At 47.5% G+C, this 57,671-nt stretch carries 47 protein-coding genes and 1 tRNA gene (2 of these 48 only partly in view); 35 read left to right on the top strand and 13 right to left on the bottom strand.

Annotated features, from left to right (window positions below; all coding sequences use genetic code 11):
• From T499_RS0109240 to T499_RS0109185, 12 genes are all read left to right on the top strand, one after another.
• Positions 1-92 carry the 3' portion of an O-methyltransferase gene (locus tag T499_RS0109240; protein ID WP_033150739.1) on the top strand. Its footprint begins 541 nt before the window's first position, so only the last 92 of its 633 coding nucleotides appear in the window; its start codon lies beyond the left edge, outside the window; the stop codon is at positions 90-92.
• Positions 93-108: 16 nt separating this feature from the next.
• Positions 109-444, top strand: coding sequence for a 30S ribosome-binding factor RbfA (gene rbfA / locus T499_RS0109235; RefSeq protein ID WP_028906624.1), 336 nt, complete (start codon positions 109-111; stop codon positions 442-444).
• 4 nt (positions 445-448) lie between these two features.
• Positions 449-1,678, top strand: coding sequence for an FtsX-like permease family protein (locus tag T499_RS0109230; protein WP_033150738.1), 1,230 nt, complete (start codon positions 449-451; stop codon positions 1,676-1,678).
• 106 nt (positions 1,679-1,784) lie between these two features.
• On the top strand, positions 1,785-4,598 hold the full coding sequence (locus tag T499_RS0109225) for a M16 family metallopeptidase (RefSeq protein WP_033150807.1): 2,814 nt from the start codon (positions 1,785-1,787) through the stop codon (positions 4,596-4,598).
• 33 nt (positions 4,599-4,631) lie between these two features.
• Positions 4,632-5,888, top strand: coding sequence for a methionine adenosyltransferase (gene metK, locus T499_RS0109220; protein ID WP_013064279.1), 1,257 nt, complete (start codon positions 4,632-4,634; stop codon positions 5,886-5,888).
• 6 nt (positions 5,889-5,894) lie between these two features.
• Positions 5,895-6,911: a DUF4271 domain-containing protein gene (locus T499_RS0109215; protein WP_013063643.1), complete on the top strand. Its 1,017-nt coding sequence runs from the start codon at positions 5,895-5,897 to the stop codon at positions 6,909-6,911.
• 7 nt (positions 6,912-6,918) lie between these two features.
• A complete protein-coding gene (locus T499_RS0109210) occupies positions 6,919-7,668 on the top strand; it encodes a uroporphyrinogen-III synthase (protein WP_013063921.1) in 750 nt (249 codons plus the stop codon).
• 6 nt (positions 7,669-7,674) lie between these two features.
• Entirely contained in the window at positions 7,675-8,067 is a 393-nt protein-coding gene (gene rnpA / locus T499_RS0109205; protein WP_013063323.1) for a ribonuclease P protein component, read from the top strand.
• A complete protein-coding gene (gene yidD, locus T499_RS0109200; protein WP_033150737.1) occupies positions 8,064-8,294 on the top strand; it encodes a membrane protein insertion efficiency factor YidD in 231 nt (76 codons plus the stop codon). The genes rnpA and yidD overlap by 4 nt, the downstream gene beginning before the upstream one ends.
• A 36-nt stretch (positions 8,295-8,330) precedes the next feature.
• Positions 8,331-9,626 carry a tyrosine--tRNA ligase gene (gene tyrS, locus T499_RS0109195; RefSeq protein WP_033150736.1) on the top strand — a complete coding sequence of 432 codons (1,296 nt, stop codon included), beginning with the start codon at positions 8,331-8,333 and terminating at the stop codon, positions 9,624-9,626.
• Positions 9,627-9,687: 61 nt separating this feature from the next.
• Positions 9,688-9,758: transfer RNA gene (locus tag T499_RS0109190), tRNA-Gln, on the top strand.
• A 33-nt stretch (positions 9,759-9,791) separates the two neighbouring features.
• Complete coding sequence (locus T499_RS0109185) at positions 9,792-10,595, top strand: gluconate 5-dehydrogenase (protein ID WP_013065004.1); 804 nt, start codon at positions 9,792-9,794, stop codon at positions 10,593-10,595.
• A 72-nt stretch (positions 10,596-10,667) separates the two neighbouring features.
• Here T499_RS0109185 and T499_RS0109180 read toward each other — a convergent pair whose 3' ends face one another.
• Entirely contained in the window at positions 10,668-10,940 is a 273-nt protein-coding gene (locus T499_RS0109180; protein ID WP_013064050.1) for an HU family DNA-binding protein, read from the bottom strand.
• Positions 10,941-11,188: 248 nt separating this feature from the next.
• Here T499_RS0109180 and T499_RS0109175 point away from each other — a divergent pair, with 248 nt between their 5' ends.
• The 3 genes from T499_RS0109175 (at position 11,189) to secDF (ending at position 16,395) form a co-directional block, all read left to right on the top strand.
• Entirely contained in the window at positions 11,189-12,157 is a 969-nt protein-coding gene (locus tag T499_RS0109175) for a rhomboid family intramembrane serine protease (RefSeq protein ID WP_033150806.1), read from the top strand.
• Positions 12,154-13,248 carry an endonuclease/exonuclease/phosphatase family protein gene (locus tag T499_RS0109170; protein WP_033150735.1) on the top strand — a complete coding sequence of 365 codons (1,095 nt, stop codon included), beginning with the start codon at positions 12,154-12,156 and terminating at the stop codon, positions 13,246-13,248. Before T499_RS0109175 ends, T499_RS0109170 begins: the two co-directional genes overlap by 4 nt.
• 114 nt (positions 13,249-13,362) lie before the next feature.
• Positions 13,363-16,395, top strand: a complete 3,033-nt coding sequence (gene secDF, locus T499_RS0109165) for a protein translocase subunit SecDF (RefSeq protein ID WP_033150734.1) — start codon at positions 13,363-13,365, stop codon at positions 16,393-16,395.
• A 179-nt stretch (positions 16,396-16,574) separates the two neighbouring features.
• Here the strand turns inward: secDF and T499_RS14480 are convergent, their stop codons facing one another.
• Positions 16,575-19,385: a family 43 glycosylhydrolase gene (locus T499_RS14480; RefSeq protein WP_198021278.1), complete on the bottom strand. Its 2,811-nt coding sequence runs from the start codon at positions 19,383-19,385 to the stop codon at positions 16,575-16,577.
• Between the two features lie 101 nt (positions 19,386-19,486).
• On the opposite strand from T499_RS14480, the gene T499_RS0109155 reads away from it, so the two are divergent.
• Positions 19,487-21,520 (top strand): hypothetical protein, encoded by a 2,034-nt coding sequence (locus T499_RS0109155; protein ID WP_033150733.1) that lies wholly within the window; start codon positions 19,487-19,489, stop codon positions 21,518-21,520.
• An 18-nt stretch (positions 21,521-21,538) separates the two neighbouring features.
• Here the strand turns inward: T499_RS0109155 and T499_RS0109150 are convergent, their stop codons facing one another.
• From T499_RS0109150 to T499_RS0109125, 6 genes are all read right to left on the bottom strand, one after another.
• Positions 21,539-22,744 (bottom strand): MalY/PatB family protein, encoded by a 1,206-nt coding sequence (locus T499_RS0109150; protein ID WP_033150732.1) that lies wholly within the window; start codon positions 22,742-22,744, stop codon positions 21,539-21,541.
• A complete protein-coding gene (locus T499_RS0109145) occupies positions 22,741-23,586 on the bottom strand; it encodes a DUF3737 family protein (protein ID WP_013063370.1) in 846 nt (281 codons plus the stop codon). The genes T499_RS0109150 and T499_RS0109145 overlap by 4 nt, the downstream gene beginning before the upstream one ends.
• A 117-nt stretch (positions 23,587-23,703) precedes the next feature.
• Positions 23,704-24,123: a DUF3836 domain-containing protein gene (locus T499_RS0109140; RefSeq protein WP_028906611.1), complete on the bottom strand. Its 420-nt coding sequence runs from the start codon at positions 24,121-24,123 to the stop codon at positions 23,704-23,706.
• A 96-nt stretch (positions 24,124-24,219) separates the two neighbouring features.
• Positions 24,220-26,568: a glycoside hydrolase family 3 C-terminal domain-containing protein gene (locus tag T499_RS0109135; protein ID WP_033150731.1), complete on the bottom strand. Its 2,349-nt coding sequence runs from the start codon at positions 26,566-26,568 to the stop codon at positions 24,220-24,222.
• A 21-nt stretch (positions 26,569-26,589) separates the two neighbouring features.
• Entirely contained in the window at positions 26,590-28,404 is a 1,815-nt protein-coding gene (locus T499_RS0109130) for a glycoside hydrolase family 2 protein (RefSeq protein ID WP_033150730.1), read from the bottom strand.
• A gap of 8 nt (positions 28,405-28,412) precedes the next feature.
• Complete coding sequence (locus tag T499_RS0109125; protein ID WP_033150729.1) at positions 28,413-30,350, bottom strand: glycoside hydrolase family 97 protein; 1,938 nt, start codon at positions 30,348-30,350, stop codon at positions 28,413-28,415.
• 164 nt (positions 30,351-30,514) lie between these two features.
• On the opposite strand from T499_RS0109125, the gene T499_RS0109120 reads away from it, so the two are divergent.
• Complete coding sequence (locus T499_RS0109120) at positions 30,515-30,958, top strand: hypothetical protein (RefSeq protein WP_157054576.1); 444 nt, start codon at positions 30,515-30,517, stop codon at positions 30,956-30,958.
• 555 nt (positions 30,959-31,513) lie between these two features.
• On the opposite strand, the gene T499_RS0109115 is transcribed toward T499_RS0109120, so the two are convergent.
• The gene (locus T499_RS0109115; protein ID WP_033150727.1) at positions 31,514-31,771 is read right to left on the bottom strand and encodes a hypothetical protein; all 258 of its coding nucleotides are present in this window, start codon (positions 31,769-31,771) and stop codon (positions 31,514-31,516) included.
• A 236-nt stretch (positions 31,772-32,007) separates the two neighbouring features.
• Entirely contained in the window at positions 32,008-32,607 is a 600-nt protein-coding gene (locus T499_RS0109110; RefSeq protein WP_139294797.1) for a hypothetical protein, read from the bottom strand.
• 264 nt (positions 32,608-32,871) lie between these two features.
• Between T499_RS0109110 and T499_RS0109105 the strand changes: the two genes are divergently transcribed.
• Genes T499_RS0109105 through T499_RS0109085 form a run of 5 tightly spaced genes read left to right on the top strand, consistent with a single transcriptional unit; the run spans position 32,872 to position 40,310 of the window.
• A complete protein-coding gene (locus T499_RS0109105) occupies positions 32,872-35,796 on the top strand; it encodes a TonB-dependent receptor plug domain-containing protein (protein ID WP_232221084.1) in 2,925 nt (974 codons plus the stop codon).
• A 1-nt stretch (position 35,797) separates the two neighbouring features.
• Complete coding sequence (locus tag T499_RS0109100; RefSeq protein WP_084163046.1) at positions 35,798-37,006, top strand: DUF4249 domain-containing protein; 1,209 nt, start codon at positions 35,798-35,800, stop codon at positions 37,004-37,006.
• A gap of 17 nt (positions 37,007-37,023) precedes the next feature.
• Entirely contained in the window at positions 37,024-38,274 is a 1,251-nt protein-coding gene (locus T499_RS0109095) for a hypothetical protein (RefSeq protein ID WP_033150724.1), read from the top strand.
• 42 nt (positions 38,275-38,316) lie between these two features.
• The gene (locus T499_RS0109090; RefSeq protein WP_033150723.1) at positions 38,317-39,612 is read left to right on the top strand and encodes a sensor histidine kinase; all 1,296 of its coding nucleotides are present in this window, start codon (positions 38,317-38,319) and stop codon (positions 39,610-39,612) included.
• Positions 39,609-40,310, top strand: a complete 702-nt coding sequence (locus tag T499_RS0109085) for a response regulator transcription factor (protein ID WP_033150722.1) — start codon at positions 39,609-39,611, stop codon at positions 40,308-40,310. Before T499_RS0109090 ends, T499_RS0109085 begins: the two co-directional genes overlap by 4 nt.
• A gap of 14 nt (positions 40,311-40,324) precedes the next feature.
• Here the strand turns inward: T499_RS0109085 and T499_RS0109080 are convergent, their stop codons facing one another.
• The 3 genes from T499_RS0109080 to T499_RS0109070 all read right to left on the bottom strand — a co-directional run bounded on the left by T499_RS0109080 (position 40,325) and on the right by T499_RS0109070 (position 43,043).
• Positions 40,325-41,113, bottom strand: a complete 789-nt coding sequence (locus T499_RS0109080; protein WP_033150721.1) for a hypothetical protein — start codon at positions 41,111-41,113, stop codon at positions 40,325-40,327.
• A gap of 96 nt (positions 41,114-41,209) precedes the next feature.
• Positions 41,210-42,199, bottom strand: coding sequence for a GNAT family N-acetyltransferase (locus tag T499_RS0109075; protein ID WP_033150720.1), 990 nt, complete (start codon positions 42,197-42,199; stop codon positions 41,210-41,212).
• 19 nt (positions 42,200-42,218) lie between these two features.
• Entirely contained in the window at positions 42,219-43,043 is an 825-nt protein-coding gene (locus T499_RS0109070) for a glycerol acyltransferase (protein ID WP_013064868.1), read from the bottom strand.
• Positions 43,044-43,256: 213 nt separating this feature from the next.
• Here T499_RS0109070 and mraZ point away from each other — a divergent pair, with 213 nt between their 5' ends.
• The 13 genes in view from mraZ to ftsZ are tightly spaced (at most 42 nt apart) and all read left to right on the top strand, a layout consistent with a single transcriptional unit that may run on beyond the window.
• Positions 43,257-43,712 (top strand): division/cell wall cluster transcriptional repressor MraZ, encoded by a 456-nt coding sequence (gene mraZ / locus T499_RS0109065; protein ID WP_013063363.1) that lies wholly within the window; start codon positions 43,257-43,259, stop codon positions 43,710-43,712.
• Entirely contained in the window at positions 43,709-44,623 is a 915-nt protein-coding gene (gene rsmH / locus T499_RS0109060; RefSeq protein ID WP_013065354.1) for a 16S rRNA (cytosine(1402)-N(4))-methyltransferase RsmH, read from the top strand. Before mraZ ends, rsmH begins: the two co-directional genes overlap by 4 nt.
• Before the next feature lie 8 nt (positions 44,624-44,631).
• Positions 44,632-45,069, top strand: a complete 438-nt coding sequence (locus tag T499_RS0109055) for an FtsL-like putative cell division protein (protein WP_013064597.1) — start codon at positions 44,632-44,634, stop codon at positions 45,067-45,069.
• Between the two features lie 9 nt (positions 45,070-45,078).
• A complete protein-coding gene (locus T499_RS0109050; RefSeq protein ID WP_033150718.1) occupies positions 45,079-47,202 on the top strand; it encodes a penicillin-binding protein in 2,124 nt (707 codons plus the stop codon).
• Between the two features lie 23 nt (positions 47,203-47,225).
• Positions 47,226-48,677, top strand: a complete 1,452-nt coding sequence (locus T499_RS0109045) for a UDP-N-acetylmuramoyl-L-alanyl-D-glutamate--2,6-diaminopimelate ligase (RefSeq protein ID WP_033150717.1) — start codon at positions 47,226-47,228, stop codon at positions 48,675-48,677.
• 11 nt (positions 48,678-48,688) lie between these two features.
• On the top strand, positions 48,689-49,960 hold the full coding sequence (locus T499_RS0109040; protein WP_013063086.1) for a phospho-N-acetylmuramoyl-pentapeptide-transferase: 1,272 nt from the start codon (positions 48,689-48,691) through the stop codon (positions 49,958-49,960).
• Positions 49,961-49,968: 8 nt separating this feature from the next.
• Positions 49,969-51,300 (top strand): UDP-N-acetylmuramoyl-L-alanine--D-glutamate ligase, encoded by a 1,332-nt coding sequence (murD, locus tag T499_RS0109035; protein ID WP_033150716.1) that lies wholly within the window; start codon positions 49,969-49,971, stop codon positions 51,298-51,300.
• A gap of 3 nt (positions 51,301-51,303) precedes the next feature.
• On the top strand, positions 51,304-52,542 hold the full coding sequence (locus T499_RS0109030; RefSeq protein ID WP_033150715.1) for an FtsW/RodA/SpoVE family cell cycle protein: 1,239 nt from the start codon (positions 51,304-51,306) through the stop codon (positions 52,540-52,542).
• Between the two features lie 42 nt (positions 52,543-52,584).
• Positions 52,585-53,688 carry an undecaprenyldiphospho-muramoylpentapeptide beta-N-acetylglucosaminyltransferase gene (gene murG, locus T499_RS0109025; RefSeq protein WP_033150714.1) on the top strand — a complete coding sequence of 368 codons (1,104 nt, stop codon included), beginning with the start codon at positions 52,585-52,587 and terminating at the stop codon, positions 53,686-53,688.
• Between the two features lie 31 nt (positions 53,689-53,719).
• On the top strand, positions 53,720-55,093 hold the full coding sequence (gene murC, locus T499_RS0109020) for a UDP-N-acetylmuramate--L-alanine ligase (RefSeq protein WP_033150713.1): 1,374 nt from the start codon (positions 53,720-53,722) through the stop codon (positions 55,091-55,093).
• Positions 55,094-55,111: 18 nt separating this feature from the next.
• Positions 55,112-55,867 carry a cell division protein FtsQ/DivIB gene (locus T499_RS0109015; RefSeq protein WP_033150712.1) on the top strand — a complete coding sequence of 252 codons (756 nt, stop codon included), beginning with the start codon at positions 55,112-55,114 and terminating at the stop codon, positions 55,865-55,867.
• A 4-nt stretch (positions 55,868-55,871) separates the two neighbouring features.
• Complete coding sequence (ftsA, locus tag T499_RS0109010; protein ID WP_013065058.1) at positions 55,872-57,326, top strand: cell division protein FtsA; 1,455 nt, start codon at positions 55,872-55,874, stop codon at positions 57,324-57,326.
• A 15-nt stretch (positions 57,327-57,341) separates the two neighbouring features.
• A protein-coding gene (gene ftsZ / locus T499_RS0109005) for a cell division protein FtsZ (RefSeq protein WP_013063184.1) crosses the window boundary here: on the top strand, positions 57,342-57,671 show its beginning. Its footprint extends 1,011 nt past the window's final position; the window shows 330 of its 1,341 coding nt (coding positions 1-330); its start codon is at positions 57,342-57,344; its stop codon lies off the right edge, out of view.

Raw genomic sequence — 57,671 nt, 5'->3', positions numbered from 1 at the left:
TTAACGACTATTTAGCCCGCGACGCTCGCGTAGAGCAGGTGATACTGCCACTGAGAGACGGGTTGACACTGATAAGAAAAAAAGATATTTAGAATTAAGATTTTAGAGATGCAAGAGACAAGACAAAACAAGATTGCGAGATTGCTGCAGAAGGAGCTCTCGCTGATATTCCAGCAGCAGACGCGTGCTACTCACGGCGTGATGATATCGGTTACACGTACCAAGATTTCACCCGATCTGAGTATCTGCACCGCTTATCTGAGCGTATTCCCCAGCGAGAAGGGCGAAGAGATATTGGCCAACATCAATGCCAATACCAAACAGATACGCTACGAGTTAGGCACTCGCGTAAGAAACCAGATGCGTATCATCCCAGAGCTGCGATTCTTTATCGACGACTCGCTCGACTATATTGAGCACATCGACGAACTTTTGAAAAAGTAAAAAGGTGAACTTTCCTTTCTTTATTGCCCGCAGGTACCTGTTCTCAAAGAAATCCACTCATGCCATCAACGTCATTAGTGGTATTTCTGTGATTGGTGTGGCCGTAGCTACGATGGCGCTGGTGGTCACACTATCAGTGTTTAATGGGTTCCACGATCTGGTAGCAACATTCTTTACCAGTTTCGACCCGCAGCTGAAAGTGGTGCCTGCCGAAGGAAAGACCGTAGCTGCCGACGACCCGATTCTGACAGAAATCAGACAATTGCCCGAGATTGAGGTGGCTACCGAGAGCGTAGAGGACATGGCACTGGCCATCTATCGTGGCAGACAGGCGATGGTGGTAATCAAAGGTGTTGACGACAACTTTGCCCAGCTTACCCACATCAACGAGATTCTGGTGGGCGATGGCGATTTCAGCTTGCATGCTGCCGATATGGACTACGGCACCTTAGGTATCCGACTGGCCGAGACGTTAGGCACAGGCTACACCTACGAAGAGCCTATCCATATTTATGCCCCACGACGCGAAGGCCAGTTAGACATGACCAACCCCGACGAGGCATTCGAGGAAGATGAGCTCTACTCACCCGGTGTTCTGTTCAACGTAAAGCAGTCGCGCTATGACAAGAACTACATCCTGACCAGCATCGCATTCGCCCGTCGTATCTTCGGACAGCAGGGCATGCTCTCGTCGCTCGAGCTACGCCTGAAGCCAGGCAGCAACTTCGACAAGACGAAAGATCAGATTAAGCAACTGTGTGGCACCAAGTTCGTTGTAAAAGACCGTTTTGAGCAGCAGGACGACACTTTCAAGATTATGAAGATTGAAAAATTGATTGCCTATATCTTCCTGACCTTCATTCTGATGGTGGCCTGCTTTAACATCATCGGCTCGCTGTCGATGCTGATTATCGATAAGAAAGACGATGTAGTTACCCTGCGTAACCTTGGCGCAAGCGACAAGCAGATTGTTCACATCTTCCTGTTCGAGGGTCGTATGATCTCAGCCATCGGTGCCATCTTAGGTATCGTCATTGGTCTGACCCTGTGCTGGCTTCAGCAGCAATACGGCATTGTGGCCTTAGGCTCATCGAGCGGCACATTTGTAATTAACGCCTACCCCGTAAGCGTGCATCCCGAGGATATTATCCTGGTATTCTGCACGGTATTGATTGTAGGTTTCCTCTCTGTATGGTATCCCGTTCGCTACTTTGCTAAGCGACTATTAGTGTAGGTAATTTAGTTTTAACGTAGGTTTAACGTAGAATTTGCAACAAATAAGTAAAAAAGGTGTAACTTTGCACCCGATAACAGTTATGCAACAACCAAACTTAAATGACATGAAGAAAATTCTATCGACCATTTTGCTGACACTGATCGGCACAGTAGCGATGATGGCACAGATGCAGATGCCATCAATTCCCGTAGATCCCGATGTACGCATCGGTAAACTTGACAATGGATTAACCTATTACATCCGTCACAACAACTGGCCTGAGAACCGTGCTGAGTTCTACATTGCTCAGAAGGTAGGTTCTATTCAGGAGAACGACGATCAGCGTGGTCTGGCTCACTTCCTTGAGCACATGGCCTTCAACGGATCGAAACACTTTAAGGGCAACGAGCTGATTCGTTGGTGTGAGAGCGTAGGTATCAACTTTGGTGGTGACCTGAACGCCTACACATCAATCGATGAAACCGTATATAACATCAGTAATGTCCCCACCACACGTGAGGGTATCGTAGACTCTTGTCTGCTGATTCTCTACGACTGGGCCGACGGCTTGCTGCTGGAGCAGGAAGAGATTGAAAAGGAGCGTGGTGTGATTCATGAGGAGTGGCGCCTGCGCACCAGTGCTTTCATGCGCATGCTTGAGCGTGACCTGCCCAAGCTCTATCCAGGCTCTAAGTACGGTCATCGTATGCCTATCGGCCTGATGGATATCATCGACAACTTTGAGCGTCCATTCCTGCAGTCATACTACGAGAAGTGGTACCGTCCCGACAATCAGGGTATCATTGTAGTAGGTGATGTAGATGTAGATCAGATTGAGAAGAAGATCAAGGATCTGTTCTCATCTATCGTACTGCCAGAGAACCGCACACTCGTTACCAAAGAGTCGGTGCCCGACAATGCCGAGGCTATTTACGTTATCGACAAGGATAAAGAGCAGCGCACCAACGAGGTGATGATTATGATGAAGCATGAGGTTTTCCCCGACACACTGAAGGGTACTCTTACCTACATGCTGACCGACTATCTGAAAGATGCATGTATTTTGATGCTTAACGACCGTTTGAAGGAGTATGCCGAGAAGCCCGAGAGCCCATTCCTGAGCGCAAGAGCTGCTGACGGCAGATACATACTCTCAAGCACAAAGGATGCCTTTGAAATAGACTTAAGTCCTAAGGACGGCCAGATTGAAGCAGCTGTTACTGCTGCCCTCACCGAAGCACGCCGTGCTGCAGAGTTCGGCTTTACAGCTACAGAGTACAACCGTTTCAAGCAGAACTACACCAGTCAGCTTGAGAAACAGTACTCAAACAAAGACAAGCGTTACAATTCGCAGTTTGTAAATCAGTGTGTTCAGAACTTCCTGAACAATACTCCAATGCCAAGCATTGACTACACCTATACCACCATGAAGCAGATTATTCCAGTGCTGCCTCTGGAGGCCATCAACGCCCTGATGAAGGAGTTGATCCTGACCAACGACAGTAACCTGGTGGTATTCAGTATGAACACAGAGAAGGAGGGTTCAGCATATCCTACAGAGGAGAGCATGAAGAAGGCTATTGCCGATGCGCGTTCGGCCCAGATCGAGGCCTACGTTGACAATGTAAAGGACGAGCCACTGATGACCACCATGCCTAAGAAGGGTAGCATCAAGAAAGAGACCAAGAACGACCAGTTCGGCTACACCGAGCTGACTCTCTCTAACGGTGCAAAGGTTATCCTGAAGCAGACCGACTTCAAGAAGGATCAGGTACTGCTGCGTGGTGAAGGATTTGGAGGTTCAGCCCTCTATGGCGAGAAAGACTTTGCCAACATCAAGATGTTCGACGATGTGATTGAAGCCAGCGGTCTGGGCAACTTCTCACACACTGAGCTCGAGAAAGCTCTTGCCGGTAAGATTGCCAGTGCATCTATCTCACTCGGAACTAACCGCCAGAATGTAAGCGGTAGCTCTACACCAAAGGATATTGAGACCATGTTGCAGTTGGTTTACCTTTATTTCACCAACATTGCAAAGGACCAGAAGTCGTACGACAACCTGATGCAGACCACAGAGGTTAGTCTGAAGAACCGTCTGCTGCAGCCCGAGGCTGTACTTCAGGATTCACTGACTGCCACCCTGACCTGCAACAACCCACGCAACAAGGTGCTGACAACAGCCGATTTGACTAAGGTTAACTACGATCGTATCCTCGAGATGGCCAAGGAACAGACAGCCAACGCTGCTGCCTTTACTTTCACCATCATTGGTAACTACGACGAGAGCACTATCCGTCCACTTATCGAAACCTATCTGGCATCACTTCCTGCCAAGAAAAAAGTGGTAAAGAGTCCAAAGGTATCAACCCTCTTCAAGGGTGTTGCCATCAACAACTTCAAGCAGAAGGCTGAAACACCAAAGGCCTTTGCCGTTATGCAGTGGTACTCAGAAGATATTCCTATGACAGCAGAGAACGATATCAAAATTGACATGGCTGGACAGATTCTCAGCATGGAATATCTGAAGAAGATTCGTGAAGATGCCAGTGCCGCCTATACCGTACAGGCAATGGCCGGCGTTGAGCGCAACGACTTTGAGACTATCGCTCAGATCCTTGCCGTTTGCCCCATGAAGCCAGAGAAGGCAGATACTGCCATCATGATTCTGCGCGATGAGGTGACAGCTATGGCCAAGACCTGTGATGCAGAAAAACTGCAGAAGGTAAAGGAGTACATGCTGAAGAGTCATGGCGACCAGGTAAAGCAGAACAGCTACTGGCTGAGCATCATTAATGGCTGGCGCAAGTATGGCATCGACTTCCACAGCAACTTTGAGAAGCTGGTAAATGCACAGACACCTGAAAGCATCAGTGCCTTTGTAAAAGAGGTTCTGAAGTCGGGTAACCGTGCCGAGGTGATCATGCTGCCCGCAGAGTAAAATTTAGAATTAAGTATTTAGAATTAAGAGAGAATGAGTTATCTATTTTCGTCAGAATCAGTATCTGAAGGCCATCCCGATAAGGTGGCCGATCAGATTTCTGATGCAATACTTGACCAATTCCTGGCTTACGACCCGAAGGCACGCTGTGCCATCGAGTCGTTTGTCACTACAGGTCAGGTTGTAATCATGGGTGAGGTTCGCAGTGATGTGTACATCGACCTGCAGACTATGGCCCGCAAAACAATTAAGCGCATTGGCTATACCAAAGCAGAGTATCAATTCGACGGCGATTCATGCGGAATCCTGAGTGCCATCCACGAGCAGAGTGCCGACATCAACCGCGGTGTTGACAACGGCAACGAAGACGAACAGGGCGCTGGCGACCAGGGCATGATGTTCGGTTACGCCACCAATGAGACTGAGAGCTACATGCCCGTAAGTCTCGATCTGGCACACCTCATTATGCGTACCCTGGCAGATATCCGCAAGGAGGGTAAGGAAATGACCTACCTGCGCCCCGACTCTAAGAGTCAGGTAACTGTACAATATTCAGACGAGGGTATCCCCGAGCGTATCGACACCATCGTAGTATCAACACAGCACGACGAGTTCGACGAGGACGAGAAGATGCTGGCCAAGATCAAGGACGATGTCATCAACATCCTGATTCCACGTGTAAAGAAGCAGATTCACTCACAGAAGGTACTCGACCTGTTCGGACTCGACATCAAGTACTACGTTAACCCAACAGGTAAGTTCGTGATTGGTGGTCCTCACGGTGATACAGGTCTGACTGGTCGTAAGATCATTGTCGACACCTATGGTGGTAAGGGTGCACACGGAGGTGGTGCCTTCTCGGGTAAAGACTCATCGAAGGTTGACCGCAGTGCCGCATACGCAGCCCGTCACATTGCCAAGAACATGGTTGCAGCAGGTGTTGCTGATGAGATGCTGGTACAGATAAGCTACGCCATCGGTGTGGCTAAGCCCATGAACATCTATGTAAACACCTACGGTCGCAGCAACGTGCAGATGAGCGATGGCGAGATTGCCAAGAAGATTGAGAAGCTCTTCGACCTGCGTCCAAAGGCCATCGAGCGTACCCTGAAGCTCCGTCAGCCTATGTACAGCGAGACAGCAGCCTACGGACATATGGGACGTAAGTGCGAGGTAGTACAGAAGACTTTCACCAGTCATTATCACGAAACAAAAACGATGAATGTAGAACTGTTTACATGGGAGAAGCTGGACCGTGTAGACGATATCCGCAAAGAGTTCGGACTGTAATCAGATATGCTGCAAAACGATAGCATCCTAACTACTATAACATCTGCCCCCGGAGATACGGTGGCAGTTCATACGGCGAAACCGCAGACACCCTACGAGGTGCTGCGGTTGTTGCCTAAAGATGCTACGCCTGCCCAACAGGACTCGGCTATACAAGAGTGGTTTGAACCCAAGGAGATTCATTACAGCAGCAGACCTGACACACTGCACCTACCAGGACAAGAGATACCTCGCGACCTGAAGGAAGTGAGTTTGCCGAACTATTACCGCGAGAACTTTTTCTCGAACAACACGATGTATCATCCGGAACTGAATGTAGAGCGTATTGGCGTTTCGGGCGCCCCTATCCCCTACACCATTCAGAACGACAGCTTTGTTACTGGCATTCTGATTTTCTGTTTCCTGCTGATAACATTCACCTTATCGCGCATATCAGGATTTATCATCAAGCAGACCAAGCATTTCTTCTCGCCATCCAAGTCGGTCCAAATGCTCGACGAGACAGGCAGCGAAATCAAATTCCAGTTTCTGTTCCTGTTTATCACCTGTCTGCTTTATGCACTGCTATACTATTTCTACACCAACCATTTTGTGGCTAACACCTTTGTATTCTCATCCGAATACACGCTGCTATTCATATACGGATTGAGCATACTGATTTATATGTTAGGCAGAATGATATTGTATTCGATAGTGAACAGTGTATTCTTTTCAAAGAAAGAAAATTTACAATTCCAGGGATCATTACTACTCATAACATCACTCGAAGGGGTAGCATTATTCCCATTGGTATTACTATTGGCATATTTCCAGTTTTCACTCCAAAATGCCATCTATTATACCGCAACTATCGTTATTTTTGCTAAAATTCTCACATTTTATAAGTCTTATGTTATCTTTTTTAATCAAAAAGGAGGTTTTCTGCAAAATATTTTGTACTTTTGTGCCCTCGAAATGATACCTTTAATTTCGCTCTGGAGCGGATTGCTGGTAATAACTGAGAATTTGAAAATAAATATTTAGGACACATATGCTCAAAAAGATTTTGGTTTCACAACCTAAGCCAACAAGTGAGAAGTCGCCATATTTCGATATTGCGAACAAGTTTGGTGTTGAACTGGTTTTCCGTCCTTTCATCAAGGTCGAAGCAATCAGCTCTAAAGATTTCCGTGCACAAAAGGTGAACATCCTGGATCACACTGCCATCGTATTTACCTCGCGTCATGCCATTGACCATTTCTTCAACATGGCCAAGGAGCTCAGAATCAACATTCCTGAGGACATGAAGTATTTCTGTGTTACCGAGACTATTGCTTTGTACATCCAGAAATATGTGCAGTACAGAAAGCGCAAGATCTTCTTTGGTGAGACTGGTCGTATCGACGATCTGATTCCTACCATGGTTAAGCATAAGACCGAGAAGTATCTTGTTCCACTGAGCGATGTACATACCGACAGTCTGGCCAACCTGCTCGACTCTAAGAAGCTGCAGCACACCGAGTGCGTCATGTACAAGACTGTGAGCAACGATTTCACTGAGGAAGAGGTTAAGAACTTCGACTACGACATGCTGATTTTCTTCAGCCCTGCCGGAATCGAGTCGCTGACCAAGAACTTCCCCAACTTCAAGCAGGACAAGATTGCTATCGCCACTTTCGGTCCAGCAACAGCAAAGGCTGCCAAGGAAGCCGGTCTGCGCTTGGATATCGAGGCTCCTAACGAGAAGTATCCATCAATGACAGGTGCTCTGCAGCACTACCTGTTTGAAATACAAGACTAAGAATTGATGACGACAGCGCCTACCTTCAGTAAAGAGGAGCGCATCGTCAGCAACCTGCTGATAGAAACGCTCTTTGAGAAAGGCAATAGTCATTCGCTGACTGCTTATCCTCTAAGGGCTGTTTTTCTTAAAACAGAACACCATGAGGGGTGTGCCCCTGTGCAACTGCTCATCAGCGTGCCTAAGAAACGCTTTAAGCACGCAGTTGACAGAAACAGGGTGAAACGCCAGGTACGTGAGGCCTACCGCAAGAACAAATCACTGCTCGAAGGTAAGGTAAACGAAGACGAGATGCTCTTGATTGCCATCATCTGGCTGACCGACAAACACTTCCCAACACTTGATGTTGAGAAGAAGATGATAAGCCTCATGAAGCAGATTGCTAAAGACAAAGCATGAAGAGACTGATACATTTCATTTCGTGGCTGTTGGTATTACCTATCCGCTTTTACCAAATGGCCATCTCTCCGCTTTTAGGACCTTCGTGCCGATTCACTCCCACATGTAGCGAGTATGCCAAGCAGGCCATCATGAAGCACGGCCCCATCAAGGGCTTAGGATTGGCCATCTGGCGCATATTAAGATGCAACCCATGGGGCGGTTCAGGTTACGACCCCGTTCCTTAGTAAAGAAAGAATAAAGAAATAATATTTTAGATAAAGATGAAGAACTTTGTAGAAGAACTGAAATGGCGTGGTATGCTGGCACAGATGATGCCAGGTACAGAAGAACTGCTCCAGAAAGAGATGGTTACAGCCTATCTGGGTACCGATCCTACAGCCGATTCGCTGCATATCGGACACCTTTGCGGTATCATGATGCTCCGCCACCTTCAGCGTTGCGGTCACCGTCCTGTTATTCTGGTAGGTGGTGCCACAGGTATGATTGGCGACCCATCGGGTAAGAGCCAGGAGCGTAATCTGCTTAACAACGAAACACTATATCACAATCAGGAGTGCATCAAGAAACAGGTTGCCAAGTTCCTCGACTTCGAGTCGAAAGAACCAAATGCTGCACTGATGGTTAACAACTACGATTGGATGAAGGACTTTACCTTCCTTGATTTTGCACGCGAGGTTGGTAAGCACATCACCGTTAACTATATGATGGCAAAAGAGAGCGTACAGCAGCGTTTGAATGGTACTGCCCGCGACGGTCTGTCGTTCACAGAGTTCACCTATCAGCTGTTGCAGGGTTACGACTTCCTGTATCTCTACCAGCACTACGGCGTAAAATTGCAGTTGGGTGGTAACGACCAGTGGGGTAACATGACTACCGGCACTGAGCTTATCCGTCGTACTCTAGGCAATGAGGTTGAGACCTTCGCACTCACCTGTCCACTGATTACCAAGAGCGATGGTAAGAAATTTGGTAAGACCGAGAGTGGAAACATCTGGCTCGATCCTGTTCGTACCACACCATATAAGTTCTACCAGTTCTGGCTGAATGTAAGCGACGACGATGCCGAGCGTTACATCAAGATTTTCACATCACTTGAGAAGGACGTTATCGACGCCCTGATTGAGGAGCACAAGCAGGATCCTGGTCGTCGTGTTCTGCAGAAGCGTCTGGCTGAGGAGGTTACCGTACTGGTACACTCAAAGGAGGCTCTCGACACTGCAATCGAGGCATCAAACATCCTGTTTGGCAAGTCAACCAAGGAAGGCCTTGAGAAGCTTGACGAGCAGACTCTGCTCGATGTATTCGACGGCGTTCCCCAGTTCGAGATTTCTAAGGATCAGCTTGGTCAGCCCGCTATCGAGCTGCTGACAACCGTTGCACCTGTATTCCCATCTAAGGGCGAAATGCGTAAGATGGTTCAGGGCGGTGGTGTATCGCTGAACAAAGAAAAGATTACAGATCAGAACCGCGCTATCACAGCTGAGGATCTGATTGATGGCAAGTATCTTTTGGCCCAGAAAGGCAAAAAGAACTACTACTTGCTGATCGTTAAATAATATTTGGCTGCAAAATTTGGTACTTAGAAAAAAACTTCGTACCTTTGCAGCCAAATATCCTTGGACGATGGTGTAATGGTAACACTACAGGTTTTGGTTCTGTCATTCCCGGTTCGAATCCGAGTCGTCCAACTACTAAGAACATTTTTCTAAAACAAACAAATTATGGCAAATCTATTTTCATTAGAGGGTAAGAACGCCTGGATTACTGGTGCATCTTACGGTATTGGTTTCAACATTGCTAAGGCATTTGTTGCTGCTGGCATCAAAACCATCATCTTCAACGACATTAACGAAGCTGCTCTGCAGCGTGGTCTCGACAACTACAAGGAGGCTGGTATCGACAACGTTAAGGGTTATGTGTGCGACGTGACCGACGAGAACGCTGTAAAGGCACTCGTTGAGAAGATTCACGCTGAGGTTGGACAGATAGACATCCTGGTGAACAACGCCGGTATCATTAAGCGTATCCCTATGCACGAGATGAAGCGCGCCGAGTTCCAGCAGGTTATCGATATCGACCTCGTTGGTCCATTCATCTGCTCTTCAGCTGTTATCCCTGAGATGATGGAGCGTCGCGAGGGTAAGATCATCAACATCTGCTCTATGATGAGTGAGCTGGGCCGTGAGACTGTATCTGCCTACGCTGCAGCTAAGGGTGGTTTGAAGATGCTTACACGTAACATCTGCTCGGAGTATGGTGAGTATAACATCCAGTGTAATGGTATTGGCCCTGGCTATATCGCTACCCCACAGACAGCCCCATTGCGTGAGCGTCAGCCAGACGGAAGCCGTCATCCATTCGATTCATTCATCTGCGCTAAGACACCTGCCGGTCGCTGGCTCGATCCTTCAGAGTTAGGTGGTCCTGCTGTATTCCTGGCTTCACACGCCTCGGATGCCGTAAATGGTCACGTGCTTTATGTAGATGGTGGTATCTTGGCTTATATCGGCAAGCAGCCTAAATAAGCACATTATACATATATAACAATAATGGGGACCCTGAAAAGGATCCCCATTAAATTTTTATTTACAATCGACTTACTTGATAGCGTCAGCAAGCTCAGCACCAGCCTTGAACTTAGCAACCTTCTTAGCAGCAATTGTAATCTTCTGCTTTGTCAGAGGATTGATACCCTCACGAGCAGGACGCTCGTTTACGCTGAATGTACCGAAACCTACGAGAGCAACCTTGTCGCCCTTAACGAGAGCGTCCTTAATAGCTACTACTGTTGCGTCGAGAGCTTTCTTAGCGTCAACCTTTGAGATGCCAGCACTTGCTGCAATCTTCTCTACCAATTCTGTTTTGTTCATAATCTTAAAAAATTTAATGAAATATTTAATAGTAATAACTGTTGTATAGTCGAAAACTTTGGCAAATATAAGGGAAAGTATTTAAAGAAACAACAAAAAAACAGAAAAATTTCACTTTTTAATAAAAAATAGTTGTTATCGAGGGCATTTTGGCCTAAAAAAGAGATTATTTTAGTAATTTTGCACCCGATAGATGCCAAAAGGCACTCATTATAAAAAGTAATAATAGATAAATAGTAAACGATATGATGTTCCGCATACCAACCATCACAAAGAATCTGCTTATCATTAATATATTGGTCTATATTGCTCAATATATTATGAATCCACATGTCCCAGCTCATTCCACCATTGCAGATTGGGGGAGTCTGCATTTTTTTCTAGCAAGTGATTTCCATTTGTATCAATTTGTTTCTTATCTTTTTCTTCATGCAGACTTCATGCACCTTCTTAGTAATATGTTTGGATTGTGGATGTTTGGTTGTGTGATTGAAAATGTATGGGGATCCAAGAAATTCCTTTTTTATTACATTTCCTGCGGCATTGGTGCTGGTCTTTGCCAAGAATTGGTTCAGTATATACAGTATATTTCTGACACATATCTCTCGGCAATGCCTCTTGAAACAATTATTTCCGTAAACAATAACGGTAGCATCACAGAGATGACTATTGCGGAGTCTCTTAATCTTTGGGGAACAATAGGTGCCTCTGGAGCCATTTATGCTATTATACTTGCTTTTGGAATGACATTCCCCAATGAACGTCTCTTCATCATTCCCATTCCATTCCCAATTAAAGCAAAGTGGTTTGTATTAGGTTATGCCGCTATCGAGTTTTACATGTCTATCCAAACCAGTGGCGATGGCGTAGCACACACAGCCCACTTAGGTGGTATGCTGTTCGGATTCCTGATGATTCGTTATTGGAACCGTCATCCCAACTCCGGCTTCGACCGTGGTCGCGGTATGCAGTTCTTCGACAACCTGAAGCGCAACTTTGAACAGCGCCAACACCATCAGGGCAGCGGGTACAGCAATCCCAACATGCACGTAAACAGAGGTGGCGGTTCGAAAGAAGATGATATGGAGTATAATGCCCGTAAGCGCCAGAACCAGGAAGAGATAGATGCCATTCTTGATAAAATTCGCAAGAGTGGCTACGACAGTCTGACTAAAGAAGAGAAGAAAAAGCTCTTCGATGCAAGCAACCAGTCATGATCAAGCAACTTAAGACCATAACGGTAAACCTTATTGCAGGCGCCAATGTGGCTACTGTACTGCTGATGATACTGGCGGGCTATGCCGACCGTATCAATCCTGTAGAGCACCCCATGCTTTCGTGTATGGGTATGGCTTTCCCTGGCTTCCTGATTGCCAACCTGCTATTTCTGTTCTTTTGGTTGACATTTAAATGGAAGAAGGCCTGGATCCCTGTCGTAGGCTATGTGATAGTATATGGTCCTATCACGCTCTATATGCCGCTACACGTCTCGCAAACAGCCCCAGAAGGCACCATCAAGCTGATATCCTACAACGTATGTCAGTATGGCGGCAACTACAAATATGAGCAAGGCTTTGAGAAGGTACACGAATACCTGACAGAGCAGGATGCCGATATTGTTTGCTTACAGGAAGATGTCGATACCTGGCGCAGATATGTGAAACAATGGTACGAGAAAATCTACCCTTATAACGATACCACCATCTTTAACCCTCAGGATGCCTGCATCAATGGTGTTGGTATCCATACTAAGTACCCGATTATCAGGAAGGAACGTATCCCCTACGAGTCGTCAGGCAATGGTTCTGTAGCCTACTTCCTCCAAGTAGGTAACGACACCGTACTGGTGATTAACAACCACTTAGAAGGTACACATCTTTCGAACGAAGACCGTGATAAATACAAACAGATGATTAGCGGTAAAATGAAGAAAGACACCGCTAAGGCCGAAACGCTGTTCCTTATCGAGAAATTAGGCAAATACGCCGCCAAACGAGCACCTGAAGCCGAAGCTGTCCACGACTATATCGAGGCACACCGACATTACCCGATTATCGTGTGTGGCGACTTTAACGACAACCCCATTTCGTACTCGCGCCGTACCATCGCACAGGGGTTGACAGACTGCTACCAGGAGACCGGAAAAGGCATCGGTTTGTCATATAATCAGAAAGGTTTCTTTGTACGTATCGACCATATTTTAGTATCCGACCACTTTGAACCCTATAACTGCCATATTGATAGTAAAATGGACGCAAGTGACCATAATCCTATCATCTGTACCCTAAAAATGAAAAGTAATCAATAAAAATGAGTGAATTTTTGCCAATAAATTTTTCCTTGTGTAAAAAAATGCCTATATTTGCACGCTATTTTATACGCGAACAGAAAATAATATAAATAAATAATAATTAAAAACAAAATGCAAAACAAAGGAATTGTAAAATTTATCGCAGTGCTTCTGATTCTCGTGTGCTGCTTCTACCTTTCCTTCTCGTTCGTAACACGCCACTACGAAAGTAAGGCTGCTGCTATGGGCGAAGAGGCAGGTGCGGAGTACCTCGATTCAATCAACAACGAGAAGGTGTACATGGGTATCTATTCTCTGAAGCAGTGCCGTGAGATGGAGATTGGCCTGGGTCTTGACCTGAAAGGCGGTATGAACGTTATTCTTGAGGTATCAGTACCTGATGTGGTTGACGTATTGGCCGACCACAAGACTGACGCTGCCTACAAGAAGGCCATGGAGCTGGCTAAGAAGGAAGAGGAGACCAGTCAGAACGACTTCATCTCTCTGTTCGTGAAGTATTGGAAACAGGAGGGCAACGGTCGTCCACTTGCTGCTATCTTTGCTACCCAGCAGATGAAGGGCAAGGTTAGCACATCATCTACCGACTCACAGGTAGAGGCTGCACTGCGTACCGAGGTACAGAGTGCCGTTGATAACTCATTCAATGTAGTTCGTAACCGTATCGATAAGTTCGGCGTTGTTCAGCCAAACATCCAGAAACTCGAAGGCCAGAGCGGCCGTATCATGGTAGAAATGCCTGGTATCAAGGAGCCAGAGCGTGTACGTAAGTTGCTCCAGGGTTCAGCTAACCTTGAGTTCTGGGAGACCTACAACTCACAGGAGGTTACTCCTCTGCTGGCTCAGCTTAACCAGCGTTGGGCTGCTCAGGGTGGTGTTGACGTAGCCGACACAACTGCTGTTGACAGCGCTGCTACTGCTGCTGTTGCCGATAGCGCTAAGGCTGCTACAGGCGACCTGGCTGCTAAACTGGCTAAGAAGGACAGCAAGGACAACAAGGCTGTTGAAATGGCTAAGAAACAGAATCCTCTGTTCTCTATCTTCCAGCCTACACAGGGTAACACCCTCGCTGTAGTTGGTTATGCTAACGCTCGCGATACTGCCGAGATTAACAAGATGATCTACTCTGACCTCGCTGGTCGTATCTTCCCTGCTGAGCTGAAGCTCCGTTGGGGTGCTACACCTGAGGACTTCGGAGGCCAGAATACTAAGGGCGACATCTTCGAGCTCTATGCTCTGAAGGTTACTGAGCCTTCAGGTCGTGCTCCACTGGAGGGTGATGTTATCACCGGTGCCAAGGACGACTTCGACCAGATGGGTCACCCCTCTGTATCAATGCAGATGAACTCTGACGGTGCTCGTCGTTGGAGCCAGATTACCAAGCAGAACATCGGTAAGGCTGTAGCTATCGTGCTCGACGATGCCGTTTACTCTGCTCCACGTATCCTTACTCAGATTGACGGTGGTAACTCTCAGATTACTGGTAACTTCACCATCGAGGCTACTAAGGACTTGGCTAACACACTGAACTCAGGTAAGATGCCTGCTCCTACCCGTATCGTACAGGAGGAGGTTGTAGGTCCTTCACTGGGTGCTCAGTCAATCCAGCAGGGTATTATCTCATTCGTAGTAGCTTTCGTACTGCTGATGATCTACATGATCATGCTTTACGGCTTTGTACCAGGTCTCCTCTCGGATATCGCTCTGCTGTTCAACCTGTTCTTCACACTGGGTATCCTTACCTCGTTCCAGGCCGCTCTTACAATGCCTGGTATCGCAGGTATCGTGCTGACTCTGGGTACAGCTGTAGATGCTAACGTGCTTATCTACGAGCGTATCAAGGAGGAGCTGAAGAAGGGTCTTGGTGTTAAGGAGGCTCTGAACAAGGGTTACTCTAACGCTTTCAGCGCTATCTTCGACTCTAACTTCACTTCGCTGATTACAGGTATCATCCTGCTTTATTTCGGTACAGGTCCTGTTAAGGGCTTCGCTACCACATGGATCATTGGTATCGTTATCTCATTCTTCACAGCCGTTTACCTCACTCGTGTAGTTTACGATGCTATGTTGTCAAAGGATAAGTGGACTAACCTCACCTTCGTAACAGGTTACTCTAAGAATCTGATGCAGAACGCTAAGTACAACTTCATGGGCTCATATAAGAAGACCTATGCTCTCTGGGCTACAATTGCTGTTGTATGCATTGGTTCGTTCTTTGTTCGTGGTTTGAGCCAGAGCATCGACTTCACTGGTGGTCGTAACTACGTTGTGACACTCGACAAGCAGACTCCTGTTGAGGAGGTTCGTAAGGCTATGGCAGGTGCCTTCATCAACACTATCGGCGAGAAGGCTAACCAGGAGGCTAACACCTCTGTTATCGCTCTGGGTACCGATGGCAAGACTGTTCGTATCTCTACCAACTGGGATATCGAGTCAAATAATCCTGAGGTTGACGACAAGGCTGAGAACATTCTGTTCGCTGCCCTGAAGAAGGCTGGTCTCGTAAGTCAGGAGAATGTTGAGGCATTCAAGAATCCTGATGTTCGCGAGGGTGGTTCAATCATCAGCTCTGCTAAGGTAGGTCCTTCAGTAGCTAAGGATATCACACATGGTGCTATCATCAGCGTATGTATCGCTCTGATTGCAATCTTCCTCTACATCCTGCTGCGTTTCCGCAACCTCGCCTTCTCTGTAGGTGCTGTTGTGGCTCTGGCTCTCGACGCTCTGCTCGTAATTGGTGTTTACTCACTGTGCTGGGGTTGGGTTCCAATGTCGCTCGAGATCGACCAGGTATTCATCGGTGCTATCCTGACCGTTATCGGTTACTCTATCAACGATAAGGTGGTAGTATTCGACCGTATCCGTGAGAACCTCGGTCTGTATGGCAAGCGCGACCGTCAGCAGTTGTTCAACGACTCACTGAACCAGACACTGGCTCGTACCATCAACACCTCTGTAACCACACTGATCGTGCTGTTGGCTATCTTCATCCTTGGTGGTGATAGCATCCGCTCGTTCTCTCTGGCTATGATCCTGGGTGTTGTATTCGGTACTCTGAGTTCGCTCTTCATCGCCGCTCCTACAGCCTTCCTTTGGATGGGCCGTACTATCAAGGAGGACGACGTTGAGGTTGCTGAGAACAAGTAATCATACAATCGCATATAAAAAAGAGCTGCGTTCCTGATGGAATGCAGCTCTTTTTTCGTACCCCGACCGCGAATCGAACGCGGAACTAAGTCTTAGGAGGACCTTGTTATATCCATTTAACTATCAGGGCGCGTATTCTTTCGTGTGCAAAGGTACGAGATTTTTAGCAATCAGCCAAACTATTGGGCGAATTTTTGATTGAAATAGTCGAATTGAGCATACGAAGATGTCTGGCTCTTAGCAGACGTTTCGCCTGTAGGAATGTAGTTAAACAGTCCCACCCGGATACCTTTCCAATAACCACCACTCATGGCGAATGCCGAGCCCGCAGGCTGATAATGCTCTCCATCTATACTATAATAAAATAGGTGGCGATTCTGCTCGCAATCGTTAGTTACCTTGAACCATACTTCCTGATAACTCCCCTTGTCGATAATCTTACGCTGTCCACCAAACTCGATAAACACACCATCTTTACACAAACCTACCCCACAGAACAACTTACCTGAGCAGAAAAGTCCTGCATAACTGTCGCCTTTAATGCTTACTTTGGTTGTGCTCTCACTCTGATAGCCAACTACCTTCTGAGTAAGCATATTACGGACCATTTTCAAGCTATCGGCAGGCATGGCTTTGAGTGTGAGCCAGCCTTTACGATCAGTGAGATTCCAATGTGTATCAACCGGATTATGATTCCATTGCCAATGCAGTCCTAATGCATCATTAAAGTCGTCACAGGTCTGGAAACCAGCAGTTCCTACCGAAGAAACAGGCTTTTTCCAAGCAGCCACTGGCTCGCCAATACCGTTCTTATCATAGTCGATACCTATCACAGGCCAATCAGCTTCCCAACGGGCAGGCTGCAGATGAACCACGCGCCCTAGTACTGGTGTCTCCTGGAAATGATAGAACCACCAGGAGCCATCTGGTGCATCTACCAACGCACCTTGGTGAGGGCCGTTAACGCCAGTTGAACCCTGTTCTAACACGATACGGCGCTCGTAAGGGCCATAGATATTGCGAGCACGCAAAACAGTCTGCCAACCTGTGCCGACACCACCCTCGGGGATTATAAGGTAATACCAACCATTACGTTTCATAAACTTAGTTCCCTCGGCAATAGGTCCTTCATACACCGTTTTACCTTCATCGAGCAGCGTTTTGCCATCGGCCGACATACGATGCACAATGATTGGACCTGCACCATGCTGACTACGCCCTATATAAGCCTGTCCGTCTTCATCCCAAAACGGACAAGGGTCTTCCCACTTAGCCACACGCTTTACAAGATGCAGCGGCGCCCATGGGCCCGCAGGATTGCTGGCGGTTGACATATATAGACCTTCATCGGGTGTACAGAAATATACATAGAACAAGCCGCTGTGATAACGGATACTAGGTGCCCACGAGCCACCAGCATAATGCAGGTTGGCATCCCAGCCTGGCTCGTTAAAACGGCGATAAATCTGGGAGATATAACGCCAGTTCACCATATCGTCGCTCTCCAGCACCTGCATACCCATAAAGTGAAAATCAGAAGCTACCATATAGAACTTGTTGCCCACACGAATCACATCAGGATCGGAAAAATCAGCATTCAGCACAGGATTACGATACGTTCCGTCACCCTGATCGCCCCATCCCTCGGTATCCACTTCCACAAAATCAGGGCGCACATCCTCATCAACAGTAGATACATGGATATTAGAGAACTGTACGTTACGGGCATGACGCACAAAGAAACCCTTTGCCGGTAGATTACCCCACATGGTGGCCTCAGGATAATCAGCAGCCTTCTCATTAGCGATGGAATCGGCAATTTCTGTCAACTGATCCTTCTTCACCCCTCCCTTATGATGTATAGACACATTAGATATCCATACATTACGAACAGGATAGCCTGGCAGACCTGTAATCGAACAGCCCATAGAACCGGCATTTCGGATTTGGATATTATTGATGCGTACACCATCAATCGAACCTACATGATCGATATACTGTCCAGTTTTGTAGCCACGTCCACGATTGCCCAAACGCACAAAGATAGGCGACTCGGTACCTTCGACGGTGAAATCGGCTATATTCACATTCTTGAGCACACCGCCATCCACTATCTCAAGCGAGATGGCCGACGAGCCAATCCACTGTCCGAAGAACTTTTCCTGCTGATTGTAACTGGGCTTTACCACGATACCACTGATATTGATATTACGGAAACCGCCATTGGTCTCAGTACCGAGTTTAACGGCATTACAATGACTCGATACCACACAATCGCTGATACGCACGTTTTCGCAAAGACGGGGCGAGGTGCTCTTCAGTGTAATACCATCGTCGTCGCTATCAGCTATCATACCACGCACAATCACCTCATGGCAGCCGTCGATATCCAGCGCATCGTTATTATAGTTATTACGATTAAAAACCTTGATTCCATCGATATTCAAGCGGTCGCAAGCCAAGTAGTGTTGCATCCAGCAGCCCGAATTACGCAAGGTGATACCACGCACCAGGATGTCCTGACTCTGGATAAAGCGAATCAGATGCGGACGGGTGATACCCTCATCGTTCCACGAAAGCTTCTTAAAGGCCCGTCCACGACCATCTATGGTACCCAAGCCATCGATCGACACATCCTGCACACCATCGGCATAAATCAATTGGATGGTGGTAGTTTGTGTTCGAAGCGACAAATAGTCCGATTTCATCGGTATATAATCCTCTAATCGGGTACTACCATAGAGCGTGGCTCCTTGTTCCAAATACAAGTGTACATGACTCTTTAGTTGTATGGTACCAATCTTATAAATACCAGCAGGCACCACCACACGACCACCACCTGCATCAGAGCAAGCGTCGATGGCCTGTTGTAAAGCGTGCGTAGAGAGTACTGTGGTGTCGTTTTTGGCACCATAACTTTTAATGTTAAAGTCGGCTGCGTGCATCGATGCAATACACAAAGACACCAGAATAGTTACAATTACTTTCATATATGTTGCAAAGTTAAACATTTCCTTTAAAAATAACAGCATAAATGTAGATAATTTACTAAATTTGCAAGCAATTTTCACAAAACCCAACCCATATTTATATGAAAAGACTTTTTATGTTACCCCTTCTGTTGCTGGCTGTTTTATCGGCTCAGGCACAGAATCCGTACCTCCCGCTTTGGGAGCATCTGCCTGACGGTGAACCTCGTGTATTTGAGGATCCCGATCAGCCAGGAAAGTTCCGTGCATACATTATCGGTTCGCACGACACCAACTACACAGCCTACTGCGGTAGCGATATCCGCATGTGGTCGGCACCAGTAGAGGACTTAAGCCAATGGCGCGACGAAGGTCCTATCTTTACCCATTATGTTGACGGTCAGTGGGACACCATGTTTGCCCCAGATCTGGTTGAGGTAAAGGATAAGGCCACAGGTAAGAAGACCTACTATCTGTATCCCCACTCTCGTGGCTGGCAACGCGTGCCCATGGTTTGTAAGGGCGACCGCCCCAACGGTCCCTTCACCCCTATCAATCTCACCGAGGATGGTCGCAAGTGCCTGCCTGGCTCACTGATTGATTTCGACCCATCAGTATTCATCGAGCCAGTTACCAACAAAAAGGATCCGGATTACGCTAAAGGCTTCCGTGCCTACGTATTCTATGGTTTCCAACATTCAACCGCTTGTGAGCTGGATCAGAACACCATGTACTCTATGCGCCCAGGCACTGAGCTGCACGATTACTTTATCCCCGCTTCGGCCAGTTACGGTAAGGTTCGTGACCCAGAGGGCACGCAGTATCCAGCCCTCTATAAAGGACAGAATCCTGGCGAGTTTAACTTCTTCGAGGCTTCGAGCATCCGTCAGGTAGGCAACAAATACGTGATGGTATTCTCTGGTTATAGCGGTCCTGACTACGGACAGGGCTCTACCAACTCTGCCTTGCGTTATGCCTTTGGTGATTCACCATTAGGTCCTTGGCGCTCTGGTGGTGTATTGGTTGACTCGCGTGGTGTAGTAACTGGCGAAGACGGTTCGAAGCTGATTACCACCAATGCCGCCCACAACACCCATGGCTCGCTGCAGGAGATTAACGGTCAGTGGTACGTATTCTATCATCGTCCACCACGTGGTTTCGGCTATGCCCGTCAGGCAATGGTAGCCCCTGTTAAGATTACTTGGGACAAGAAACCTGTGGCTAAAGGCGGTACCGTAAAGATTACCGGTTACGATCCATATGCTGCTGATAACAGTTGGACAGCCAAGGCTACCGATGGCACAGAATATACTGGTGCCGAAGTAACTTCAGAGGGATTCCAGATTTTCGGTCTGCCCCCATATCAGTACTATTCGGCTGGTATCGCCTGCTTTCTGACTGGCGGCACCAACAGCAACGACTGGATGCAGGATAACCACGACATCTGGAACAACTCGATGGACCTGGCTGGCATTACCAATACTGGTATTGTAGGCTTTAAGTACTTTGGCTTTGGCGGACTGAAAGCCGACACCAAGGGCATCAAGGCCTTTAAAGGCATCAGTAAAGGCGATGGCGCCACATTGAATCTGAACCTAACTCCAGGCGGACATGGTGCCTTTAAGATTCACGTACGTCTGGATAACCCATGGAAGGGCGAAGAGATTGCCGTACTGGATATTCCAGCCGATGCACCACGCACCGCTAAGATTTACCAGGTAAGCACACCTGCAGTCGAAGGACTGACAGGTAAGCACGCTATCTATCTGGTGGCTGATGGTGCAGAAATCGAAGCGCCTATACGCCCACAGTGGGGCCCACGCAGACCTCAGCGCCCTCAGGGACTGTTCGACCTGCACGGTATCGGTTTCTCAAAGGCTGGCGATAAGTTCGAAGCTCCTGTTGTGCCTCAGGTCAACATTGAGGTTGACGGACAGAAGTTAGTCATGCCCACAACACCTATCCGCTTTACTAATCTGAACGGCTATACCGACCAAACTCGCTATCAGGTATATGGTAAAATGAGCGACAACTCAAACATTGTTGCCACATCAGATGTACCTGAAGTAAAGTTCGAGATTAGTAAAATCGTAGAAGGCCGCGCCACTATTAAGGCAACCTACAATGGTTTGACTAAGATATTCCTGATTAACTAACATAAATAAAGGATGCACTCAACCGAGTGCATCCTTTATTCTTTCCAAGGCTTCTTTCAGTCGTGAACGCTGGGTGGCGATGTTAAAGCGTACATAGCCCTCGCCAGTCTGAGGTCCGTACATCGTGCCAGGATTAAGCCATACCTTAGCCTCATCAAGCAGTTTATCGCATAGGGCCTGCGATGTGATATTCATGGCCGAGATATCAACCCAAGGCAGATAGGTGCCCTCCAATTTGCAAACCTTCCACTGGGGGATGTTTTCAGCCACAAACTCGCAAAGCAGCTGATAGTTTCCCCAGAGATACTGGTTCAGTTCATCTATCCAGTCTTCGCTTTCGTTATAGGCAGCTTTCAGCGCCACAGGACCAAAGGGATTCAAGTCGCACACCTCGTTAATATTGATAGCACGATCCAATCGGCGGCGCCATGCAGGCTGCGAACAAATGATGTTTGCTGCCTGCAAACCGGCAATATTAAACGACTTTGAAGGCGAATTAAGGATAACACTATTCTGACGACAAGCCTCGTTCACAGCCGCAAACGGCTGGAATTGATGGCCTGGCATCATCAGTTCGCAGTGAATCTCATCGCTAACCACTTTTACACCATACTTCAAGCAGATATCGTTCATCTGCATCAGCTCCGCCTTAGTCCAAACACGTCCTGTGGGGTTATGAGGATTGCAAAGCAGGAAAACGGTAGTCTTCTCATCGGCACATTTGGCCTCAAAGTCCTGCCAATCCACCTCAAAGGTATCGCCTACGCGCTTCAATGCGGTTTCAAGCACCTCGCAGCCATTGTTACGGACCGACGAGAAGAAACAGTTGTAATCGGGCGAGAGAATCAGCACTTTCTCGCCTGGCATGGTGAGTGCCTTTATGGCCACACTCATGGCAGGAACAACACCTGTGGTATAGAGAATCTCTTCGCGATGGATAGTCCAATCGTGGCGTCGCTGGAACCACGAGATAACAGCCTCGTAGTAATCATCCTCAACTACAGCATAACCAAACACACCGTGCTCGGCACGCTTACGAACGGCCTCCAGAATAGCTGGGGCAGCCTTAAAGTCCATATCGGCCACCCAAAGTGGGATTATTTCCTTAAACTCGGAATTGCCCCCTGGCGGAAGCCAGCCCCCCGTTGAACGTGGGGCTTCCTCGTCCCACTTTACGCATCCCGTTCCACGACGTTCTACCAACTCGTCAAAATCGTATTTCATTTTCTTGTTTCTATAATACAATTATTTGGTTCACGCACGTTCTCATCGATAGTAATCGAACCTATACTGTCGGCAACGATGTGGCCGCTGGTGGGGTTCTTAATGTTCTCGATGTGGCCTTTGATGTCGGCCTCAACGGTTGAATATTCAAACACACGGTCGCAAGCAGCGTCAAAGGTACAGTTCTCAAGTACCAGGTTCTGTGCATAGCACAACAGCTGCTCGCCAGCCAAATGACAGTTAACCAAGCGCACATTCTTAGAGTGCCAAGCCAAGTACTCACCATCCAGCGTAGAATCGTAGATAGTCACATTCTCACACTCCCAGAACGAATCCTTCGTGATAATTTTAGCATTGTGAATCTCTACATTCTCACAATACTGGAATACATATTTGGCATCACTCTCCAATCCATCTACATAGATATTCTTAGAGAACATGAAGGGATAGGTTCCCTCATGCAGCTTCACATTCTTCAGTTTCAAGCCATCTACCTTCCAGAAAGTTTCGTCGGCATCGTTAATCACTACGTTCTCTAACTCTACGTTCTTCATCTCACGGAAGAACTTAGGGCCATCAATCGTACAATCCTTCATCACCAGATCGTTGGTGTACCAGATGGCCGAACGCGAACCAGGTGCAAAATAGCAGCGTTCGATTTTAGCACCATCCACGTGCCACCAAGGGTATTTTCCATAGAACTTGCTATCGTAACATTCCATGTTCTGGCACTGCTTGATACCAGACTCTCCATCTACAATTGTAATCTCTTCTAATCTCAAATCATGAGCGGCAAACAGAGGCCTCTCGCCTCCAAATTCCTTACCTCTAATTAGTTCCATTGTTTTTGTATTATTATAAATTCGGGTGCAAAGTTACTAAGAAAATCCGTAATCAGTATAAACTGACCACGGATTCTTTTACCCTTTAAGGGTTTTTATAATTTAAAGAGAGAGAATTTATTTCAACGCGAGCAAATAAGCATCCAAAGGTTCCATGACTACCGTACGACTGGTAAGGTACATGTTGTCGTGTGCCTCGTTCATCTTATAGGTCTTAACCGTTGTAAGATTAGGAGCCTGCGAACGGTAGAGTGTTACCTGCGAGGGGATATCATAGGTCTGCTTATCGGCATTCCACTGACTAACCTCTTCGTTGTAGCCATTCTTAAAGTACTTATAAGTCAGGCGGCTGCTCTTCTGCCACTGCTGTGTGGCTTCATCCCAGCTCAGCATCTCCTTGAAGGCAAGGCGACCCTGCTCATCGTATTCATAACGATACTCAACCTTCTGAGCCTCACTCTGATTGTTAGCTGCATACGAACTAACAGTGCTAAGACACATGGCGATAACCATTGCTGCTGTGATGATTGCTTTCATACCTTTATCGTTTTAAATTGTTATTTTTATCTGTTTGACGTTGCAAAGGTACGAAAAGTTGCACAAGCATTGAGTTATCGTAATGTTATCTTTAGGTTAAATCTGTTTTGCCTCTGAGAAATAGTACTTTCTCAAAGGCATTTTAACAGCTTCGCCACTCAGATTTATCTCCTGCTGCAGCTTGATATCCTGCGATGATGCGCCTACCTTAATGATATACTTGCCTGGCTGGATGTTCCACTGGCGCTGACCATCATGGGTATAATAACCTAACTGCTCGGTGTACATCTTCACGCTAATCTTCTTGCTCTCACCGGGCTTCAGCGATACACGGGCAAAGCCTTGCAGCTGGATAGGACGAATCTGCTGACTCTTATCGGCAGGCGAGAGATAGATCTGTGCCACCTCATCGGCTGCCACCTTACCTGTATTCTTCACATCAAAGGTAAGGTTAAAGCTCTCGTCCTTGGTAGTAACCTCGGTTGTAGCCTCTAAGTTAGCATACTCGAAGGTGGTATAGCTCAAGCCATAACCGAAAGGCCATGCAACACGTGCATCCTTCTCGGCAGCATAGTTGTAGCAGATAGGCTCGTTGATCTCAACATTAGGATAGCTGACAGACAGCTTGGCCGATGGCGATACCTTACCATACAGGATGTCGGCAACAGCATTACCACCCTCCTCGCCAGGATACCAGGCCTGAATGATGGCAGCACACTTCTCGGCTAAGCCAGAGATAACCTGAGCTCTACCGCCAAACATCACCAGCACTACAGGTTTGCCTGTCTGGATGAGTTCCTCAACAAACTGCTCCTGCTTACCTGGCAAGCGCAGGCCCTGACGATCGCGGTTCTCACCACAAAGCATCACGTTCTCGCCCACGGCAGCAATAATCACATCGGCATCCTTAGCCATCTGCAGGGCTTCGGCTTTGTCGGCCTTTTCGCCTGCATCCACCTTGCGGTGCAGCAACTCGTACTCCCAAGCACGTGCATCGCCCAGCTCACCGTATTTAGTCTCAATTTCCTCGGTCCAATCGCAACCACGCGAATACATCACGTTCACGCCCTCGGGCTTGTGGTTCTGCATACCTTCGAGCAGTTTCACGATGTGAGGATTCTCCGACTTATAGTCGACCTTCTTCCAGAAGTACGACATGGCAGGATAGGTATAGTCGCCACACATAGCCCAGATAGAGTTGGCATTAGGACCAGTAAGGAGCACGTTCTTCACCTCCTTGAGTGGCAGCACCCCATTGTTCTCCAACAGCACCACACTCTGGGTAGCGATATCGTAAGCCGTCTTTCGCTCCTCGGGAGTATCGAGTTTGATATCCTCCTTCGAGTAGAGATAAGCATCCTTATCGAACAATCCCATACGGAACTTGATACGCAGCACATTCTTCACGGCACGCTCCAGCACCTCGGGCTTAACCAGACCTTTATCGATAGCCTCCTGCAAAAGCTGGTAGTTGGCACCAAAGGGGAAGTCGACATCGTTACCACCATTGATGGCAGCAGCAGCCTTTTCTACTGCGCTGTCGATATTTGGAATCTGGTCGATAGCGGTATAATCGCTCACCACCATACCATCGAAACCTACGTAACCACGCAGAATATCCTGCAGAATCTCGCTGTTAGCCACACATCTGATGCCATGCACATCATGATAACCAGGCATTACAGCTACGCTACCAGCCAAACGAATCATAGTCTCGTGAGGCAACAGAATCTCTTCCATCATCTCCTTCTCGTCGGCATCGCCGCCACCACCATAACCTAAGTAGTGCTTAGAGCAGGCGCCAACACCTTTCTTCAAGTCGCCCTGCTGCAAGCCGTCAACAAAGGCGGTACCCATCACAGCCGACAGGTAGCCATCCTCGCCATACGACTCCTCCAAGCGATTAAAGCTGGGGGTGCGACATACATCCACCATTGGCGACAGGGCAAAGATACCACCCATCTTACGCAGCTGCGTACTGGTCTGACGTGTTTTCAGTTCAGCCAACTCAGGGTTGAACGAACCAGCCTGACCAATCTGCTGGGGATAGATGGTAGAACCTAAGGTATTGATACCCGAGAGCACCTCTTCGTGCAAAAGTGCTGGGATACCATTGGGTGTATGGTGCATCAGCCAGTCCTGAATAGCCACAGCACGATCGCGCAATTCGTTCGGATCGCGAGGCTGCTGCATGCAGAACTGTGAGAAATGACCAATACCATAAGGTATCAGTTCCTTACACTTGGCTGTATCTAACTTGCCGTCAGCATCAAAGAGTTCGTCCATATACATACTCTTCAGCTGTGCGATGCGCTCCTCCTGAGGCATCTTCTGGTAGAGTTCATCAATTTGCTGTTCCATGTCTGTTGCTGTGTTACAACTTGTAATTAATGCAGCAAGCGCCATCATAGCCCAACTGCCAATAGTCTTAAGTTCCTTTTTCATTGGATAATACCTTATTTATTATTATTTAGTCTCGTACCACTTCTTCAGCACGTAGAAGGCCAGCTTCTTCTCGCCCTTATCGCTTACCAAACCCTTACGGTTGTAGTAGTCCTGCACACCAGGCAGTACACGACGAGGTGAACGGAAGTCCTTCAGAATCCAAGGTGTGGTACCTGCCAAGCCCTCAATCTTATCGAGCATAGCAGTGTTCTCCTTATAGAGATTCTCCTGGAACTCCTCAGTCCAACGCTGGTTCTTGGCACCATGATAGCCGTAACGGGCACCGCCACCAAACTCGCTGATAATCACAGGTTTGTCGTAAGGAATCACCCACTTCATCTTTGGGGCATCGTTTACATCGCGATACCAACCGATGTACTGGTTAAAACTTACCACATCTACATACTCGTTCATGTTGTCGTTCAAACGGTTCACGTAGTTCGAGGCACCTGTAACCTCCATCGCCATCGAAATCAGACGGGTGTTATCGAGTGTGCGGGCATACTTGGCCAGACCACCTAAGAACTTATCACGCTCAGCAGAGTGTGGGGTTTCGTTGGCGATACTCCAGATAATCACGTTAGCGCGATTATGGTCGCGGGCAATCATATCGGTAAGCTGCTGCTTGGCATTGGCGAAGGTGTTGGGATTAGTCCAGGCGATGGTCCAGTAAACAGGAATCTCGCTCCATACCAGGATACCCATACGCTCAGCCTCGCGCACCATCTCCTCGTGGTGAGGATAGTGGGCCAGACGCACAAAGTTACAACCTAACTCCTTGGCCCATGAAAGCAGCGTGTGAGCATCCTCAACGCTGTTAGCACGACCGCCACCATTGGGCTTCTCATTGTGGATAGAGATACCCTTCAGGAAGATAGGCTTACCGTTAAGCAGAATCTGCTTGCCACGTGTCTCGATGGTACGGAAGCCGATAGAATCAGCAACCATACCTGCATCGAGCGTGAGCTGCACATCATAGCGCTTGGGGTTCTCAGGGCACCACAGCTGCAGTTTCTTGGCAGCCACCTTCAAAGTGCCACTTACCTGTCCCTCGGCATCAGTTGTAAACTGCTTTTCCAACTTCAGCTCAGGGATATTAACTACCACCTTATGACCTGCCTCCTTGGCACTCACCTGGGCAGAGAAAGTGATCTCTCTTACCTTGGCCTTATCAGCTGCCTTTGAGAGCTGCAGGTTGTAATCCTGCATATAAACCAAAGGTACCTTTACCAGCTTCACGTCGCGGGTAATACCACCATAGTTCCACCAGTCGAAAATCTGTGTAGGCACATCCTCGGCATGACGTTTGTTATCCACCTTGACAATCACAGTGTTCTCGCCTTTTTTCAGCAAATCGCTGATATCATAGTTGAATGGGGTAAAGCCACCCACGTGGTGACCAGCCTTCTTACCATTCACCCATACATGGCAATCGTAGTTTACAGCGCCAAAATACAGCAAGGTGCGGCATTCGGTCATAGGCACAGCCTGGAAACTCTTCTTAAACCAAACTGTTCCCTCGTAGAAAAACAGCTTTTCGTCTTGCGTATTCCAGTCAGAAGGAATCTTCATGGTTGGCGACTTATCGAAGTCGTACTCAATCAAATCCTCAGGCTTCTGGGGCTTGGCATTGATAAAGAAACCATTACGCATAGGGTTCATACGATAGTCGTAATAGCCCTCTTCCTGTACATCAACAATGTAGTTCCAATCGCCATTCAGCGAACAACTCTCATAAGCCTGCACATTCTGGATTAATGGCAGGGGCTCGTTAGCGGCTGAAGCTGCAAGCACACCACTTGCAGCCAGCAACATAGTAGTTAGTAATTTCTTCATATCATTTGTTATTTGATGATTAATCCACCATTGGGCTGGATAGTAACCTTAGCCTTGCCCTTCTTATCAACCTTCAGGGTACCCATGGTAGGCTCGCCCTTCTGGTTATCTACATAGACAGTTGGTGTTTTGCCAGCCAACATCGAAAGATCGAGTGTAAGCTTGAGTGGCTCCTTCTGGGCATTCAATCCTGCAATGTACCAATCAGCACCATGGCGACGAGCCAGTACCACGTACTTGCCAGGATAGCCATCAATATAGCGTGTCTCATCCCATGTAGCAGGCAATGTCTTCAGGAAGTCGAGCTCGAACTGAGGCAGCTCCTGCAGGTTGTTAGGACACATGGCCACACACTGGATTGATGTCTGGTTAGTGATGCCTGAAGCAATCTCGAAGATATCGGTAGTTTTGCGAGAGTGACGACTCTTGTTGTCGCGACTCAGATACTTGTTCATAATCACACCACCCCAGTCCATCGAGGCCACCGCATTGCGGCAGAATGGATGCAAGGTAAGGTCGAATGGCTCGTGGATGGCAGCGCCCTCTCCAAAGAACACGTTCTCGCTGGCCAACACAGCCTCAGAGGCTACGTAATTGGGGAACATACGCTCCCAACCGCGAGGCAGGGTGCATCCATGGAAGATAACCTGAATGCCGTAACGGTTGGCATCAACCATGATGTCCTCGTAAAGCTGCAGGGTTTCCTGCTTGTCGCCACCAAAGAAATCAACCTTGATGCCCTTCACGCCAATCTGCTGCAACCACTTGAATTCGCGGTTACGTGCCAGCGAGGTATTCAAACAGTTACGTGGGCCCTGAGGCGCATCATTCCAATAGCCGTTAGAGTTGTACCAAAGCATCAGGCTTACACCCTTGCTCTGTGCATAACGTGAGAGTTCCACCATTTTGTCACGACCTATCTGCGTATCCCAAAGGGCATCAACCAAGCAGTACTCGTAGCCCATAGCTGCAGCCAGGTCGATAAACTGTACCTGATCCTTATAAACGGTAGCACCATCCTGCCAGATAAGCCAGCTCCAGGTATATCGGCCCTCCTTATACTGTTCAGAGGCCTCGTAGAGTGGATCAACCACATCGTAGCTCACGGTAGTCTCAACGATAGGCTTCAGGGTTGAGCCTACGGTGATGGTACGCCAAGGTGTTTCGGCAGGTAACGACAGCGCTACAAACTCCGAACCAAAGCCACCATTCTCGCCCTTGTCGGGGAAAGCGATGGTATAGCCTGTACCAGGCTGATAATCAGAAACATGTGTGCCGCAATAAGCGCCGGTGGTACCTGTCTCGCTAACCAGTGCCCAGCCATCCTGCAGGTGGAACAGACAAGGGAAGGTATAGCCACGACCGTAGTGCGACTTCTCGTTCAGCTGGCCATCAACGCTATAACCCTCTTCGTAGCTGGGTTTGGTATTTGCCCAACCTGTCTTAGGACCAATCTGCGGTGTGATAAATGTGGTGGTGCCATCAGGGAAGTTAAAGCTGGTAGCCTCGCCAAAAACCAGCGTGCGCTGCATGCCACGTGGAGCTTTGGCAATACCATACTTAAAAGCCACATCGTTATCAGCTACCATAAAGGTAACAGTCATCTGCAACTTCTGTTCGTTCTCGAGTGTTAATGTAAGTTTGTTGGCCTTGTAATCAATGTGCGAAGCCTTAACGGTACGGATATCATACTGCTTTGCCACAGCCTCGGTCTTGCTATCCACAATCTTCAAGCCCTGGGTTAAATCGCCAATGCTGGTGTTCAAGCCTAAGTTCGACTTGGTAACCATCTGCTTACCATCAAGTGATACCTGATAGGTAGCCTTGCCACCCTCATCGTTCACTGTAACTTCCAGATTTCCACTTGGTGATTTCACCTTTACCTCCTCTGCCCCGCAGAGACTTGTAGCCAACAAAGCGGCTACCAAAAAAACATTTCTGATCATAGTTCGTTAGAAAATATTGATATTTTGGTTGCAAAGATACGAATTATCTACCAACGCAGGAAGTCCCCCAGCGTTAACAAATTGTAAAAAATACACTTCACCATACAAGGATTCCTACTTTCTCTCATTATCTTGTCAGTAACAAACATAAAAAAGCTATAAGTATGAAGAAGAATTGTTTTTTACAGATTTTTGCTGTTATGCTGCTATCCATCAGCATAACTGGTTGTTCGAGTGATGAATTCGAAGGGGAAGGTCTCTATGGCAGATGGCGTTTGCTTGAAGTACAGAATGGACCAGGATCACTAGGTGATGATGGACAACAGGTATGGAAGAAGGATATTCCAAATGATTATACGATTGAGATTAAAGGAGATGGAACCATTCTTTTTCCCGAAGACGAGAAGAACGCCTCAACACCGAGTACACCAGTTAAGTTGACTCTTGTTTCTTCTGAAGAAACTACTTATTCCAACTATCCTGTTCTAAAGATTGATGAAGTGCCATTCGGTTATGAGGTTACAAGTACTCGACTAAAACTTCACTATTACGGCTTCTACTTCTGCGACCATGTTCCAGCCACATTCGTATTTAAGCGAATAAAATAATCGCAGTTAGCCTACATGCCTACATAAAATTGCTCAAAACAACTGTGTATATGGGCGTTTTCGTGTTGTTCAAGCCTACATAAAGCCCCACAAAAGCCTACATTAAGCCTACATGATTCCTACATAAAATCCACAAAAAGTAGCTTTTTGATAGGCCAGAAGTAGCTTCTTGAGGCACAAGAAGTGGCTTCCTGCCGAGCAAAAAGTTACTTTTCAACGTACTTGCAATAATTTGTAGTAAGTGTAGTTGCGAAATTCTCTAGAGAATTTATGGCTAAGTGCCGTACTAAACATTGCTAACTGCCTAGGAAACCGCAAAATTCTCTTGAGAATTTTACAACAAGTATTAAGGATAAAAGTTGTTATTCAGGCAAAACTCATCTTCCACCCCGTGTATAAATGTTAAAACATGTAGGTATCACGTAGAAATGATGTAGGCTTTATGTAGGCTTTTGTGGGGCTTTATGTAGGCTTCAAATCGCCCAAAGCCCTTTGTACATACGGGTTTTGAGCGATTTTATGTAGGCATGTAGGCTATTATGCAACTTTTATAGTTTAATCATCATAAGTAACCTCATATTTTGCATTCAGCCTTTTATTATAGGTGATAGAGAATTGACGAGTAGGTATCTCGAACGAACCATGGTAGATAACCACTTCGTAATCGCCGTTACTGAGAGGACCAACCTCGCAGTAAAGATCATAAGGGCAAATACAATTTGCCAGAGCCGTCTCTTCCATCTCCAGAATCTTAATCACATTACCATCGATAGTAGCCTCTATTTTTAACTCCCCAGGAGCACAATTGAACATTGCGTTCACATGATTGACAGATAGATAACCGCCATCGCAGGCCTTAAACTCAAAGTACTCTGGATATTCGCTCCTAGTGTGGTTTGTACTTTTACAGCCGCTATTGGCAACATCTCTTACGCTAAATGGACCATTCGATGCACCTTTGGTTGATTCATCGCTACTACATCCGCATAAAGCCAATAACAAGATGGCTAATGAAAAAACTGCCTGTTTCATATTTCTGTTTTTGGGGGTTAGTCCATAACATTCTCTACAGTACGTTTCATCACAATATTCTTCTTTTCAAGCTTGGGATAAAGACGCCAAAAGTAGATGTCGATGATAGCTTGAGTTGCAAAACCACCAACGTGGTGAAGCAACTTGGTTTGCAGCTCATAATAAGATTTTTTGTCTTTGAGAGTGATCTCGCCAAGCGAGAACGATCCGTCATTGCCCCAGGTTCGACCGATAAGTAGCGTATATTTACTAAAATCTACATCTGGGAGCGGCTTACTACCCATATAGGCTTGCTGAAACTCCTGACGGCTATTGATCATCAAACATATTTCTTTGTCATAATCGCCATGTTCAAAAAAGGTTTTATATTCGTTACCTTGGCCGTCCCAATAAGGAGCATGCAGTTCTTCTTGGAAGAATGAGGCCAAAGGATCATTAGGGTCTGTTTCTGGTTTCCCCCATTGATTGTAAACCTCGCCGCCACGCACACCATCATCGTTACTGATAGCTATTATGCTATCATCGTCACCTCCACAGCCCATTAATGTTGAGCCAACAAACGCTGCAACAACTATGATTATCAGCGTCATTGTAATCATTTCTATCGTTCGTTTCATACCGTTTGGTTGTTATATGATTGAATGCTTTTTTATTCTTAGAATGCAACAGTAGCCAGAATCTTGCATAGCGAGGTATTTATTTAACAAACTTTCATTATTCACCCGGCTTAGTTGCAAAAGTATGTTAAAGTTTAAGGTCTCAATACAACGTTTTGCTTGTTTTTGCATTTAATACTTAGAACTTAGTTCTAAAATGCATCAACCAAATGATTATTGTGTATCTATAAAGACGTGAAAAAAGAATTATTACTATTGGCCTGTATGACGCTTGTTGTACAGCACACTGAAGCTCAGGACTACTTCTCTGCGGCTTCCGACTATGCTCGCCTGTATATTGGGCCTGTCGAACCTCAGTATCAGCTATCAAGATGGTACGACATTCCTTATTATAAAGGTAATACAAATATGTATAAAGGGCGAATAAGCTATTATGGGGTAGTTTACGATAATGTTGAACTACGTTTCGACCAGATGAAACAGCACGTATCTGTGCTATCGCCCAAAGCAGGTATCTGCTGTCTGCCTGATCAAAAGCACATCGACTGGTTTGAGATGGACGGCTACAGATTTGTACACGACCCAGAAGACAGCACCCGATTTGCAGCCCTACTCTGTGACGGCAGCAACAATGGCGTACAACTTTATCATAGTATGTGGAAGCACTATAACGGTGAGAAGACCTTTGGCGAAAGGAAGATACTTAAAAACCTAAGCGATCACGAACACTATACACTCGTTACACCTGATGGTGAAACATATCATGTAAAACGTGCTAAGGATGTGGCAGCGCTGTTTCCTGAACAGAAAAAGCAAATAAAGCAGTTTGCCAAACAGCAACATCTTACCTTTAACAAGCAGAGGCGTGAGCAAAGCCTTGCAAAAGTGGTAGCAAGTGTTATCGGCGAAAAGAAGGAAATCGCCACGAGTCATTTGCGACCAGAAACGGCACCAGAAGGAGAGAAAAACAATGCACTTCCTGTTTCGATAGAAAACATCCCTGTTGATTCGCTCATCGCTGGTATTCCCGTACTTGACAGCGATACTTTGTCGATATCAGCTGGTTCGGCAAATACACGAACTTATATTGTTCCTGGCGCCAAGAAAGCAAGGGCAAGCCTTGCCGACGATCAGGAACTGGCCGAGATTGTAGTTGTAGCAGGTCGCCAGTCGGTAGTACAAAGTACCACGATGGGCGCCGAGAAGTTCAAGCCCCAACTACTGAAGAATATCCCATCGGCCTTTGGTGAATCAGACATTATGAAGGTAGTGCTTACGCTGCCTGGTGTAACAACCGTTGGCGAGGCCTCAAGCGGATATAACGTACGAGGTGGTGCCACCGATCAGAACCTGATACTGTTTAATGGCGGCACGGTGTATAACCCAACACATCTGTTCGGCTTGTTCACATCGTTCAATTCAGATGCGGTCGAGGATGTGGAGCTGTTTAAATCAAGCATCCCCGCAGAATATGGCGGCAGAATAAGTAGTGTGCTGAAAGTGAACTCGAAAGAGGCAAACATGCGTAAGTTTACTGGTTCGGCCAGTATCGGCGCACTTACCAGCAAGGCCAATCTTGAGATACCTATCGTAAAAGATCATGTGTCGCTCTTGCTGAATGCCCGTACCACCTATAGCGACTGGATTCTGAAGCAGTTGCCAGAGGAAAGCGGCTACAAAAACGGTAAGGCCAACTTCTATGACTTTGGCGGCGTGCTTACCTGGAAACTTAACAACATGCATCGACTCAAGATATTCGGATATCTGAGTAATGACAAGTTCTCGTTCAGTTCAGACGACAGTTACGGCTATCAGAACCGCAACTTCTCAGCCGAATGGCGATCGATCCTGAACGAAAAGATAACTGCCACGCTCTCAGCAGGATTGGATCATTACGACTATTATAACGACGAAAAGGCCAAACCCACGATGGCTGCCCGACTGAGTTTCGGCATCGATCAGCTGTGGGCCAAGCTACATATCCGCCAGCGTCTGAATGAGAAGCAAAGTCTGTCTTACGGTCTGTCTGTTCAGCATTACGATGTACAGGGCGGCAAGTACGAACCTTTAAACGAGGAATCGTATGTCAATCCAGACCAGCTACAGAAAGAGAAAGCCTTGGAGAGCGGCGCCTATATCGACTACGAACATTCGCTGACAGAAAAGTTGTCGGTTTCGGCAGGTTTGCGCTATTCAATGTTCAATGCCATTGGTCCGCGCGACGTGAATATCTATGCCGACCAGGAACTGCCATCGCAGGAAACCTTGTTAGAGACACGTCATGAGACAGGTATCATCAAAACCTATCAGGCTCCCGAGTTCCGTTTCTCGGCACGTTATGCCATACAGGATAATTTCTCGATTAAGGCTGGTTTCAACACTATGCATCAGTATATACATAAGGTGTCTAACACCTCTATCATGTCGCCCACCGATATGTGGAAGCTGTCGGATATGAACATCAAGCCCCAGAACGGCTGGCAGATTGCCGCAGGTATCTATTACGAGACACCCAACAAGAACTACGAGTTCTCGGCCGAGACTTACTACAAGCACATCAGCGACTATCTGAACTATCGCAGTTCGGCTGTATTGCTGATGAATCCACACCTGGAAACAGATGTGATTCCTACCAAAGGAAAGGCCTACGGTGTGGAACTGCAAGCCAAAAAGCCTTATGGCAAGTTGAATGGTTGGGTAAGCTATACCTACTCGCGCTCACTGTTACGCCAGGACGACAAACGCGTGGCAACGCCCCTGAACGACGGCGACTGGTATCCTTCGGAATACGACAGACCACATGAGGTAAAAGCTGTGCTGAACTATAAGATTACAGAGCGATACAGTTTCTCGAGCAACTTTAACTATGCCACTGGTCGCCCAACAACAGTACCTGCAGGCCAGTTCTACAACAACAAGTTAGGTTACTACCTGCCCTACTATACCGAGCGTAACAACTATCGCATTCCCGACTATACACGTCTGGACCTTGCGTTCAACATCGAGCCGACTCATAGGCTGACAGCATTCTTCCACACCTCGTTCTCAATCGGTGTATATAATGCCCTTGCCCGCAAAAATGCCTATAACATCTATTATGTAACCGAAGGCTCAAGCATCAAGGGCTACAAGCTATCGGTATTTGGTACAGCCATCCCCTATATCTCACTTAACGTACGATTCAACTAATATGAAAAGGATATCATCACTTTTAAAAATCACCCATTTCATCGTGATTTGTGCCTGCATGCTGACAGGATGCGTGGAGGAATACGAAGCCGATCTGCCTGAGAGCGAAACGAACCTGCTAGTGGTTAACGGTACCATCCGTTCGAACGAAAAAAGCGAGTTCTATATCACAAGGTCTGTTCCACTTAATAAAGAGCCCAACTCTTATGATGAATACGACAGCTACTATTGGGAACCTATTATTTACCATGCAAGAGTTACCATCTGTGGTACCGATGGTTCTGAATACGAATGCCCAATACAGGATAACGGTTATTACACCTGTAACACCCCTGCGCTGGATCCAAACGTATCGTACTATGTAAGGATAGAATGCGATGGCGACATCTATCAGTCGGATCCCGAAAAGCCACTCCACACACCCGACATCGAGAAGCTGGAGTACTATCAGAAAGGCGATTTGGAGGACATCCAGATTCTGCTGACCACAGCCGAGCCTGATGATCCAACACAGACAGCCTACTACTCATGGGAATATACCGAGACGTGGGAAGTTAGGCCAAAGCGCCATACAGCTATATATTACGACGTGGAAGCCCAAAAAGCGATGGACATACCCCAAGACGAACTTTATCCAGAAAAGGGGTGGAAGACTGCGGATAGTAAAGCCATTCTAACGGAATCAACAGCTCATTATGTTGGTGGAAAATTCACAAAATACCAGTTACTGGATATTTCATACAAAAATGAACGCATAGCTTGGAACTATTGTAATGAAGTAACCCAACGTGCCATCAGCAAGGCTGAATACGAATACAATAAGGCATGTGTTGAAGCCGGATGGGAGATGGGCGGATTGTTTACCCCCCAGCCATCAGCCCTACCCAGCAACATTCGCTGCACCACCTCGTCGAAAAGAGCGTTAGGCTTTGTGGGCTGCTCGCTGAATACGGTCAGCAAACGTGTGTACATTGATGGGCATGATATCTACAGAGAGGTTCCCCAGCCTGGTCCATACATAAAATTAGAAGACTGCACAGAAATTGATTGCGAGAAAATGGTATATCAGGGCTTGATTCTCTATATATGGGATGATAAGCGATTGATTCAGCAGCCGCTAACCACATGGTGGGCTTATCCTGCCGACTTTGACGTACGCTTGAGTGGTGCAACAACTACCAAGCCCGACTACATGCCACCTTTTGAATAATCACAAAGATAACGAAGATGAACAGAATCATATCACTCATAGCAACTATTCTGCTGGCACACAACACTTTTGCCGCAGAATTCAGAACTGATCGCACCTGGTATCTGGCAGGCGAGCAGATGACAGTAAGTGTAACAGACCAAGATGCCCTGATAGCCTATGCCGAACTGTGCGATACGCAGGGTTTGGCCGCAGGCACCACTATCAGCATCCATAACCATAAAGGTACAGGCACCATTGAACTGCCAGCCAACTTGCATAGCGGTTACTATGCACTATCGGTATATACCCGCCACAGCGCTCAGGTATCAAACCAACTTGTTGCCATCATCAACCCGCTCCACAAGAGCAAAGATGACGATATCGAGTGGCTATCAAGCGACAGCAGCTGGGTAGAAGCCAATGGTACAGCAAAGATGATAAACAAAAAAGGTACAGATACCCGCGAAACCGAAGGACATATCATCAGGGCACGCATCAACAACACCTATAACGGGCGTACCTTTAATGGTGAACAGATTCGTCCGTCGTTAAGCATCGTAGGCAAACAGATTCATTATTTTGAAGGAAAAATGGAGAACGACTCTACCGTCGTGTTCTACACATACGGCATTCACGGCAAGCAACCATTGGTTCTCTCTGCCGCATCACTCACAGGTATGAGTCTGCCCATTGAGATGATCAGTCCGTTTGCCACCTTACTGCCCAAGGAACTTCCACATCTTGTATTACATTACAAACGCAGCGAAGTAGAGGAACGTTCACTGGCCATGCAGCGCCATCAGATAGCTATTGCCCCCGCCAAACGCGAACTGCAACTGGGCGACTATTCGGATGAGACTGCCGAAGATGGTGTGCCAATGGATTACGACCCAACGGTATTTGGCAATCAGCCCGACATGACATACAATCTCGACGAATACCGTCAGTTTCTCACTATTAAAGAGGTGCTGATTGAGTACGTTCAATGCGTACGAAGCAAGAAGAGCAATGGCGTAACACAGCTGTTTGTACGTAAAGAAGACGACCGATACAACAATTATTGGCCAGCTACGGTACTGATAGACGGCATGCCTGTTATCGACATTGATCGCCTACTGAAGTATGATGCCCGCCGCATCCATTATATCAACATCTATGGCGACATGTACACCTTTGGCAACGGGGTAAATAACGGTATCCTGTCGTTCATCACACGTTCTGGTCGACTCACCAACTACCCCACAGAGCCTAACACGCAGTATTTAGTGTACGAATTTCCACAATAAATTTGGAAGTTCACGTATTTTGCACTATCTTTGCAGGCGGTTATGCATAAAAACAGGTATAAATACGTGTCGATTGTGAGTGCGGTGGCAGTTCTGCTACTGCTGGCTCTTTATATGTGGATGACCTATCGTTCTGTTACGAAAGATATGACGGAACGCGCTGGCAACCAGCTCACGTGGGCCATGTTCTATGAGAGCTACACACGTGCCGACCTGGTAACAGCCGATGATACACTCAGCTTGTCAGAAGCACGAGGTAACATATCGTTAGCCTCGTCGGTTGAGGGTATGAACGATGCTCTGAGCAAAGATTATCAATCAGAGATCTCACTCGATACTGTTGCGCTCTATGTCGACTCGCTGCTGAGTGTAGCTGATATTAACCGCAACGTAACCATATTGGAGGTAGATTCGAACAAGAATGTGCTCAGGCGTAACAACGAGCTTAACACCTCGTGGTCGCTACTCACACGCCCCGTCAGCATTCGTAGAGACCAATCGCGAGCCATCCAGCTAGCACTTAACAACCCCTATCCCGAATTGGCTCAGAAACTGAGTCCACTCTTTCTGTTGAGTGCATTTATTCTTGGTTTCTTTGCAATCATTATTGTGCAGCTGTTGAAGTTTATTACCGAGCAGGAGCAGATGGCCGAGTTGCGTAACGACTTCTCGTACGCGATGGTTCACGATATGAAATCGCCGCTTTCATCGATAATTATGGGTGCACACTTTCTGCATAGCGGCAAGGTTGACGACAAGCCACAGATTAAAGAAAAGTACTATACCATCATTGAAGAAGAAGCCGAACACCTGTTGGCACTCGTCAACAAACTGCTCACCATCTCAAAACTCGAGAACAAAAAGCTGATTCTGAACAAGTGGGATATAGACATAGAACCAATAATTACCGATTTAATCGAGAAAGCAAAGGCCAAAGCCGACAAGCCTCTCGAGATTATTACCGACCTGAAAATAAGGAATGTGCTGGCCGATGAGCAATACCTTACAGAGGCTATTGCCAACCTGCTGGATAACGCCATTAAATACTCGAAGGACGAGATAAAAATCAAGATTTCATCGATAGACACCGACAAAAATGTACTCTTAAAGGTACGCGATAACGGTATAGGTATCACCAAGGAAGAGCAGCAGATTATCTTCGACAAGTTCGGTCGTGCTGCCATCCACGAAAAGAACCGCAAAGGCGGCGTATCCGGATTCGGCTTAGGTCTGAACTATGTCGATCAGGTTATGCAGGCCCATGGCGGCAAGGTGACGGTATCGAGTGAGAAAGACAAATTTTCAGAGTTTACACTTTATATCCCAAAGAACGTATGATCAAGTTATTGTTAGTTGAAGACGACGAATCACTCGCTTACATCGAGAAGACAGGTCTGGAAGACATTATTGGTGGCTACGAAGTAATTACCGCCAAGAATGGCAAGGAAGGTGTGAAAGTTTGGGAGGAAACGCATCCCGACGTGATTATATCGGATATCGACATGCCTGTAATGAATGGTTTCGAAATGGTGGAACGTATCCGCGAAACTGACGGCGACGTAATCATCATCTTCACTTCGGCCCTCACTTCGCCCAACGATGTAAAGGCCGGTTATCGCTTAGGCATCAATAACTATGTAAAGAAGCCCTTCGTACCAGAGGAGTTAGACGCTCATATCCAAGCGCTTATGAAGATGCGTGCTGGCGCCAAGACTCAGAACGAAACAAGCCACTACAAACTGGGCAAATTCACGTTGGATGCCAATCACGCCACTCTTCGCAACGACGAAACAGGCGAGGCACAGACCATCACCCAGCGAGAGGCTCAGATACTACAGCTGCTGGCCGAAAACAAGAATAATGTGGTTCGTAGAGAAGCAATCCTGAGTAGATTCTGGAATACTGAAGATGATTACTTTGCAAGTCGTTCGCTCGATGTATTCGTCAATAAACTCAGAAAAGTATTGGCCGACGAGCCAAAGATTACGTTGAAAACAGTCAGAGGCATCGGACTCCAACTATTAGTTAACGCATAAGCGCAAGCAAAGGCTTAATCAATAGGTTTGTAAGGTTCCATCGGATTAACAGCCAGATACAAACCTGGTAGAACCAAGATTATACCAATCAAGAGCCACCATCCGCTTGAAGGAATACCTATCAGGCATAATGTAACCACCCAAAAAGCCACATCGCCTATAATAATAGGTATCACACTACGGGTATATTCATAAACCAACGCCTGGAGTTGGGCCATCATCATGGAGACAATCATCAACATGAAGTTGCCATCAAGCATATTTATAAGAGCCATAATCAAGCCGTAAACCAATATTACGACTTGAGGGCGGTGTTTCCACTCTAAGATTTCGCGAATCACGGCACCATAGATAATCAGATCGGCAGTAGCCTCGACAATAGCAATTACGAATATCGAGAATACAGGATGATGCTGCATCCAAGCATACGACTCAATCAAGAAATCATCGCGCCAGCCCCTTTCGATTGCCACATCATTCATCGCGGCAAAAAGTACTGCCATACCAGCCATCGCAATAATCATACCTAAAAAAACCTTCCAACGGATGGGCTTAGGAATGCGACCGATAGTATAGCTGGCAAAATTATTCTTAAGGAACACGAAATTAAGAATTAAGCAAAGAATCAGCGCCAAGCCTGAACCTAATCCTGCCAGATAAGATATAGAAGAAGAAACTCCAACCTTATCACCATTATAGCCATCAACGAAACCAATAAAAAACCCACCGATAGCACCACCTACGAACATCACAAACAATGTGATGCCCAATGCCAACAGTAGATACATCATTGCCTTTTTCATCGTCTTTGCTTATTTTCTTTCCGAGTGCAAAGATACGATGAAATTCTTAAAGTAAGATAAAACAGTACGTTATCTTTAGGTTAAATCTTTTTTAACTTACTTTTCCTTATAAATTACCTGATTGGCGCCACTGGTAATCTTCAGAGCCTCAGGATGTTCCTTGATAAACGAGTCGATATGGCGCACGCGCTTCTCTTCAAGAATTTCATCAACAGCAATCAGGATACCAGTTTCCTCCACATCACCAAAGCCATAGTTGATAGCAGTACCAAACAACTTCATGGTTGGCGACAGACTCATATACGCATTAACCAAGGGTGGGATGTTATAGCCCAACTTACGGATTTCGCCATTCAGCACGCGATAGTCGTCCTTGAACGATGTACCACCAAACAACGACTCCAATTCCTTGGGATCGGTTTCCAATTCCAGCGGTTTCATCGGTATAATCAGCTTCTCTTTATCGTCGAAATGCTTCTTCAGGAAGTAGAGAATCATATCGCGGCCTTTGCGGATATATGATGGATACATGGTCATTTTTCCAAAGAAATATTTCACGTTAGGCTTAATCACCGTCAGGGCACCAAGTCCATCCCACAGGTTATCGAGTGCGAACAAACTCTTGGCACCCATACGCGAACTCTGATAAGGAAGAGAGACGAACGAACGACCAAGCTCAATGGTCCAAGGGGCATAATCCTTTATAAACTTTTCTGAGAAATGGAACATATGACTGGTGGCCAGTATGGGTTGACCTTTCTCGTCGTACTCCCAATCGGTGCCAAGCAGATAACGATAGCCGCCGATAATCTCTTCGGCCTCTGGGTTCCACACAATCAGCTGCTTGTAACAGTTGTCACAAGTATCGAATTCATCGATATCCATCGACTTACCTGTACCGCCACCAGCTTCGCGGAAAGCAATCTCACGTAAACGTCCGATTTCTTTCATCACGTTGGGTGCATTGTGAGCCGTAATGACATAAATCTCATTGTGGCTCTTGTTCGTCATACGCAGCTGACGGTCGGGAGTGAGTTCACTCTTGAGAACCTCTTTAGCAATTGGTTGGATAATTTCCTGTTCCATTCTCTCTACTTAAAAAAGTTTATAGTTTATAGACTTGATCTTTTACAAATTCTGCCCATTCCATCGGTGATTTCGACTTATCGAAAGTCTGCCAGGGGATCGGCTTACCAATCTTTACTTCGAAAGATTTGTGCACGTTTTTGTACATTTCATCGACCAAAAACAGCATAGCCAAGTTAAAGGGCAGGTGCTTGTCGCTGAAGTTTGCTAAGCGATAGAAGAACTTACTGTTCTCGCCGCTGAAATGGATGGGCACCACATCACGCTGATATTCCACACTCTTCGAGATAAAGGTCTTTTTCCAGGGAAGATCCTGAATCACACCGTTCTTTTTTCGCGAACAGATGCCAGCAGGGAACATCAGCATATGGTGATCACTCTGGAAACCAGCCTCGACCATCGCTGGGAAGTTACGACTCTGATTACCTGTTTTATTGATGGGGATGCACAACGGCGCCAAACCAGGCAGGTTCATCAGCAGGTCGTTAACCAAATAACGGAATCGCCCCTCATAGAAACGGCCGATGATAGCACCCAGTGCCACACCATCCTCACCACCCAACGGGTGATTACTTACAAAAGTGTATAATTTGCCATCGTTAGGATCAGGCAGATTCTCCTTACCAACGATGTTCAGCGTCATGTCGAGGTATTTCACACATTCCTCCAACCATTCAACGCCAACTTTATCTCGACTCTCCCAAAGAAAAGCGTTTACCTGGTCCTGGTGGGCTATCTTCTTTAGCCAACTAACCAAGAAACCGGGCACAAACTTAGCCTTTGCACCCATCTTCCCTTTCAGGATTTTTTCAATGTCTATCGTACGCTCTGTTACGGTTGTCATTTCTCTCATGCACTAACAAGTTGCAAAAATAGCACATTTCTTTGAATAATGAGCAAAAAATGCAGAAAAAACTTAGTTTTTAAATGTATTTAGGACACGAGAGGGGGCAAAATCATCAAAAAAAGGTTAAATTTGAAAAAAAGTGGGGAATTGTGGTGTAGAGTGGGGAAAAATGAGTAACTTTGCGGCAAATTTATTATTAAATATGTACGCATGCGTTTTATAGGTAATATAGAGGCTAAGATCGACGCTAAGGGAAGAGCTTTCCTGCCAGCTGTTTTCCGCAAGGTGCTACAGGCATCTGGCGAGGAAAACCTGGTACTCAGAAAGGACGTCTTCCAGAATTGCTTGGTGCTCTATCCTGAAAGCGTATGGAACGAGCGCCTCGACCTTTTGAAGTCGCAACTTCACCCATGGAAGCACACCCACCAGCAGATGTTCCGACAGTTTGTATCGGAGGCAGAAGTTGTAACGCTTGATGGCAATGGCCGATTCCTCATCTCAAAGCGCCTGCTGAAGGTTGCCGAGATTGATCAGGACATCCAGTTCATCGGCATGGACAACACCATCGAGATGTGGGCACCAGAGCGACTGAAGCAGACGCTGAAGACCGAAGAAGAATTTGGAATTGAATTTGAGAACATTATGAATAACTGTGAGGCCTTATGATAACCACAGCTGAGACATACCATGTACCCGTGCTTCTCCATGAGAGCATCGACGGACTTGCTATCAAGTCTGGCGGCATTTACGTAGACGTTACCTTTGGCGGTGGCGGCCACAGTAAAGAGATACTGCGCCGACTCGATGAAAAGGCGCATTTATATAGTTTTGACCAGGATCCAGATGCCGAGAAGAACATTGTAAACGACGATCGCTTTACATTTGTACGCAGTAACTTCAGATATCTGAAGAACTGGATGCGCTATTACGGCGTGGACCATATCGACGGTTTGCTGGCCGACTTAGGTGTATCGAGCCATCACTTTGATGATGAAACACGTGGTTTCTCTTTCCGATTCGACGCCCCATTGGATATGCGTATGAACAAACGAGCCGGAACTACCGCTGCCGAGATTCTCAACACCTACGATGAGGAGCAGTTGGCCGACATCTTCTATATCTACGGCGAACTGAAGAATGCCCGCAAGATAGCATCTATCATTGCCAAGACACGCAATGAGAAGAAGATTGAGACTACTGGCGACCTGATGAGCGCCACCGAGAAACTCTTCCAGCGCGAACGCGAGAAGAAAGAGATGGCCAAGATGTTCCAGGCCCTACGTATAGAGGTGAATCACGAGATGGATGCCCTGAAGGAGATGCTGAACGGCGCCAAGGATCTGCTTGGCGAAGGTGGACGCCTGTCGGTCATCACCTACCACTCGCTCGAGGACCGCATCGTGAAGAACATGATGAAAGCCGGCAACGTAGAAGGTAAGATTAAGCAAGACTTCTTCGGTCGTATCGAGGCGCCTTTCCGCCTGATAAACAACAAGGTAATTGTGCCCAGCGACGAGGAGCAGCAACAGAACCCTCGTAGCCGTAGCGCCAAATTGAGAATAGCAGAGAAAATATAAGAGAGAAGATGGAGAACAAAGAAGAAATTGAACTGCTGGTTGAAGCTGCCGATGTAAAAGAGCATGCCAAGAAAACCATCCAGAAGATTAAGGAAAAGGTGAAGGAGGAAGACCCCAAACTCACCCCATCCCTGAATCTGAGGACTATTCTTGGTGGCGACTTTCTGACAGCCGACATGGTGCGCCGCCAGATTTGGCTGATTGTGCTCATGGTATTGTTCACCATCATCTATGTGGCTTCCAGATACCAGTGCCAGCAGGATCTGATTGCCATCGATAAACTGGAGAAAGAACTGCTGCATGCCAAATACAAGGCCTTGTCGAGTTCAAGTACCCTGACAGAGAAATGCCGTGAGAGTCATGTGCTGGAGGCATTGAAGCAGAACAGAGATACGCTGCTGCATATTTCCGACCAGCCACCTTATATTATTAATGTACCAGAATAAAGAAACGAGATGAGTAAGTTCAATAGCGATAAAGTCATGCCGCGCTACTTCGTCATAGCAGTAGTACTCACGCTGATTGGTTTTGCCGTAGTGGGCAAAGCCATGTACATCATGACTGCCAAAAAGGATTATTGGACTCAGGTGGCCTCGCGACTGAAGCGCGATAGCGTCACCGTAAAGCCTAATCGTGGAAATATTCTGAGTTGCGACGGTCAGCTGATGGCCAGCAGTATCCCAGAGTATAAGGTATATATGGATTTCCAGGCTGGTGCCGAGGATTCTACTGGTGTACACAAGCGCGACTCGATCTGGGCAGCCGAGATTGACACCATCTGCTATGGACTGAACCAGATTTTCCCACAGAAGTCGGCTGCCGAATTCAAGGCACATCTGTTGGAAGGTAAGCGTAAAGTGATGAAGAACGGTACCGTAGGTGCCCGTCACTGGGCTATCTGGCCTCGCCGTATTGATTACAATACTTTCTGCGAGGTACACGAACTGCCCATCTTCAGAGAGAAACTGTATAAAGGCGGTTTCCACTGGGAGACCTTCAACTCACGCCGTAAGCCATTCGGCACCTTGGCCCAGCGTACCATCGGTGAGATGTACGGTGCTAAAGATAGCGCCAAGAATGGTCTGGAGCTCTCGTTAGACACCTTACTCCGTGGTAAGAATGGTTTGATGCATCGTCGTAAGATTCTGAGCAAGTACCTCGACATCCCTGTACTGTCGCCCGAGGATGGTGTAGATGTAGTAACCACCATCGATGTAGGTATGCAGGATTTGGCCGAGCGTGCCTTGGTAGATGAACTGAAGGAGATTAACGGCGAAATGGGCGTAGCCATCCTGATGGAGGTAAAGACCGGCGACGTAAAAGCCATTGTAAATATGACCCGTGGATTGGACGGTAACTATTACGAGATGGTGAACAATGCCATCAGCTACCGTTGTGAACCAGGTTCAGTATTCAAGGTAGCCTCGTTCCTTGTTGCCCTCGACGATGGTGTGATCGACACCACAATGACTATCCCAACAGGCTGTGGTGTGATGGAGATGCACGGTCGTCCCATGAAGGATCACAACTGGCGTCGTGGCGGCTATGGCACCATCAATGTAGCACGCGCCCTCGAGGTAAGCTCGAACATCGGCGTAAGCTACCTGATCGACAAGTACTACGGTCATAACCCCAAGAAATACGTAGAGGGTCTATATAGAATAGGTATACACGAGGACCTGAAGTTGCCATTGGTGGGTTATCATACCCCTATGATCCGTATGCCGGATACCAAGACTACCGACAGATCCAAGTACTGGAGTAAGACCACCCTACCCTGGATGAGTATTGGTTACGAAACTCAGATAGCACCAATCAACACCGTGGCTTTCTATAATGCGATAGCCAACAACGGCAAGATGATGCAGCCACGCTTTGTTAAGCAACTGATGAAGAACGGCGAGGTGATTCGCGAGTTCGAGCCAGTAGTGCTGAAAGAGCGCATTGCCAAACCACAGACCATCAAAACCATGCAGACCATTCTGGAACACGTGGTTAGTCAGGGTCTGGGTAAGAAGGCCGGCTCTAAATCATTCAAGGTGGCAGGTAAGACAGGTACAGCCCAGGTGGCCGACCAGTTTGGTAGTTACCACTCAGGTGTTACCCGTTACTGGTTGAGTTTCGCAGGTTTCTTCCCTGCCGACAACCCACGTTACACCTGTATCGTCTGCCTCAAGAAGTCGGGCCTGCCCGCATCTGGTGGTGGTATGAGTGGTGTGGTATTCCACCATATTGCCGAAGGTGTGATGGCACAGAGTCTGAAGCGTAACGTAGATGATGCCCGCGATTCTCGCTCATCGTTTACACCTGCAGTTAAGAAGGGCGATAGCCAGGCTGCCAACTACGTATTGGCCAGTCTTAAGACCAAGGCTTCGGCTCCTAGCAGCGCCAACTATCGCGAAGGCAGCAAGCATACCGTACCCGATGTAACAGGCATGGGTGCCAAAGATGCCGTTTATCTGTTAGAGAGCCGTCGTGTTAAGGCACGCATCAAAGGAAGAGGAAAAGTTAAATCACAAAGTATCCACGCCGGAACCGCAGTTAAGCAAGGAATGGTGTGCGAACTCATTTTAGATTAATATATATAATAAGGTATAAGCATATGAAGTTAAATGAACTGCTCAAGAATGTAGAAGTACTCAACACGCAGGGCGATGTTGATGTAGAGATTACGGGTGTGAACATCGATTCACGTCGCATTGAAGCTGGTCATCTGTTCGTCGCCATCCCAGGCACCGTAACCGATGGACACAAGTTCATTCCAAAAGCCATTGAGTTAGGAGCAACTGCTGTATTGTGTGAGAAATTTCCAGAGGAGCAGGATCCTAAAGTAACATTTGTTCAGGTAGCATCTACCGAGAGCTGTGTAGGCGAGGTTGCCACCCAGTTCTATGGCGACCCATCGCGTAAACTCAAACTGGTAGGTGTAACAGGTACCAACGGTAAGACCACCATCGCCACCTTATTATATAATATGTTCCGCAAGTTCGGACATAAGTGCGGTCTGCTGTCAACTGTATGCAACTACATCGAGGACGAGGCTATCCCAGCCGATCATACTACTCCCGACCCCATCGAGCTGAACCGCTTGCTGGCTCAGATGGTTGATGCCGGTTGTGAGTATGCTTTCATGGAGTGCTCGAGTCACGCCATCGCTCAGAAGCGTATCGGCGGACTGAAGTTTGCAGGTGGTTTGTTCACCAACCTGACACGCGACCACCTGGACTATCACAAGACCTTTGAGAACTACCGTGATGCCAAGAAGGCTTTCTTCGACGGTTTGGAGAAAGACGCCTTTGCCATTACCAATGCCGACGACAAGAATGGCATGGTGATGGTGCAGAACTGCAAGGCCAACGTAAAGACCTACTCTACCCGCACCATGGCCGATTTCAAGGCAAAGATCATCGAGTGCCACTTCGAGGGTATGTATCTCGACATCAACGGCAAGGAGGTTGGTGTGCAGTTTATCGGTAAGTTCAACGTCAGCAACCTGCTGGCCGTTTATGGCGCTGCTGTTATGTTAGGCAAGAAGCCCGAGGATATCCTGCTCATTATGAGTACGTTGAAGAGTGTGAACGGAAGATTGGAGCCAATCCACTCACCCGAAGGCTATACAGCCATTGTTGACTATGCCCACACCCCTGATGCCCTGGAGAATGTGCTCAATGCCATCCACGAGGTACTGAACGGCAAGGGTAAGGTCATCACCGTATGCGGTGCTGGCGGTAATCGCGATAAAGGTAAGCGCCCCATCATGGCACAGGAGGCCGTTAAACAGAGCGATAAGGTGATTATCACCTCTGATAACCCACGCTTTGAGGAGCCACAGGATATCATCAACGATATGCTGGCAGGTCTCGACCAGAAGCAGATGAAGAAGGTTGTGAGCATTGTTGATCGCCGCGAGGCTATCCGCACCGCCTGCATGCTGGCCGAGAAGGGCGACGTTATTCTGATTGCCGGCAAGGGCCATGAAGACTATCAGGAAATTAAAGGTGTAAAGCACCACTTCGACGATAAGGAAGTTGTAAAGGAAATTTTTAACTCTTAATATTATCAACAATGTTATACTATCTGTTCAGATTCCTCGACCAGTACGATATACCTGGATCACACATGTGGGCGTACATTTCGTTCCGCTCACTGCTCACGCTCATCCTCTCGCTGATAATCTCAGCATGGTTTGGTGAGAAGTTTATTAAATGGATGAAGCGCCGCAGCATTTTTGAGACCGAGCGCGATCCAAGTATCGACCCATTCGGAGTCGAGAAGAAGGGTGTGCCTACCATGGGTGGCATCATCATCATCGTAAGCATCCTCATCCCTGTGTTGCTCTTCGGCCGTATCCGCAACACCTATCTTATCCTGATGGTTATTACCACCGTATGGTTAGGTTTCCTGGGATTCCTCGACGACTATATCAAGATTTTCAAGCGCAACAAGGATGGCTTGAAGGGTAAGTATAAGATTGTTGGTCAGGTAAGTATCGGCTTCATCGTTGGTCTTACACTCTGGCTCAGTCCCGATGTAGTGGTTCGTGAGAATGTGAATGTCCGTCAACAGAACCAGGAGATTGTGGTAAAGCATAAGAAGGAGGCTGTAAAATCGTTACAGACCACCATCCCATTCATAAAGAATCACAACCTGAACTACTCTAACGTGATGTCGTTCTGCGGCAAGTACAAGGTAGCTGCCGGTTGGATTATCTTCGTCTTCATCACCATCTTTGCCGTAACAGCCGTATCAAACGGTGCCAACCTCAACGATGGTATGGATGGTATGTGTGCAGGTAACTCAGCTATCGTAGGTGTGGCGTTAGGCATACTGGCCTATGTGTCATCGCACATCGGCTATGCCTCATACTTCGACATCATGTATATCCCTCACTCTGAGGAGTTGGTTGTATTCCTCTGCGCATTCATCGGAGCCATGATTGGTTTCCTGTGGTACAATGCCTATCCCGCTCAGGTATTCATGGGCGATACCGGTTCGCTTACCATCGGTGGTATCATCGGTGTAGCCGCCATCATTATCCACAAGGAGTTGCTGCTGCCTATCCTGTGCGGTATCTTCTTCGTCGAGAGTCTGAGTGTGATTATCCAGACCCAGTGGTTCAAGTTCATGAAGCGTAAGGGGCAGCGTGTGCGCGTGTTCCGTGCAACACCTATCCACGACAATTTCCGTAAGCTCGACACACAGCTCGATGCTACAAGTAAATATATTCTGAAGAGTTGGCCTCATCGTCCGTTCCACGAGTCGAAGATCACTATCCGATTCTGGATTACATCAGTTATTCTGGCCGCACTCACCATCATCACATTAAAGATGCGTTAAACAAGTATATGAAAAGGATTGTTATATTAGGAGCAGGAGAAAGTGGCGCAGGAGCTGCTGTTCTCGCAAAGAAAGAAGGTTTCGATGTGTTTGTATCAGACATGTCGAAGATTGCCGACAAGTACAAGAAACAGTTGGACGACCACCAGATTGAGTGGGAAGAGGGTCAGCACACAGAAGAGAAGATTCTGAATGCCGACGAAATCATCAAGAGTCCAGGCATCCCCGATACCGCTCCCATGATTCAGAAGATCATTGCCAAAGGTATCCATATCATCAGCGAGATTGAGTTTGCTGGTCGCTATACCGATTCAAAGATGATCTGTATCACAGGTTCTAACGGTAAAACCACCACTACCTCGCTCATCTATCATATCTTTAAGGAGGCTGGTTACGATGCCGGTTTGGCTGGTAATATAGGTAACTCGCTGGCTCTGCAGGTGGCCGAGGATCCACACGAATACTACATCATCGAGCTCAGCTCATTCCAGCTCGACAATATGTACGATTTCCGTGCCGACATCGCTATTCTGCTGAATATCACACCCGACCATCTGGATCGTTACAACTTCGAGATGCAGAACTATGTAGATGCCAAGATGCGTATCATCCAGAACCAGACAGATAAGGATGCCTTCATCTACTGGGCCGACGATCCCATCATTAAGCGCGAATTAGAGAAGTACGATATCCACTCTATCCAGTACCCGTTCTCTGAGCTGAAGGAGAAGGGCGTGATTGGTTACATCGAGGAGGGCAAGTATAAGATTGAGAAGCCCGAGCCATTCAATATGGAGCAGGAGAGTCTGAGTCTAACAGGTAAGCACAACATCTACAACTCGCTGGCTGCAGGTATTGCTGCCGACATTGCTGGTATCAAGAAGGAAGAGATTCGCAAGAGTCTAAGCGACTTCCCTGGTGTTGAGCACCGTTTGGAAAAGGTTTGCACCGTTCGTGGCGTGCAGTATATCAACGACTCAAAGGCCACCAACGTAGATGCCTGCTGGTATGCCCTCGAGGCCATGAAGACCAAGGTTATCCTCATTATTGGTGGTAAGGATAAGGGCAACGATTACGAGCCCATCAAGCCACTCGTTAAGGAGAAGTGCTCTGGTATTGTGTACCTGGGTGCCGACAACCAGAAGCTGCACGACAACTTCGACAACTTAGGCATTCCCGTACGCGACACCCACTCTATGAAGGAGTGTATGGAGGCCTGCTACAAGATGGCCAAACCAGGCGAAACCGTACTGTTAAGCCCCTGCTGTGCTTCGTTCGACCTCTTCAAGAACATGGAGGATCGCGGCGAGCAGTTTAAGACAATAGCAAGAAGTCTGTAAAGAATGAACAAGAAAATAGGCAACATCTTTAAAGGAGACAAGGTCATCTGGATGGTATTTTTCTTCCTCTGTATGATCAGTATTGTCGAGGTATTCTCTGCCTCGAGTAACCTGACGTATAAGAGCCAGAACTATATGGGTCCTATCGTGTTCCACACCGTCACCATCATATTGGGTGCAGTGGTAGCGGTAGTTACCCTTAACATTCCGTGCCGTTACTTCAAGCTGATGACGCCTTTCTTACTCATCATCACCGTAGTACTGCTACTATGGGTACTGGCTGCTGGAGAACGAACCGGCGATGCCAGCCGATGGATTAATATCTTCGGCTTAACGTTCCAGCCGTCCGAGATTGCCAAAGGCACCATTGTGCTGGCCACAGCCCAGATTCTGAGTGCCATGCAACGCGAGAACGGAGCCGATAAAAAGGCCTTCAAGTACATCCTGTGCATCGTGACTCCCATCGCCTTCCTGATTATGGTCGAGAACCTATCGACGGCAGCCCTGCTGTGCTCGGTAGTATATCTCATGATGATCATCGGCCGTGTACCCGCCCTGCAACTGATAAAACTGGCAGGTGTAGTGATTGGTTTGGCTTTGGTAGGCTTACTGCTCATTATGGCCGTAGGTAACGATACCAATGTGGCCGTAGATAAAGCCCAGACCGAACAAGTGGTTACTGCCCCCAAGGAGAAGAGTAAAATCGAGAAGCTGCTGCACCGTGCCGATACCTGGAAATCACGTATCAAGAAATTCTCGAACAAAGAGGAGATTACTCCCGACCAGTACGACCTCGACAAGGATGCACAGGTGGCACACGCTAACATTGCCATCGTATCGAGTAACATCATCGGTAAAGGTCCTGGTCAGTCGGTAGAGCGCGACTTCCTGTCGCAGGCCTTCTCCGACTTTATCTTCGCTATTGTCATCGAGGAGTTAGGTATTGTAGGCGCCACAGCAGTAGTATTCCTTTACATTGTGCTGCTATACCGCACCGCCCGTATTGCCAGTCGCTGCGAGAACAATTTCCCCGCCTTCCTGGCCATGGGTCTGGCCTTGCTGTTAGTCATCCAGGCCTCGTTCAATATGCTGGTAGCCGTAGGTATCGCCCCTGTTACCGGACAGCCGCTCCCACTCATCAGTAAAGGTGGTACATCTACCATCATTAACTGTGCCTACATCGGTGTTATATTAAGTGTTAGCCGTTCTGCGAAAAAAAGGGAGTTAAAAATAGCAGAATAAGAAATTAAATTTGTAATTTTGCACGCAATAATCAAATATGATATGGAAGAACTGAGAGTCATCATTAGCGGAGGAGGCACTGGAGGACATATTTTCCCAGCCGTCTCGATAGCAAATGCCGTGAAGGCACTGCGCCCCGACGCCAAAATTCTGTTTGTTGGCGCCCTTGGACGAATGGAGATGCAACGCGTGCCAGCTGCAGGTTACGAAATCAAAGGTTTGCCAATCTGCGGTTTCGACAGAAAGAATTTACTCAAGAACTTTAAGGTTCTGTACAAGATATGGAAGAGCCAGCGTATGGCCAAGCAGATTATCAAGGATTTTAAGCCTCAGGTAGCTGTAGGTGTTGGCGGTTATGCCAGCGGTCCTACCCTTAACAAGGCAGCCGCCATGGGTATCCCCTGCTTGATTCAGGAGCAGAACTCATACGCAGGTGTTACCAACAAACTGTTGGCAAAGAAAGCCGCCAAGATTTGTGTGGCTTACGAGGGAATGGAGCGTTTCTTCCCTGCCGACAAGATTATCCTTACAGGAAATCCCGTACGTCAGGCTCTGCTCGACACAAAGATTTCGCGTGAGGATGCCATCAAGACCTTTGGTCTCGATCCTGCCAAGAAAACCATTCTGCTGGTAGGTGGTAGCCTTGGCGCCCGCACCGTCAACGAGAGCGTGCTGCAGCACCTCGACCTGGTAAAGGCTGCCGATGCCCAGTTTATCTGGCAAACCGGTAAGTACTACAGCGCCGAGATTGCCGAGCGTTTGAAGGGACAGGATATCCCCAACCTGGTGGTAACCGACTTTATCACCGATATGGGCGCTGCTTACAAGGCCGCCAATCTGGTTATCAGTCGTGCCGGCGCCAGCAGTATCTCTGAGTTCTGTCTTATTGGCAAGCCCGTTATCCTGGTACCAAGTCCTAATGTGGCCGAGGATCACCAGACCAAGAACGCTCTGGCTCTGGCCAACCGCGATGCCGCCATCTACGTGAAGGATGCCGACGCACCAGCCACCCTGTTGGAGCTGGCCATCAAGACGGTTGCCGATGCCCAGAAGCTGCAGTCGCTGAGCGAGAATGTTCTGAAGCTCGCCCTGCCCGACTCTGCCGACATCATTGCCAAGGAGGTTATCAAGTTGGCAGGAAAGTAAGAAGTGAAAAGCGAAGAGTGAAAAAGAGATTATGGAATTAAACGATATAAAAGCAGTATATTTTGTAGGCGCCGGTGGCATTGGAATGAGTGCCATCGCCCGTTACTTTATTAAGAAAGGCCTGGTGGTAGCTGGTTACGACAAGACCCCATCCGACCTGACCAAGCACCTCGAGAACGAGGGTATGCTTATCCATTACCATGAAAGTGTCGACGAGATTCCTCACGTGTGCAAGAAGAAAGAGTCGTGTCTGGTTATCTATACCCCAGCCATCCCTGCCGATCATCAGGAGCTCAAGTACTTTCGCGAGAACGGTTTCGAGATTCAGAAGCGTGCTCAGGTACTGGGCACCCTTACCAAGAGTCACAAAGGTCTCTGCGTAGCAGGTACCCATGGCAAGACCACCACTTCTACCATGTGTGCACACATCATGCACCAGAGTCAGCTCGACTGTAATGCCTTCTTGGGTGGTATCTCCAAGAACTACGGCACCAACTATATCCTGTCGGATTCAGACTACGTAGTTATCGAGGCCGATGAGTTCGACCGCTCTTTCCACTGGCTGCGCCCTTGGATGAGCGTTATCACCTCTACCGATCCCGACCATCTGGACATCTATGGTACCAAAGAGGCCTACCTTGAGAGTTTCCGTCATTACACCGAGCTCATCCAGCCAGGCGGTGCCCTGATTATCCATCGCGATCTGGAGATGAAGCAGAACGTACAGGAAGGTGTTCGTATCTACGACTATAGTCTGAACGAGGGCGACTTCCACGCTGAGAATATCCGCATTGATAACGGCGAGATTACATTCGATTTCATTTCGCCCATCGAGAGCGTTAAGAACGTACAGTTAGGTCAGCCCGTGCCCATCAACATCGAGAACGGCATTGCCGCTATGGCTATGGCACAGCTGAATGGTTGTACAGCCAACGAACTGAAGTACGGCATGCAGACCTATGGTGGTGTGGATCGTCGTTTCGACTTCAAGATCAAGACCGATAAGTTAGTGTTCCTAAGCGATTACGCCCATCATCCAAAAGAGATCTATCAGAGTGCCAAGAGTATCCGCGAGCTGTATAAGAACAAGCATATCACAGCTATTTTCCAGCCCCACCTATACACCCGCACCCGCGATTTCTACAAGGATTTCGCCGATGCTCTGAGTCAGCTCGACGAGGTGATACTCACTGAGATATACCCCGCCCGCGAATTACCTATCGAAGGCGTTACCTCGCAGCTCATCTACGACAACCTGAAGCCAGGTGTGCAGAAGAAGATGATACAGAAGGCCGATGTACTCGACTACATCAAGGACCACGATTTCGAGGTACTCATCGTGCTGGGCGCTGGCGACCTGGATAACCAGGTTCCCCAGATGGTCAAGGTTTTAAATAGTAAATAGTATAATTGTAAAATACAAATGACTTTCAACTGGAAACATATCCTCTTGGTAGCCTGCAACGCAGCCGTTGGCATCTACTTGATACTGGCCGTCACCGCTTTCAACAGCCCCGACGAAGCCATGGCCAAAGCCTGCACCGAGGTTAACATCGACATCGAACAGGAGTCGATGGAGGGTTTCCTGAATCCAGCCGAAGTCAAGAAGCTGCTCACACAGCATCAGTTATACCCGCTCTCGCAGCCCATGAACACCATCTCGCCACGCAAGATGGAGGAGACCCTGCTTAAGAGTCCGTTTGTTGAGAAGGCAGAGTGCTATAAAACACTGAACGGACATGTGTGCATCAGCATCAAACAGCGCATACCTGTTATCCGCATCATGGCCGAGAATGGCGAGAACTACTATCTCGACCATCATGGCAACATCATGCCCGAGGCAGGTTATGCCACCGATATTCTGGTAGCCACAGGCCGCATCAGCAAGAAGTACGCCCAGAAAGCCCTGTCGAAGGTGGCCAACCAGATTGTAGGCGATAGTTTCTGGCGCAACCAGGCTGTACAGCTCAACATTCTGCCCAACGGCACCATCGAGATGGTACCCCGTGTAGGCGAGCATGTAGTATTTCTGGGATCGCCCACAAATATCGACAGCAAGCTCGAACGTCTGCGTAAGTTCTACATCTACGGTCTTAACAAGGCCGGTTGGAACAAGTACAACTATATCAATGTAGAGTTCAGCAACCAAATTATATGTAAAAAAGTGAATAGTGATTAATAATATGGCAGCAAAGGATTTTATTGTAGCAATTGAACTCGGTTCATCCAAAGTAACCGGAATCGCGGGACAGAAGAATCTCGACGGCAGCATCAACGTACTGGCTGTTGTCAAGGAGAACTCTTCGTCGTTTATCCGCAAAGGTGTGGTTTATAACATCGACAAGACCGCACAATGCCTTACCAGTATTATCAAGAAACTGGAGAATCAGCTCAAGACTCAGATCACACAGGTGTATGTCGGCGTTGGCGGTCAGTCAATCCGCAGCGTCAAGAACGTAGTAACCAAGGATCTTCCAGGCGAAACCATCATCACACAGGATATGGTAATCGAACTGATGGATGCTAACCGTAACATGACCTACCAAGACCAGGAAATTCTCGATGCTGCCGTACAGGAATACAAGGTGGGCACCCAGTTCCAGCTGGACCCCGTAGGCATCCAGGCCACCCATCTCGAAGGTCACTTCCTGAACATTCTGGAGCGCAAGGCCTTCTACCGCAATCTAAACAAGTGCTTCGAGACAGCCGGCATCAACGTAGCCGAGATGTACCTCGCACCTTTGGCACTGGCCGATAGCGTGCTTACCGAGGTTGAGAAACGCTCTGGCTGCGCCCTTGTCGACCTCGGATCGGATACCACTACCGTATCTGTTTATTCAAAGAATATCCTGCGCCATCTGGCTGTCATCCCTCTGGGCAGCAATAATATCACCAAGGATATCGCCACACTCCAGATGGAAGAGAGCGATGCCGAGAAGATGAAACTGAAGTACGGTTCGGCCTATACCGACAATAACGAGATCGACAACGAGCTCAAGTACTCTATCGATCCCGACCGTCAGGTTGAGAGCCGTAAGTTCATCGAGATTGTAGAGGGTCGCTTAGAGGAGATTATCGAAAACGTATGGTACCAGATACCATCTGAATATTACGACAAACTGTTAGGCGGTATCATCCTGACAGGTGGTGGTTCGAACATGAAGAACATCGAGAAAGCCTTCTTCAACCACACTCACGTAGACAAAATCCGCATCGCCAAGTTTGTATCGCAAACTGTGCAGACCAACAACGAGGACATCAAGGCCCACAACGGCACGATGAACACCGTATTAGGTCTGCTGGCCAAGGGCGACATCAACTGCGCTGGCGATGCATTCGATCCTAACGGCGACCTGTTTGCCAGTCTGAGACCTCAGACACCACATCTCACTAACGACCAGCGCCCAGCCCGTCAGACTACCGATCTGCCAGCAGGTGTTATCCGTACCGAGGCCGAGAAGCAGAAGGCCGAAGAGGAGCGCCGCCGCCAGCAGGAGGAGGAAGAGCGCGCACGCCTTGAAGAGGAGCGCCGCCAGCAAGAGGAAGAGGCCCGCATCCGCAAGGAGAACAGCACCTGGAACAAGTTCAAGAAAGGACTCCTGAACTTTGGAAAGAAGATTGTTGAAGAAGAAGATTAAAAAAGAAGAAGAATTATGGAGAATAATATGAATATAGACATCCTGGACTTCGGAGCACCGGAGAAGGAGCACAGCATTATCAAAGTGATTGGTGTTGGCGGTGGTGGTGGCAATGCTGTTAACCACATGTATCGCGAAGGCATTCACGATGTTACATTCGTGCTTTGCAACACCGATAACCAGGCACTTAACGATTCGCCCGTACCCGTACATCTCCAGTTGGGTAAGGAGGGTCTTGGTGCAGGAAACAAGCCTGAGAAGGCTCGTCAGGCTGCCGAAGAGAGTATCGACGACATCCGCACCATGCTGAACGACGGCACCCGCATGGCATTCATCACCGCAGGT

The sequence above is a fragment of the Prevotella sp. RM4 genome, assembly GCF_000701965.1.
GTDB lineage: Bacteria > Bacteroidota > Bacteroidia > Bacteroidales > Bacteroidaceae > Prevotella > Prevotella ruminicola.
This window is presented reverse-complemented; position numbering and strand designations above follow the sequence as displayed.

Coding starts and splice junctions, on each gene's coding strand:
- rbfA (WP_028906624.1), top strand. CDS start 109: ATGCAAGAGACAAGACAAAACAAGATTGCGAGATTGCTGCAGAAGGAG.
- T499_RS0109225 (WP_033150807.1), top strand. CDS start 1,785: ATGAAGAAAATTCTATCGACCATTTTGCTGACACTGATCGGCACAGTA.
- metK (WP_013064279.1), top strand. CDS start 4,632: ATGAGTTATCTATTTTCGTCAGAATCAGTATCTGAAGGCCATCCCGAT.
- T499_RS0109215 (WP_013063643.1), top strand. CDS start 5,895: ATGCTGCAAAACGATAGCATCCTAACTACTATAACATCTGCCCCCGGA.
- T499_RS0109210 (WP_013063921.1), top strand. CDS start 6,919: ATGCTCAAAAAGATTTTGGTTTCACAACCTAAGCCAACAAGTGAGAAG.
- rnpA (WP_013063323.1), top strand. CDS start 7,675: ATGACGACAGCGCCTACCTTCAGTAAAGAGGAGCGCATCGTCAGCAAC.
- yidD (WP_033150737.1), top strand. CDS start 8,064: ATGAAGAGACTGATACATTTCATTTCGTGGCTGTTGGTATTACCTATC.
- tyrS (WP_033150736.1), top strand. CDS start 8,331: ATGAAGAACTTTGTAGAAGAACTGAAATGGCGTGGTATGCTGGCACAG.
- T499_RS0109185 (WP_013065004.1), top strand. CDS start 9,792: ATGGCAAATCTATTTTCATTAGAGGGTAAGAACGCCTGGATTACTGGT.
- T499_RS0109180 (WP_013064050.1), bottom strand. CDS start 10,940: ATGAACAAAACAGAATTGGTAGAGAAGATTGCAGCAAGTGCTGGCATC.
- T499_RS0109175 (WP_033150806.1), top strand. CDS start 11,189: ATGTTCCGCATACCAACCATCACAAAGAATCTGCTTATCATTAATATA.
- T499_RS0109170 (WP_033150735.1), top strand. CDS start 12,154: ATGATCAAGCAACTTAAGACCATAACGGTAAACCTTATTGCAGGCGCC.
- secDF (WP_033150734.1), top strand. CDS start 13,363: ATGCAAAACAAAGGAATTGTAAAATTTATCGCAGTGCTTCTGATTCTC.
- T499_RS14480 (WP_198021278.1), bottom strand. CDS start 19,385: ATGAAAGTAATTGTAACTATTCTGGTGTCTTTGTGTATTGCATCGATG.
- T499_RS0109155 (WP_033150733.1), top strand. CDS start 19,487: ATGAAAAGACTTTTTATGTTACCCCTTCTGTTGCTGGCTGTTTTATCG.
- T499_RS0109150 (WP_033150732.1), bottom strand. CDS start 22,744: ATGAAATACGATTTTGACGAGTTGGTAGAACGTCGTGGAACGGGATGC.
- T499_RS0109145 (WP_013063370.1), bottom strand. CDS start 23,586: ATGGAACTAATTAGAGGTAAGGAATTTGGAGGCGAGAGGCCTCTGTTT.
- T499_RS0109140 (WP_028906611.1), bottom strand. CDS start 24,123: ATGAAAGCAATCATCACAGCAGCAATGGTTATCGCCATGTGTCTTAGC.
- T499_RS0109135 (WP_033150731.1), bottom strand. CDS start 26,568: ATGAAAAAGGAACTTAAGACTATTGGCAGTTGGGCTATGATGGCGCTT.
- T499_RS0109130 (WP_033150730.1), bottom strand. CDS start 28,404: ATGAAGAAATTACTAACTACTATGTTGCTGGCTGCAAGTGGTGTGCTT.
- T499_RS0109125 (WP_033150729.1), bottom strand. CDS start 30,350: ATGATCAGAAATGTTTTTTTGGTAGCCGCTTTGTTGGCTACAAGTCTC.
- T499_RS0109120 (WP_157054576.1), top strand. CDS start 30,515: ATGAAGAAGAATTGTTTTTTACAGATTTTTGCTGTTATGCTGCTATCC.
- T499_RS0109115 (WP_033150727.1), bottom strand. CDS start 31,771: ATGTTCAATTGTGCTCCTGGGGAGTTAAAAATAGAGGCTACTATCGAT.
- T499_RS0109110 (WP_139294797.1), bottom strand. CDS start 32,607: ATGAAACGAACGATAGAAATGATTACAATGACGCTGATAATCATAGTT.
- T499_RS0109105 (WP_232221084.1), top strand. CDS start 32,872: ATGACGCTTGTTGTACAGCACACTGAAGCTCAGGACTACTTCTCTGCG.
- T499_RS0109100 (WP_084163046.1), top strand. CDS start 35,798: ATGAAAAGGATATCATCACTTTTAAAAATCACCCATTTCATCGTGATT.
- T499_RS0109095 (WP_033150724.1), top strand. CDS start 37,024: ATGAACAGAATCATATCACTCATAGCAACTATTCTGCTGGCACACAAC.
- T499_RS0109090 (WP_033150723.1), top strand. CDS start 38,317: ATGCATAAAAACAGGTATAAATACGTGTCGATTGTGAGTGCGGTGGCA.
- T499_RS0109085 (WP_033150722.1), top strand. CDS start 39,609: ATGATCAAGTTATTGTTAGTTGAAGACGACGAATCACTCGCTTACATC.
- T499_RS0109080 (WP_033150721.1), bottom strand. CDS start 41,113: ATGAAAAAGGCAATGATGTATCTACTGTTGGCATTGGGCATCACATTG.
- T499_RS0109075 (WP_033150720.1), bottom strand. CDS start 42,199: ATGGAACAGGAAATTATCCAACCAATTGCTAAAGAGGTTCTCAAGAGT.
- T499_RS0109070 (WP_013064868.1), bottom strand. CDS start 43,043: ATGACAACCGTAACAGAGCGTACGATAGACATTGAAAAAATCCTGAAA.
- mraZ (WP_013063363.1), top strand. CDS start 43,257: ATGCGTTTTATAGGTAATATAGAGGCTAAGATCGACGCTAAGGGAAGA.
- rsmH (WP_013065354.1), top strand. CDS start 43,709: ATGATAACCACAGCTGAGACATACCATGTACCCGTGCTTCTCCATGAG.
- T499_RS0109055 (WP_013064597.1), top strand. CDS start 44,632: ATGGAGAACAAAGAAGAAATTGAACTGCTGGTTGAAGCTGCCGATGTA.
- T499_RS0109050 (WP_033150718.1), top strand. CDS start 45,079: ATGAGTAAGTTCAATAGCGATAAAGTCATGCCGCGCTACTTCGTCATA.
- T499_RS0109045 (WP_033150717.1), top strand. CDS start 47,226: ATGAAGTTAAATGAACTGCTCAAGAATGTAGAAGTACTCAACACGCAG.
- T499_RS0109040 (WP_013063086.1), top strand. CDS start 48,689: ATGTTATACTATCTGTTCAGATTCCTCGACCAGTACGATATACCTGGA.
- murD (WP_033150716.1), top strand. CDS start 49,969: ATGAAAAGGATTGTTATATTAGGAGCAGGAGAAAGTGGCGCAGGAGCT.
- T499_RS0109030 (WP_033150715.1), top strand. CDS start 51,304: ATGAACAAGAAAATAGGCAACATCTTTAAAGGAGACAAGGTCATCTGG.
- murG (WP_033150714.1), top strand. CDS start 52,585: ATGGAAGAACTGAGAGTCATCATTAGCGGAGGAGGCACTGGAGGACAT.
- murC (WP_033150713.1), top strand. CDS start 53,720: ATGGAATTAAACGATATAAAAGCAGTATATTTTGTAGGCGCCGGTGGC.
- T499_RS0109015 (WP_033150712.1), top strand. CDS start 55,112: ATGACTTTCAACTGGAAACATATCCTCTTGGTAGCCTGCAACGCAGCC.
- ftsA (WP_013065058.1), top strand. CDS start 55,872: ATGGCAGCAAAGGATTTTATTGTAGCAATTGAACTCGGTTCATCCAAA.